The 57,671-nt window shown below is 45.2% G+C and carries 46 protein-coding genes and 1 tRNA gene (2 of these 47 only partly in view); 27 read left to right on the top strand and 20 right to left on the bottom strand.

The annotated features are described in order from the left end of the window. On the bottom strand, positions 1-1,096 hold the 5' portion of the coding sequence (locus FXO21_RS11265; protein ID WP_149640161.1) for an NADP-dependent isocitrate dehydrogenase. It extends 116 nt beyond the left edge of the window; 1,096 of the gene's 1,212 nt are visible here — the first part of the coding sequence; the start codon lies at positions 1,094-1,096; the stop codon falls past the left edge of the window. 181 nt (positions 1,097-1,277) lie between these two features. On the opposite strand from FXO21_RS11265, the gene FXO21_RS11260 reads away from it, so the two are divergent. From FXO21_RS11260 to FXO21_RS11250, 3 genes are all read left to right on the top strand, one after another. Continuing rightward, a complete protein-coding gene (locus FXO21_RS11260) occupies positions 1,278-1,988 on the top strand; it encodes a hypothetical protein (protein ID WP_149640160.1) in 711 nt (236 codons plus the stop codon). Between the two features lie 4 nt (positions 1,989-1,992). After that, a complete protein-coding gene (locus tag FXO21_RS11255; protein ID WP_149640159.1) occupies positions 1,993-2,571 on the top strand; it encodes a 5-formyltetrahydrofolate cyclo-ligase in 579 nt (192 codons plus the stop codon). Between the two features lie 175 nt (positions 2,572-2,746). Beyond that, positions 2,747-3,757 (top strand): aspartate-semialdehyde dehydrogenase, encoded by a 1,011-nt coding sequence (locus FXO21_RS11250; RefSeq protein ID WP_149640158.1) that lies wholly within the window; start codon positions 2,747-2,749, stop codon positions 3,755-3,757. Between the two features lie 76 nt (positions 3,758-3,833). Here FXO21_RS11250 and FXO21_RS11245 read toward each other — a convergent pair whose 3' ends face one another. After that, positions 3,834-5,051 carry an NADH-quinone oxidoreductase subunit D gene (locus FXO21_RS11245; protein WP_149640157.1) on the bottom strand — a complete coding sequence of 406 codons (1,218 nt, stop codon included), beginning with the start codon at positions 5,049-5,051 and terminating at the stop codon, positions 3,834-3,836. A gap of 4 nt (positions 5,052-5,055) precedes the next feature. Beyond that, on the bottom strand, positions 5,056-6,624 hold the full coding sequence (locus tag FXO21_RS11240) for a glycoside hydrolase family 10 protein (RefSeq protein WP_149640156.1): 1,569 nt from the start codon (positions 6,622-6,624) through the stop codon (positions 5,056-5,058). Positions 6,625-6,942: 318 nt separating this feature from the next. Between FXO21_RS11240 and FXO21_RS11235 the strand changes: the two genes are divergently transcribed. Continuing rightward, on the top strand, positions 6,943-8,757 hold the full coding sequence (locus FXO21_RS11235; RefSeq protein WP_149640155.1) for a glycosyltransferase: 1,815 nt from the start codon (positions 6,943-6,945) through the stop codon (positions 8,755-8,757). Positions 8,758-8,819: 62 nt separating this feature from the next. On the opposite strand, the gene FXO21_RS11230 is transcribed toward FXO21_RS11235, so the two are convergent. Next, positions 8,820-9,218 carry a type II toxin-antitoxin system VapC family toxin gene (locus tag FXO21_RS11230; protein WP_149640154.1) on the bottom strand — a complete coding sequence of 133 codons (399 nt, stop codon included), beginning with the start codon at positions 9,216-9,218 and terminating at the stop codon, positions 8,820-8,822. Between the two features lie 4 nt (positions 9,219-9,222). After that, on the bottom strand, positions 9,223-9,459 hold the full coding sequence (locus FXO21_RS11225) for a hypothetical protein (protein WP_149640153.1): 237 nt from the start codon (positions 9,457-9,459) through the stop codon (positions 9,223-9,225). Positions 9,460-9,581: 122 nt separating this feature from the next. Between FXO21_RS11225 and prmA the strand changes: the two genes are divergently transcribed. The 4 genes from prmA to FXO21_RS11205 all read left to right on the top strand — a co-directional run bounded on the left by prmA (position 9,582) and on the right by FXO21_RS11205 (position 17,416). Further along, positions 9,582-10,424, top strand: a complete 843-nt coding sequence (prmA, locus tag FXO21_RS11220) for a 50S ribosomal protein L11 methyltransferase (protein ID WP_149640152.1) — start codon at positions 9,582-9,584, stop codon at positions 10,422-10,424. Between the two features lie 52 nt (positions 10,425-10,476). Continuing rightward, positions 10,477-15,159, top strand: coding sequence for a hypothetical protein (locus FXO21_RS11215; protein ID WP_149640151.1), 4,683 nt, complete (start codon positions 10,477-10,479; stop codon positions 15,157-15,159). Between the two features lie 153 nt (positions 15,160-15,312). Then, positions 15,313-15,969 carry a glycerol-3-phosphate 1-O-acyltransferase PlsY gene (gene plsY / locus FXO21_RS11210; protein ID WP_149640150.1) on the top strand — a complete coding sequence of 219 codons (657 nt, stop codon included), beginning with the start codon at positions 15,313-15,315 and terminating at the stop codon, positions 15,967-15,969. A gap of 85 nt (positions 15,970-16,054) precedes the next feature. After that, the gene (locus FXO21_RS11205; protein ID WP_149640149.1) at positions 16,055-17,416 is read left to right on the top strand and encodes a dipeptidase; all 1,362 of its coding nucleotides are present in this window, start codon (positions 16,055-16,057) and stop codon (positions 17,414-17,416) included. Between the two features lie 95 nt (positions 17,417-17,511). On the opposite strand, the gene FXO21_RS11200 is transcribed toward FXO21_RS11205, so the two are convergent. Then, positions 17,512-18,735: a tetratricopeptide repeat protein gene (locus FXO21_RS11200; protein WP_149640148.1), complete on the bottom strand. Its 1,224-nt coding sequence runs from the start codon at positions 18,733-18,735 to the stop codon at positions 17,512-17,514. A gap of 121 nt (positions 18,736-18,856) precedes the next feature. On the opposite strand from FXO21_RS11200, the gene hpt reads away from it, so the two are divergent. The 3 genes from hpt (at position 18,857) to FXO21_RS11185 (ending at position 20,982) form a co-directional block, all read left to right on the top strand. Continuing rightward, positions 18,857-19,384 (top strand): hypoxanthine phosphoribosyltransferase, encoded by a 528-nt coding sequence (hpt, locus tag FXO21_RS11195; RefSeq protein WP_149640147.1) that lies wholly within the window; start codon positions 18,857-18,859, stop codon positions 19,382-19,384. Positions 19,385-19,421: 37 nt separating this feature from the next. Beyond that, the gene (locus tag FXO21_RS11190) at positions 19,422-20,822 is read left to right on the top strand and encodes an MBL fold metallo-hydrolase RNA specificity domain-containing protein (protein WP_149640146.1); all 1,401 of its coding nucleotides are present in this window, start codon (positions 19,422-19,424) and stop codon (positions 20,820-20,822) included. A gap of 76 nt (positions 20,823-20,898) precedes the next feature. Beyond that, positions 20,899-20,982 (top strand) — tRNA-Leu (locus tag FXO21_RS11185). A 23-nt stretch (positions 20,983-21,005) separates the two neighbouring features. On the opposite strand, the gene FXO21_RS11180 is transcribed toward FXO21_RS11185, so the two are convergent. Next, positions 21,006-21,557, bottom strand: coding sequence for a CopD family protein (locus FXO21_RS11180; RefSeq protein ID WP_149640145.1), 552 nt, complete (start codon positions 21,555-21,557; stop codon positions 21,006-21,008). Positions 21,558-21,708: 151 nt separating this feature from the next. Between FXO21_RS11180 and msrA the strand changes: the two genes are divergently transcribed. Next, positions 21,709-22,395: a peptide-methionine (S)-S-oxide reductase MsrA gene (gene msrA, locus FXO21_RS11175; protein ID WP_225865652.1), complete on the top strand. Its 687-nt coding sequence runs from the start codon at positions 21,709-21,711 to the stop codon at positions 22,393-22,395. A 132-nt stretch (positions 22,396-22,527) separates the two neighbouring features. Further along, entirely contained in the window at positions 22,528-23,058 is a 531-nt protein-coding gene (locus FXO21_RS11170) for a hypothetical protein (protein ID WP_149640144.1), read from the top strand. A gap of 65 nt (positions 23,059-23,123) precedes the next feature. Here FXO21_RS11170 and FXO21_RS11165 read toward each other — a convergent pair whose 3' ends face one another. From FXO21_RS11165 to FXO21_RS11140, 6 genes are all read right to left on the bottom strand, one after another. Beyond that, positions 23,124-23,900, bottom strand: a complete 777-nt coding sequence (locus FXO21_RS11165; RefSeq protein ID WP_149640143.1) for a hypothetical protein — start codon at positions 23,898-23,900, stop codon at positions 23,124-23,126. 59 nt (positions 23,901-23,959) lie between these two features. After that, positions 23,960-24,700, bottom strand: coding sequence for a hypothetical protein (locus FXO21_RS11160; RefSeq protein WP_225865651.1), 741 nt, complete (start codon positions 24,698-24,700; stop codon positions 23,960-23,962). Between the two features lie 68 nt (positions 24,701-24,768). After that, positions 24,769-25,491, bottom strand: coding sequence for an RluA family pseudouridine synthase (locus FXO21_RS11155; protein ID WP_149640142.1), 723 nt, complete (start codon positions 25,489-25,491; stop codon positions 24,769-24,771). Between the two features lie 138 nt (positions 25,492-25,629). Then, complete coding sequence (locus FXO21_RS11150) at positions 25,630-26,340, bottom strand: ABC transporter ATP-binding protein (protein ID WP_149640141.1); 711 nt, start codon at positions 26,338-26,340, stop codon at positions 25,630-25,632. Positions 26,341-26,355: 15 nt separating this feature from the next. Beyond that, on the bottom strand, positions 26,356-26,808 hold the full coding sequence (locus tag FXO21_RS11145; RefSeq protein WP_149640140.1) for a hypothetical protein: 453 nt from the start codon (positions 26,806-26,808) through the stop codon (positions 26,356-26,358). Between the two features lie 40 nt (positions 26,809-26,848). Continuing rightward, positions 26,849-29,512, bottom strand: coding sequence for a tetratricopeptide repeat protein (locus FXO21_RS11140; RefSeq protein WP_192579204.1), 2,664 nt, complete (start codon positions 29,510-29,512; stop codon positions 26,849-26,851). A gap of 537 nt (positions 29,513-30,049) precedes the next feature. Here FXO21_RS11140 and atpD point away from each other — a divergent pair. From atpD to FXO21_RS11090, 10 genes are all read left to right on the top strand, one after another. Continuing rightward, complete coding sequence (atpD, locus tag FXO21_RS11135) at positions 30,050-31,564, top strand: F0F1 ATP synthase subunit beta (protein ID WP_149640139.1); 1,515 nt, start codon at positions 30,050-30,052, stop codon at positions 31,562-31,564. Between the two features lie 79 nt (positions 31,565-31,643). Next, positions 31,644-31,886, top strand: a complete 243-nt coding sequence (atpC, locus tag FXO21_RS11130) for an ATP synthase F1 subunit epsilon (protein WP_149640138.1) — start codon at positions 31,644-31,646, stop codon at positions 31,884-31,886. A 161-nt stretch (positions 31,887-32,047) separates the two neighbouring features. Further along, positions 32,048-33,382, top strand: coding sequence for an APC family permease (locus FXO21_RS11125; RefSeq protein WP_149643460.1), 1,335 nt, complete (start codon positions 32,048-32,050; stop codon positions 33,380-33,382). Positions 33,383-33,410: 28 nt separating this feature from the next. Further along, the gene (locus tag FXO21_RS11120) at positions 33,411-35,837 is read left to right on the top strand and encodes a TonB-dependent receptor plug domain-containing protein (protein WP_149640137.1); all 2,427 of its coding nucleotides are present in this window, start codon (positions 33,411-33,413) and stop codon (positions 35,835-35,837) included. Between the two features lie 144 nt (positions 35,838-35,981). Continuing rightward, positions 35,982-37,733 (top strand): tetratricopeptide repeat protein, encoded by a 1,752-nt coding sequence (locus FXO21_RS11115; protein WP_149640136.1) that lies wholly within the window; start codon positions 35,982-35,984, stop codon positions 37,731-37,733. Beyond that, positions 37,723-38,565, top strand: a complete 843-nt coding sequence (locus FXO21_RS11110; RefSeq protein WP_149640135.1) for a DUF4292 domain-containing protein — start codon at positions 37,723-37,725, stop codon at positions 38,563-38,565. The genes FXO21_RS11115 and FXO21_RS11110 overlap by 11 nt, the downstream gene beginning before the upstream one ends. A gap of 64 nt (positions 38,566-38,629) precedes the next feature. Beyond that, positions 38,630-39,967, top strand: a complete 1,338-nt coding sequence (locus FXO21_RS11105; protein WP_225865650.1) for a murein hydrolase activator EnvC family protein — start codon at positions 38,630-38,632, stop codon at positions 39,965-39,967. Positions 39,968-40,100: 133 nt separating this feature from the next. Further along, positions 40,101-40,919, top strand: a complete 819-nt coding sequence (gene panB, locus FXO21_RS11100) for a 3-methyl-2-oxobutanoate hydroxymethyltransferase (RefSeq protein ID WP_149640134.1) — start codon at positions 40,101-40,103, stop codon at positions 40,917-40,919. Between the two features lie 27 nt (positions 40,920-40,946). Then, a complete protein-coding gene (locus tag FXO21_RS11095; protein ID WP_149640133.1) occupies positions 40,947-41,678 on the top strand; it encodes an RluA family pseudouridine synthase in 732 nt (243 codons plus the stop codon). Between the two features lie 3 nt (positions 41,679-41,681). Beyond that, positions 41,682-41,996 carry a DUF6787 family protein gene (locus FXO21_RS11090; protein ID WP_149640132.1) on the top strand — a complete coding sequence of 105 codons (315 nt, stop codon included), beginning with the start codon at positions 41,682-41,684 and terminating at the stop codon, positions 41,994-41,996. An 8-nt stretch (positions 41,997-42,004) separates the two neighbouring features. On the opposite strand, the gene FXO21_RS11085 is transcribed toward FXO21_RS11090, so the two are convergent. From FXO21_RS11085 to FXO21_RS11075, 3 genes are read right to left on the bottom strand one after another with little or no spacing between them, the layout of a single operon-like run. Beyond that, positions 42,005-44,335, bottom strand: coding sequence for a CehA/McbA family metallohydrolase (locus FXO21_RS11085; RefSeq protein WP_149640131.1), 2,331 nt, complete (start codon positions 44,333-44,335; stop codon positions 42,005-42,007). Position 44,336: 1 nt separating this feature from the next. After that, complete coding sequence (locus FXO21_RS11080) at positions 44,337-45,767, bottom strand: DUF5723 family protein (protein WP_225865649.1); 1,431 nt, start codon at positions 45,765-45,767, stop codon at positions 44,337-44,339. After that, a complete protein-coding gene (locus tag FXO21_RS11075) occupies positions 45,764-47,683 on the bottom strand; it encodes a RecQ family ATP-dependent DNA helicase (RefSeq protein WP_149640130.1) in 1,920 nt (639 codons plus the stop codon). Before FXO21_RS11075 ends, FXO21_RS11080 begins: the two co-directional genes overlap by 4 nt. A gap of 88 nt (positions 47,684-47,771) precedes the next feature. Between FXO21_RS11075 and FXO21_RS11070 the strand changes: the two genes are divergently transcribed. Beyond that, positions 47,772-49,265, top strand: coding sequence for an ArnT family glycosyltransferase (locus FXO21_RS11070; RefSeq protein ID WP_149640129.1), 1,494 nt, complete (start codon positions 47,772-47,774; stop codon positions 49,263-49,265). 96 nt (positions 49,266-49,361) lie between these two features. Next, positions 49,362-50,636 carry a D-alanyl-D-alanine carboxypeptidase/D-alanyl-D-alanine endopeptidase gene (gene dacB / locus FXO21_RS11065; RefSeq protein ID WP_149640128.1) on the top strand — a complete coding sequence of 425 codons (1,275 nt, stop codon included), beginning with the start codon at positions 49,362-49,364 and terminating at the stop codon, positions 50,634-50,636. A 3-nt stretch (positions 50,637-50,639) separates the two neighbouring features. On the opposite strand, the gene FXO21_RS11060 is transcribed toward dacB, so the two are convergent. Then, positions 50,640-52,337, bottom strand: a complete 1,698-nt coding sequence (locus tag FXO21_RS11060; protein WP_149640127.1) for a hypothetical protein — start codon at positions 52,335-52,337, stop codon at positions 50,640-50,642. Positions 52,338-52,341: 4 nt separating this feature from the next. Then, positions 52,342-53,355: a toxin-antitoxin system YwqK family antitoxin gene (locus FXO21_RS11055; RefSeq protein ID WP_149640126.1), complete on the bottom strand. Its 1,014-nt coding sequence runs from the start codon at positions 53,353-53,355 to the stop codon at positions 52,342-52,344. 96 nt (positions 53,356-53,451) lie between these two features. Between FXO21_RS11055 and FXO21_RS11050 the strand changes: the two genes are divergently transcribed. Then, a complete protein-coding gene (locus tag FXO21_RS11050; protein WP_149640125.1) occupies positions 53,452-54,393 on the top strand; it encodes a GDP-L-fucose synthase family protein in 942 nt (313 codons plus the stop codon). 185 nt (positions 54,394-54,578) lie between these two features. Continuing rightward, positions 54,579-55,052, top strand: a complete 474-nt coding sequence (locus tag FXO21_RS11045; RefSeq protein ID WP_149643457.1) for an Lrp/AsnC family transcriptional regulator — start codon at positions 54,579-54,581, stop codon at positions 55,050-55,052. A 76-nt stretch (positions 55,053-55,128) separates the two neighbouring features. Here FXO21_RS11045 and FXO21_RS11040 read toward each other — a convergent pair whose 3' ends face one another. Both FXO21_RS11040 and FXO21_RS11035 read right to left on the bottom strand, forming a co-directional pair. Further along, entirely contained in the window at positions 55,129-56,625 is a 1,497-nt protein-coding gene (locus FXO21_RS11040) for a DUF4301 family protein (protein ID WP_149640124.1), read from the bottom strand. A gap of 88 nt (positions 56,626-56,713) precedes the next feature. Next, on the bottom strand, positions 56,714-57,671 hold the final stretch of the coding sequence (locus tag FXO21_RS11035; RefSeq protein WP_149640123.1) for an ATP-dependent helicase. It continues 1,334 nt past the right edge of the window; 958 of the gene's 2,292 nt are visible here — the last part of the coding sequence; the start codon falls outside the window, past its right edge; it ends in the stop codon at positions 56,714-56,716.

Raw genomic sequence — 57,671 nt, 5'->3', positions numbered from 1 at the left:
TCATTTTTCCGCTTTCAACCGTTTCGATACATACTTTTTCCAAAGCATTTGCGAAATCGATCAGGGGCTGGTTATTATCCAGTTTACCACGGAACGCCAAACCACGCGTCCACGCGAAAATAGATGCGATTGGATTAGTAGAAGTTGGTCTTCCTTTCTGATGCTCGCGGTAGTGACGGGTTACTGTTCCGTGCGCCGCTTCCGCTTCCATTGTTTTGCCATCTGGCGTCACCAACGTAGAAGTCATCAAACCTAGTGAACCGAAACCTTGCGCAACTGTATCTGACTGAACGTCACCATCATAGTTTTTGCAAGCCCACACAAAGTTACCTTCCCATTTCAATGCAGAAGCAACCATGTCATCGATCAGACGATGCTCGTAATGTACTTTACCTGCATATTCCTGGTCGTATACTTCCTGGAAAATATCCTTGAAGCGGCCATCATATTTTTTAAGGATTGTATTTTTTGTAGAAAGGTACAATGGCCACCCTTTGTCCAAAGCCACATTGAAGCAAGAGCGCGCAAAGCCACGGATCGATTCGTCCACATTGTACATCGCCATCGCCACGCCAGGTCCCTGGAATTGGTAAACCTCGTGCTCGATCACTTTTCCGTCTTCGCCTTCAAATTTTACAGTCAACTTACCTTTACCAGGCACAATAAAATCTGTTGCACGGTACTGATCACCGAATGCGTGACGTCCTACGATTATAGGTGCAGTCCAGTTGGTAACCAAGCGAGGCACATTCTGCATCACGATCGGCTCGCGGAAAACAGTTCCATCCAGGATATTACGGATAGTGCCGTTTGGCGATTTCCACATTTGTTTCAGATTGAATTCTTTCACGCGATCCTCATCAGGAGTGATAGTCGCGCATTTGATACCAACGCCGTATTCTTTAATTGCATTGGCTGCGTCAATCGTAACCTGGTCGTTTGTTTCATCACGATATTCAACTCCGAGGTCGTAATACTTGATATCTACATCCAGATAAGGTAAAATCAGTTTTTCCTTGATAAACTTCCAGATGATGCGGGTCATCTCATCGCCATCCAGTTCTACAACGGGATTGTCAACTTTAATTTTGCTCATGTCTTAAATTCTATACAATAGTTAAAGATTTGAAATCAAACCGTGAAAGTACAAACAAATGAATAAAAAGGCGGAAAAATCGGGGGAATCCGAGCGAGTCCTGATAGATCCTGGCACAAGATTTTGCATCATATATAATTATGCTTTTAAAAAATATAATTTAAAATATTTGTTGATGCCTATGAAATCAATATCGAAATGTGCCGGCCTGCTTTTTCTGCCCGCCTTGGTCCTTTATTCCTGCAGAACTGTATATGCACCCAATGCGGTGAATGCGCCCTTACTTCAGGAGAAGGGTGAATTTAAAGCCGCAGTAGCGACCAATAACCTACAACTTGCTGCGGGAGTTACCGAACATGTAGGAATTATGGTCAATGGATTTCTCAACAGTTACACCAGCGATGACAAAAGTTTCAAAAATAATGGCAAAGGTGCTGAGGTGGGAATAGGGTATTTCGGCCATACAGAACAGCGCATTTCCTACGAAGCATATGCCGGAGCCGGTTTATACAATGTCAGGATGCGCGAGTCGAATAACACAAAAACCTTTGATACTGACGCCGTTAAATACTTTATTCAACCGTCAGTAGGTTGGGTAACCCAGTATTTCGACGTCGCACTTACCCCGAGATTTACTATGGTCAAATATAAAAGCCCGGAATTAACTGGTTATTCGCCGCAGGAAATTTCAGGCAACTACTTTAATGTACTAGATCAAAAAATGCACGCATTCTTCGAGCCTGCGCTAACGGTTCGCGGCGGTTACCGGTTTGTGAAATTGCAGTTGCAATACGGGCATTCGTTTAAAATGACGAAAAATAACATTAACTACGATTCTGATATTGGGAGCATTGGGTTAATTTTTGATATTGGGAACTGGTACAAAAAATAGGTGAATGGAAAAAGCATTTCTTCGCAAGGAATTTTTGAAAAAAAGAATGGAATTGACAGAAAATGAGAATTCCCTTAAAAATGCTTCCATTGCCGAGAAGACGATTGATTACGTGACGAACAGCAGCTTTTTAAAACTCCATCTATTCCTGCCGCACCCGGCGAAAAATGAAGTGGATTGTTCGAAAATTGCAAGGGCACTTTGGGAGATAGACCCAGGCATTTGTACGATTGCTCCGTATGTTATTCCGGGTACCCAGGAAATGCGTCATTATGTTCTTAATAATGAAACCACACTGCTACCTAACCACTGGAAGATCCCTGAACCCGATCCTGCTACCTCGCAACTGGTCAGTCCGGAAGGAATTGACGCAGTATTAGTTCCATTGCTCGCATTTGATTTAAATGGATTTCGGGTCGGTTATGGCGGTGGTTACTACGACCGTTTTTTGAAAAAATGCAGGGCCGATGCGGTTAAAATCGGCCTGTCTTTCTTTGAACCTGTTGAAGAAATCTCTGATATTAACCTGCACGATATTCCACTCGACCTCTGCATTACCCCCGATCGTGTCTACCGTTTCTGATTGAGTTATTTGGGTTTGAAATTCTCAATAGCCCTTCTTTTGTTCTTATTTATTGAATTTAAATACTTTAATCGCGGATTCCAGGCATTAAAACTAAATTTTCCTCGTAAATTTGCGGCACTTTTCACCTGTTGGCGGAAGCAAAAAGTTTTATCCATTTAATCTCAATGCAAGAATGAAAATCGCAGTAGTAGGCGCTACCGGTTTGGTGGGCGGCGAAATCCTCAAAGTGCTCGAAGAGCGTAATTTCCCGGTGACGGAATTATTGGCCGTTGCATCAGAAAGATCTGTTGGTAAGGAAGTTACATTCAAGGGTAAACAGGTCAAGGTGATCGGTTTTGAGGAGGCGATTGCAGCTAAACCTGAGATCGCTATCTTTTCAGCGGGCGGTAGCACTTCTCTCGAACTAGCTCCAAGATTTGCAGAGGCCGGAATCACGGTAGTAGATAACTCCTCAGCCTGGAGAATGGACCCTACGAAGAAGCTCGTAGTGCCGGAAATTAATGCGGGCGAGTTGACCAAAGATGACAAAATCATCGCAAACCCAAACTGCTCAACCATTCAGATGGTGGTGGTTTTGAACCCGTTGCATAAAAAATATAAAATCAAACGTGTGGTCGTTTCCACTTACCAATCTGTAACCGGAACAGGTAAGGCCGCTGTTGACCAGCTGTTTTCTGAACGTTCAGGTGACCACAGCCGCGGCAAAGTGTACCCGCATCAGATCGACCTGAACGTACTTCCTCATATTGATGTGTTCCTGGACAACGGTTACACGAAAGAGGAAATGAAAATGACGAATGAAACGAAGAAGATCATGAGCGACGACACCATCGCCGTGACTGCTACTACGGTTCGTATTCCAACGATTGGCGGGCATTCGGAGGCTGTTAATATCGAGTTTGAGAATGAGTTTGACCTGGATGAAGTTCGTCAGATCCTCGCTGAGACAGAGGGTGTTATTGTTCAGGATGATCCGAAAAATGCAGTGTACCCGATGCCTTTGACTGCGCATGGAAAGGACGAAACTTTTGTAGGCAGAATCCGTCGCGACGAATCACAGGCTAAAACATTGAATCTCTGGATCGTAGCTGACAACCTACGGAAAGGTGCCGCAACAAATGCAGTTCAGATCGCTGAATTTTTAGCGAAAAACGAGCTGGTAGGAGTTCCTCAGGAAGTTTGATATATAATGCACATAAGAAAAAGAGCTGCTGAAAAGTGGCTCTTTTTTTTGTCCCCGAAGCTTGGTAGGAAAAATTTCACCTGTCTACCTCACCCATTACGACATCGATAGACCCGATAATCGCAACCAGGTCCGCCAGCAAACCTCCCTTCGATATTTCTCCGATTACCGAAAGGTTATTAAACGAACAGGCGCGGGCCTTGCAGCGAACCGGAATATCCGATCTTCCGTCGGTACGGAAATAAAATCCTAGTTCTCCTTTTGGATTTTCGGCCCTGATATAAAAATCCATGGCTTTCGGGCGGATTTTCTTGGGAACTATTGCCTGAGGATCGAAGTCACGGGTTCTTTTATAATCTCCCGTGAGCCTGATCAGACTTTGCTCAATCATTTTTACAGACTCCTCACACTCGACAACCCGTACCCAGGTACGATCCCAACAGTCACCTACTGTCCCCATTTTGCCTTCTCCGATGGGTACTTCAAATTCAAGCTCAGGATAAACGGAGTACGCATCCACTTTTCGCAAATCGTACCGCAAGCCTGAACCGCGGAGCATCGGGCCGGTGCAGCCGTAGTTGATAGCAACCGGAAGCGGCAATACCCCAACATTAGCAGTTCGCTGAATGAAAATTTTATTTTCCACAACCAGCTGTTTTAGTTCGATCAGTTTGGGCTTGAGGTACTTAATAAATTCAAGACAACGCTCTTCGAAACCGACTGGCAAATCGTAGAACAGGCCGCCGATCCAAATATAATTGTAAAGCATTCTTGCTCCGCAGGTCCATTCCAGAAGCCGAAGGATTTGCTCCCGGTCACGCATCATCCAGAGAAATGGCGTATATGCCCCAATATCCATGGCATAAGTTCCCAGAGCCACAAAGTGAGAAGCAAGCCGATTCAGTTCCGCTACGACTACCCTTATATATTCTATTCTTTTGGGAATATCATTTTCAATACCCAGCATCCGTTCAACCCCCATTACATAAGCATGCTCCGAATTCATTGCCGCAACATAGTCCAGGCGGTCAACATAAGGTAAAGTCTGGTTAAACGGCAGCGACTCCGCGTGCTTTTCAAAGCATCTGTGCAGGTAGCCGACATGCGGTATCACATCTACCACTACCTCTCCGTCCGTCACTACTTCCAGACGCAGAACTCCGTGAGTAGAAGGGTGTTGAGGCCCCATATTCAAGACCATCTCCTCAGTACGAAGACTTTCGGAGTTGTATTTTGTGGGAACCGAAACAGTCAGATATTCCGGTCTGTATTCATATTGAATGGAGTTGCTCATAACATTAAAATCTGACTAGTTTCTGGTCGTGCACTTCGACCTTTAATGGGCCGATCGGGCGGCTTTCGTTGTGCAGCCTATCCACGGCAGTTAGATAGTAAACATATCTTTTGCCGGACTCAGCATTGGTATCCACAAATTTTTCACCCTCATGACACATTCCGATAATTCTTCGCGGGTCATGGCCGGAAGGCTTTTCATCCGGCGAAAAACGATAAATAATATAGTACCATGCACGATCACCGTCGGAAGCCGGATCCGGCTTCTCCCATGTCAGCTCAAGCCCTTTCGACAACAAGGTTGCTTTCAGACTTTTCGGAGACAGCGGCGGTACCTGGTCTTTCCAGGGCATAGTAGGCACCAGTGCCGGGTACTTGAAGAAGTCACGGCGCAGTGAATCTACAAAACCAAGGCTATTACCTCTTAAAGACCTGGAACTGAAAAATATCTCCCCGTCGGTTTCACTATCCCTTGAATACCGGATCTGACCTGGGAGCTCTCTTGGATTCGACCAGTGGGTATCCTTATCCTTGTAGCCTACCCGATAGGCGCCCATTCCTACATATAAATGCCTGTCGAAGCGATTTTCAGTCCACCAATCCACAAGGTTTCTGTACGGAACTCTGTTAAATCCGGATGAAAAATACACCTGGGGGGCGATGTAATCTATCCAGCCTTCTTTCACCCATTTTCTGCTGTCCGCAAACAAGTCGTCGTAAGAGGCGAGCGCGCCGTAGGTTTTTGAACCCTCCGGATCCCTGTCCTTATTTCTCCATACACCAAAAGGGCTGATCCCAAATTTAAGTTTTGGCTTCAGTTCCTGCAAAGCATCATGGATCTGCTTTACCAGTAAGTCTACATTGTGCCTCCGCCAATCAGCTTTGTTTTTATATCCCGCACCATATTTTCGAAAAGTTCCTTCATCCTGGATCACCTGGCCGGGGGAGGCGTACGGGTAAAAGTAGTCGTCAAAGTGAATGCCGTCGACATCGTAGTTTTTAGCGACGTTTACGGTCATATCGGTAATGAATTGCCTTACTTCCGGGATTCCGAAATCAAAAAGCTTGTAGCCATCATAAGTCAGGATCCATTCAGGATGGAGCCGGCTCATATTTTCTGACGAAACACTGGTAGAAGATTTGTGAACGAGCCGGTTCAGGTTCAGCCAGGCGTGAAACTCGAGGCCGCGTTTGTGGGCTTCCGCTACCATGAAATCCAGCGGGTCCCACATCGGGTCAGGCCGCCTGCCCTGCCTGCCGGTAAGCCACTCCGACCAGGGTTCGGGACTTTTGGCGTAAAATGCATCACCTGCAGCACGTACCTGCACAAATACTGCATTCATGCCATTTTTCTTATGGAAATCCAGGAGATCCGAAAATTCCTCCTGCTGTTCTTCCGGTATAAGATTTTTGCTGCTAGGCCAGTCGATATTGTCAACTGTCGCGATCCAAACGGCCCTGAACTCTCGTTTTGGAGGTAATGGATTCTCAATTTCAGTAGTCTGCGCAATGCAACTTTCCAGTAAGAATAGGATCACAGAAAAGAAAAGCGCAACTATTTTAATTTTTTTCACTATCTGACCAATGCAAAATGTTAATCCAGTCAAAGTAACGTAATTTGGAACAAAGTTAGCCGACAAGCGACTTAAATTCATGTGAAGAGGCTTCCTGATACCCTTCTGAACGTGATATGGACAGATTTATGTATTCTTGTCTTTGTTATATTTTGCCGGTTTACAAGCGCCATTAATGAAGAAGAATCAAAGTCTAAATTGTTGTAATTGTGAATTATTTTTCTGCATATTTATTGTGTAATTACAAGGTTTTTTGTGACTAAAATAAAAGCCCTGGCCTTGTAATACTGATGGTAACGCTTAAACATACATCCCATATTGGAACCTTTTGTTAAAACCACTAAGAAAAACGTCCTGTTTGAAATTGCATGGGAGGTTTGTAATCAAGTCGGAGGAATATATACTGTTATAAGGACCAAGGTACCCGCGATGGTCGAAAAGTGGGATGAAAACTATTTTTTACTGGGACCGTATTTTGAGAAAAAAGCATCGTCTGAATTTGAGATCATTACAGATCTCGACGACTCCCCTGCCGGACGCATTGTGAAAAGAATGCGAGAAATGGGCTACTCCGTTTATTACGGTTACTGGCTGGTGACCGGAAAGCCGAGAGTTGTACTTTTCGACCTGGATAGCGTTGCCAAAGACCTTGACGCGATCAAATTCAACCTTTGGGAAAAGAGCCGGATCCCTACTATTAATGTGGAACCGCTGGTAAACCAGACTTTGTGTTTTGGTGAAATGGTGCGCATGTTTCTTAAAGAGTATGCAGAAGATAATGCCAAGCGCGAAGAGATTTTTGCCCAGTTCCACGAATGGATGGCCAGCAGCGGTTTACCCGAACTGAAGCGCGACAATGTAAAAATAGCGATGACTTTTACGACCCACGCTACGATGCTGGGCAGATATCTCGCGCAAAATGTGTCAGGCTTTTATAACAAACTTCCTTTTTTCGACTGGGAACAAGAGGCAAAAAATTACGGTATCGTAGCGCAGTGCTCAATTGAAAGGCAGGCGGCACTTAGCGCGCATGTACTTACCACTGTAAGCGATGTAACAGCTCGTGAATGTGAGGTGTTCCTCGGCAGAATGCCCGATCTTGTAACTCCTAACGGCCTGAATGTCGTTCGTTTCCAGGCAGTGCACGAATTTCAGAACCTGCATTTAAAACACAAGGAAAGAATTCACGAATTTGTTTTGGGCCACTTTTTCCCAAGCTATTCGTTCGATCTTGACAAAACACTTTACTTTTTTACTTCCGGGCGTTACGAATATAGCAACAAGGGTTACGACCTTACCCTGGAAGCGCTCGCGCGCCTGAACTGGAAAATGGTACAGGCCAATATGGATATGACGGTTGTGATGTTCATTGTCACCAAGCAGCCTTATTATTCTGTAAATCCCGACGTATTACAGTCGCGGGCAGTTTTGAATGAGTTGCAGGAAACCTGTACTGCTATTGAGAAAGAAGTTGGTGAAAAACTATTCCTCGCCACAGCCGCCGGAGCAGACCATAAAATGCCGGATCTGAATGAATTTGTAGATGAATACTGGCGGCTGAGGCTCCGCAGAACGATCCAGAGCTGGAAAACTGAAAAGCTACCCGCATTTGTCACGCATGATCTGAAAGAAGAAGATGGTATTACGGATTTCTGTAAAAAGGCGAATCTGGTAAATAATGAGCGGGACCGGGTGAAAATCGTTTACCATCCCGACTTCATCTCCTCGACTAATCCGCTATTTGGTCTGGATTATGGACAGTTTGTACGTGGCTGTCATTTGGGTGTATTTCCTAGTTACTATGAGCCCTGGGGCTACACACCGTTGGAATGTGTAGTTCGCGGCGTGCCTACCGTGACGAGCGACCTTTCCGGTTTCGGGGATTACATTATGCAGATCATGCGGGATTACGAAAATCGCGGCATTTATGTGATCAACCGGAAATCACAAACCTTCTCGCAAGCTGCCGACCAGCTGGCCGATATTCTGTTCAAATTTGTCAGAATGCAAAGAAGAGACCGCATTATGCAGCGAAACCGCGTCGAAAATATTTCCGATGTTTTCGACTGGACGAATCTGAGATCGTATTATGATACGGCGCATGATCTGGCGGCGAAAAGGAGGAAGCCTTGACGATTTGCTTAGCATTAAGCCCGTAAATGTAAAATCGGATTTTACATTTACGGGCTTAAATATTATGATATCACCCTCAATATGGCGGAGTAAAGTTTGAAATTCTGATCTGATGAAATAATCGGAATGCTTTCCGCAAAAGCAGTGGCCAGCAATATTCTATCGAAAGGATCTTGATGTATAGGAAAAAATGGGATGACATCATAACCGGCAATGTGACTCGTTTTCAAATGCATGATCTGAAAACCATCCTGCACCAGCCTATTTTCTAAATCCTCGACATTCACTTTCAGCATGGGCAATTTGTCCAGCTTCTGCTTGATTGCAATTTCAAGTAAGCTGATTCGGGAAACGTAAATAAGATGTTCGGATAATATTTCCCGGACTTTCTGTGATAACATTTCCGGGCTAATCAATGCCCAGATAAGCACTTGGGTATCTATCAGATATCGTCTTTGCATTTAATCACATATAATTTTCCAGATCTGAAAGCGGATCATTGAAATCTTCCGGAATACGATATCCTTTCCCGGAGAGGCTACCAAGCGTTACGCCCGTTTTCCTTTCGGTACGATCTGTATTGTCACCGGCCATTTTATCTTTCATAAACAGTACAACTACTTCCGATTTTTCTACTTCCGGAGGCGTTTCGGTAAAGGTCAGTTTGCCTTTTTCATAAATACCTTTCACAGCTGTGTACATAGCGTCTATGTGATTTATTTAACATCATCTCTAAACATAAAAATACATTTAAAAGATCAAATCATGATCAAAACGCAGATTCTTGTTACCTTTTCCACTATCAAAAACGATATTACAAACACATGAACTACATAGAAGTCAATCTGACCGTCGAGCCTGATTTTTCCGAAATATTAATGGCCGAGCTGGGGGAACTGGGTTTTGAATCTTTTGTCGAGACGGACGAAGGATTGCTGGCATATATTCAGGAAAGCGACTTTGACCAAACTGAGCTGCAAAATATCGTAGCCAAATACCTGGAATTGACGGCAATAGCAGCTACCTGGAAATCGTTAGAAAGAAGAAATTGGAACGAGGAGTGGGAGAAAAGCTACGAACCGATCGAGGTCGGTAACCAGGTCCGGGTGAGGGCCGTATTTCACAAACCGGATCCTGCATTTACGTACGATCTGCTGATTCAGCCCAAAATGTCTTTTGGTACCGGGCACCACGAAACTACGTGGCTCGTCATGAATGAACAACTCGCTCTTCCGCACAAGGGACTGTCGATCATGGATGTAGGCTGCGGAACAGGTATTCTGGCTATCCTGGGCGCTAAACTAGGCGCAGCAAGCTTGCTTGGATTCGATATCGATGAGTGGGCGGTTGAGAATACGGTCGAGAATTTTGAAATGAATGAGCTCTCGGCAGAAACGGAGGTATTTCAGGGAACGATCACCAAAGTGCCGGCAGGAAAAATGTTTGGAGGTATACTGGCGAATATCAACCGGAATATCCTCCTCAGCGAAATCCCGACATATATCCAACACCTTGAACCTGGCGGCTGGCTGGTAACAAGCGGTTTTTATGAAGTTGACCAGCCGGATATCGAACAATGTGCCATTAACAACGGTCTAAAAATACTGAGATCAAATACACGTAACCAATGGGCTACCGTTGTATTCGAAAAAGCGAAAATCAGTTGATTAAGTGACTGACAAAGCCAATAGCTAACCGCTGAAAGCCAATATCAACGAAATGAAAATAATACGATATACTTTCCTTCTGTACTGCCTCTTTTTTATCGGAAAAAATACATCCGCCCAAAACCTGAAACTGGCCGACGAACCGACCCAGTTTATGGTGCAATTTAAAAAACTGATGGACGGAAGCCGTAATCCGCAATATATGCGCGCAGCAGCGCAGCTGGACAGCATCTGGATGTCTTCATTTAATACGGCGCAGCAGATGAAATTTACCGGTATTGTCAAAACGCAGGTCGCAAAAGGACAGAAAGCCGGGCCGGTTCTGTACATTCTGACGCGGAATGCAACTTATTTCGCGAAGCAAAATCCACAGGGATTCGATAGTTTTCTGAATCTGGCTGCAAGTTCAGGTGAAAAGTATGATGGAAAAACATTGCAAAAAGTAATGGAAACCGTCAGGCTTTTGAATGAGAACAAAAAGCTGTATTCCGCGAATTACAATTCGCTTTACCTGCTTGAAGGAACTTACAACTACCGGTTTGACACTACCAATGCAGAAAAAGCTAATGCAGAAGCCAATATCGCCGCAGCCAACGACAGTTGGGATACGCCTGTTGACACGAATTTTGTAATCGCGCCTAAGTCAAATCCGTTACCGGTTGTTTCCGGCGCATTGATCGACCTGCAAAATGCGCGATTCGCGATGGTTACAGCCAGCGATTCGGTCGTTTTCGGTCCGGCAAATGGAAGTGTTTCGTTGCAAAACGGAATTTTTGTTGGGAAAAACGGCAAGTTCGACTGGCTCGCCGCAGGTGATTCATCTATTTATGCGGATCTCGACAGCTATTCTTTCAATACCACCCAGCCGAAGATTATTGCTGAGCATGTGACTTTGCATCATCAGCAACTGGCAGCTCCCATTAAAGGAACGCTGGAATACCGGGGCGTAAAAAAAGTGAAAGGCCAGCCCGCACCGTACCCGCGTTTTGTTTCTAATGGAATCGATGCGAGACTAAAAGATACCAGAAAGAGCATTGATTATCTGGGCGGCTTTTCGCTGATTGGGACGGATATGTACAGCACGTCGCTCAGCGATCAGCTTTCCACAGTCAAGGTCAAATACAAGGATAAGGTCGCTTTTACGGCGCGGAGCAAGAAGTTTGCATTGCGCGACTCCGTGATTTCGTCTTCCTTTGCGACCTACTCTATGCCCCTCGGCAGCGATTCTATTTACCATCAGGGTGTTGTATTTAAATATAATGACGATGAAGGTTTGGTGAAAACGAGCCGGATGGAGAAAACGGACTACGCTCCCCTGCCCTACCAGGATAGTTATCACAAAATGAATATCTGGTCACAGGCCATGCGGTGGCGGTTTACCAACGATAAACTGGAATTCCATCGCATTGATGGAAAGCAGGTTGTGCCGGTAACGCTTGAGTCTCAGGATTTTTTCAAAAAAGAACGTTTCAGAGAGATAGCGAAGGAGTTTGGTTTTCAGCCTTTGAATATGGCGGCGAACCACGTGCAGGCTACTAAAAAATCTTCCTTTCTGGCCGAAGAACTGGCAGCAAAGTTCAAGCAAAATCCAAAGATCCTGCGCAACGCACTGGACCGCCTCACTTTGGACGGTTACTTTATGTATAATAAGGAAACCGACGAATTTGCATTGAGTAAAAAAGGCGTCCTGTTCGTGATGGCTAATTTGGACAGGGCTGACTACGACAATTTCCAGGTTGCGTCACAATATACTTCCGACAATCAAACTGCCAATGCCACCATCTATATGCCTGATACACTGCTTACTGTATTAGGAGTTTCCCGGTTTGTGGTAAGTGACTCATTAAAAATATACGCGATACCTTCTGACAAAAAGCTGATCATTGGCAAGAATCGAAATTTTACATTAAATGGTCAAATGGTCGCCTCCAACTATCAGTTTCGCGGGCAGAATATCAAATTTGACTATAATCAGTTTTTTGTAAATGTGGCTCCTTCGGACTCTATCACATTTACACCGAGAGAAAAATTTGCAAAAGGGCAAAAAGGCGAAGTGGGCGGGCACGTGAAATATGACAAGGGAGGTACCTTTTATCTGAGTGATCCTAAAAACAAGTCGGGCTTGCAGAAAGGGGTGAAAAAGTCCCCGCGATTGGTTGTAGAAGATGGTATGACCGTATTTTTCGACCAGCCTGAGCGAGGTACTGTTATTTATCCCAGAGAAGTATTCTTTAAGATTCCAAAAATCGATATGGACGGTCTCGACAATCGCGATGTGATTTTTGACGGAACCTTCAACTCCAATGGTATTATTCCGCCGATTCAGACGATCCTGAAAAGCATGCCGGACAATTCGCTCGGTTTCGAATACAAGCCCCCAGTGACGGATATCAAGCTTTATGAGGGAAAAGCACTGGCCAAATTTACCGACACGCTTACCATGGACAATTCAGGTTTGCATTCAAAAGCGGTCCTGAAATACCTTTCAGCCACGATGACAGCAAAAAATGTGCTGCTTACTTCCGATTCTCTAATGGCATCCGGCGAAGTGGCTAGTATTAAGGAAGCCACAATAGGAAAAGGATATTTTCCCGCAGTGGCTTTGAAGGATTTTGCATTGAAGTGGTACCCGAATGCAGATAGTATGTTCATCAATACAACCGGCAAATCATTCGCTTTCCACCAGGGTACTACCAATCTCGAAGGAAGTTTGCTGCTGAGATCAACCGGACTTTATGGAAATGGTAAGCTGAAAAGGGCTGATTCTGAGCTGACTTCGCCGGATATCAAATTCAATAAGGACGGATTTCTGGCCAATCGTTCAGAGTTTGCAATCAATAGCAACGAAACCAAGTCTGCCAAAAAGCTGCTGACGGGTAACAATGTCAATATTGATTTCAATTTCAAAACCGGCATTGCTAATTTTCTGACCGACGAATCGGGCTTTGGTAGCGATACTTCGGGTATGCAGATCCCCACCGCTTCCTATCAAACGCTGATCGGCAGTGCGAAGTGGGATATGAATAAGAAGACGATTTTAATGAAAGGGATAGGCGAAACTTCAACCTACACTTCCACAGATTCTACGCAGGAAGGTCTGACTTTCAGCGGTACTGAAGCCCTTTATGACATTGAAAAAGTGTCCCTCAATATCAAAGGAGTGCCTTTTATACAAACCGCCGACGTTAAAATTATCCCGGACAAAGGTTTGGTGAGTGTAGATAGCAAAGGTAAGATTGCCCCGCTGAAAAAGGCGCGCATTGAAATTGACACACTGAATGTAGCTCACCGCCTCCGCGATGCCGATATCCGTATTGATTCCCGCAACCATTTCGAAGGTTCTGCTACTTATCAATACATTACAGCGCGCAAGGATACTTTCAACATCAAAATGCAGAATTTTGAGTTGAGAGAAATCGGGGCTGGCGAAGAAGGGAAACGTTCCAGAAATAACAATCAGTCAGGTCCGGTTAAATACTATACTACCGCGCGGGCTGACGTAAAAGAAGAGGAGAATCTGATCCTTTCGCCGCGCATTCAATTTAAGGGCGGCATTAACCTTATCGCCTACGAGCCTTCGCTGCAACTGGACGGTTTTGTAAAACCTGTTATCAAATTCAGGAAGGATTTTCAGAGCTCGTGGATCGTATATAAGGAGTCGCCAGGCGAAACTGTTGCTATTAAAATCAACAAAGACCTGAAAAACGAGCACGAGATCCCGCTTTCTGTCGGCTTGCATTACAATGAGGCGCGCGGAATGTACATGAGCTTTTTATCACCAAAAGAGTCTGACGGTGACGAAGACATTTACCTGGCACAGGGTGCATTGAATTATGACGAGGATAACAAAGCATTTAAAGTAACCCCGCCACCAGGCGCCGACGGGCTTATCGATGAAGCGAATGCATTGCGTTTCGATGATAAAACCGGTCTGGCGACATTCTCCGGGCCATTTAAATTCATTGGTGCAGATTGGCTTCAATCTGTCGGAAGTGCGGAAGTGCAGGTCGATAGTGCCAAATATTCCTTTAATAGCATGCTGCTGCTTAAGATGCCAGCGCTTGAACCCATCGCCCAGCCAATGGCGGCGAAAATCGTGGAAACGAACCTGGAAGAGCAGAATAGTACGGCAGCCGACGACGATTTTGAGCAACTTAATCAAAAATTGTCTGCATTAATCGGCCCGAAAGCAACAGATGCTTATGCCAAACTGACTGCTGCGGGTTACAAGCCGCTTTTTGACGCTTCCCCTATGCTGGATGTTCCGATGGTTTTGTCCAATGTGAATCTGCACTGGTCGCCTACGCACCAGGCTTACTATTCGCAGGGGCCGATCGGTGTGGCGCATTTTGGCCGGAACAATATTAATGCGCAGATGGAAGGTGTACTCGAAATCCGCAGAGGTGTAGAAGGTGATGAATTCAGCTTGTACTTGCAGGCTTCGCCGGATATCTGGTATTACATCGATTACAAACTGGGTGAGCTCGGAGTGGTTTCTTCCCAGCTTGATTTCAATGATCAGATCACCGCGAAGTCTAAAAATGTGAAATCGAAAGACATGACATTGGTGTCAATCGGGTCGGAAGAGAAGGATATGTTTGTGAACCGGTTTGATGATTTTTATCAGCCTGCTATCAAAAAAGCAAAGCTTGTAAAGAGCACAACGAAGAAGAAGCCGGTGAGCGCACCGGCAGCGCAAAAGAAGAAAAAAGAAGAGCCAACAGAAGGATTCTAAGCTAATTTTAATAATTGCAATACTTTATGCTACACTTTGAAAATTTGGTGATAGAATCGTAGTTTTACGGACTTTTTACTTGGAAAATCCTCTAACTATCGTATTTTTGAAGAAAACTGATTGTAATTTAAATTTATCATTGAATAATACAAAATGAGTGTTGCCTTATTAATAGTATCAATTGTTGCCGCTTATTTGTTAGGTTCTATACCCAGCTCAGTCTGGTACGGAATAGGTTATTTTGGAATCGACGTACGCAAGCAGGGAAGTGGGAATGCAGGTGCTACCAATACATTCAGGGTGCTGGGCAAAAGAGCCGGAACAGTCGTGATGCTGATCGATGTATTGAAAGGCTGGACAGCTACCTGTCTTGCTTCAATGCTATTTTATATGAATGAAATCGGCGAAACCGAGCTGCTCGTGTACAAGATCCTTTTCGGGATTATCGCGATTATCGGTCATATTTTCCCTGTTTTCGTAAATTTTAAAGGCGGAAAGGGAATTGCAACTTTGCTGGGCATGGTCCTGGCGATCCACCCTGAATTAGCTTCTGTTTGCATTACCATATTTATTCTGACACTACTTGCATCTCAGTACGTTTCACTAAGCTCTATTCTGGCGACACTGGCTTTCCCGGTACTTTCCTGGGCAGGTATGTTTGGCCACCCGGAGCCGCTACTGGTCGTATTTGGTTTCGTCATGTTTATTCTGGTCGTTTTTACGCATCAAAAAAACATTGTAAGACTCTTAAACGGTAACGAAAACCGGGTCAATCTTTTCGGAAAATCGAAATCAGCAGTCCGCTCTTAGGTTCTTTAAAACCAAGAAATACTAACCCCTGGGGAAACCTTAGGGGTTATTTTTTTAACTTGTCCCCACATTTTAATCAACAGCAATGCAGACTTACATAGAAGAAAACCGCGATAGATTTTTAAGTGAATTACTCGATTTACTGCGCATTCCGTCTGTGAGTGCGGATTCCAAATTCAAAAACGATATGCTGACTGCCGCCGAATTTGTGCGGGACAGCATCCAGAAAGCCGGCGCAGACAGAGCTGAGATCTACCAAACTGCCGGACATCCGGTTGTGTACGGCGAAAAGATCATTGATCCGAAATTGCCTACTGTGCTCATTTACGGGCATTATGATGTGCAGCCCGCCGATCCATACGAACTGTGGAATTCGCCTCCTTTTGAGCCGGTGATCAAAAACGAGCGCATCTATGCGCGCGGCGCGTGCGATGATAAAGGTCAGTTTTATATGCATATCAAAGCGCTGGAAATGATGGTTGAGACTGGCAACCTGGCTTGCAATGTAAAAATCATGATCGAGGGAGAAGAAGAAATAGGCTCTTCCAATCTCGGGACATTTGTAAAAGAACATCGTGAAATGCTTCGCTGTGACACCATTCTGATATCCGATACAAGCATTATCGCGAACGATGTGCCTTCTATCGAGACCGGCCTGCGCGGCTTGACATATGTGGAAGTGGAAGTAACAGGCGCAAACCGCGACCTGCATTCGGGCGTTTATGGCGGCGGCGTCGCAAACCCTATTAATGTATTGTGCGAAATGATCGCGTCGCTGAAAGATGAAAACGGTCACATCACCATTCCAGGGTTTTACGAAAAAGTAGAAGAGCTTACCTCAGAGCAGCGGAAAGCGTTAAATGCAGCGCCTTTTGATTTGGATGAATATAAAAAAGACCTGCAAATCGATGATATTCATGGAGAGGCAGGCTATTCGACCATCGAAAGAACTTCCGTCCGCCCGACGCTGGATGTGAACGGGATCTGGGGAGGGTATATTGGTGAAGGCGCCAAAACGGTTTTACCTTCGAAGGCAAATGCGAAAATATCGATGCGCCTGGTACCGCACCAAACCGACGATGAAATCCTTGAACTGTTTACAAAGCATTTCGAATCGATTGCGCCGGCATCGGTGAAGGTAAAAGTGACGCCGCATCACGGTGGGCTGCCTTACGTAACCCCAACTGATTCAATAGAATACAAAGCTGCCGAACTGGCGATGGAAGAGGCTTTTGGTAAAAAACCAATCCCGACCCGCGGAGGAGGAAGTATCCCTATCGTCGCGCTTTTCGAGCAGGAATTAGGGTGTAAAAGTATTCTGATGGGATTTGGACTGGATATCGATGCCCTGCATTCGCCAAACGAAAGCTATGGGTTGTTCAATTACTATAAAGGAATTGAGACCATTCCGCTGTTTTTCAAACATTATGCAGCGTTGAAAAAGTGACAACTTGTCAAGCTAAGCGGAGTAGTGGCACGTGCTTCGACTCCGCTCAGCCTGATAAAATCAGGTCGGCTGATCAACCTAGCGCAATAGAAAGGTCACCGCTTTCTTCGCTGGTCTCGTTTCATTTTTTTTAGATTCGCGATCGCGGTTTTGGCTTCCTTATTTTGGCTCGATTTCTTATCCGCACGATCGTCGGCCAGTTTATAGTACTTCAAAGCTTCATCGTAATCCTTTTTAGTTTCAGCAATTTTGCCTAAACCCAAAAGCGACGAAACGTAATATCCCGCATTCATCGAGTTGGTTTGCGTTGAGTACTCGATCGCTTTCTTGTAATATTGGCTCGCCAGATCATAGTTGCGATGGTAGTTCATATTATAGTAAGCAAGTACATAGGCCGCGTTTCTACCACTCACGCCTTCATAACCAGGCATTCCTTTGCTTATTTTGTCGATAATATTCTGCGCAGCACGCTCAGCTTCTCCCATTTTGCCGGTTACAAATGCGGTCCTGCAAAAGTACCGCTCAAAATACGGGTTATTGGGATAAGTCTGCCACATGTATTTCGCCATTTCGTAGGCTTTATTGTACTCATTTTCAATGCTATATATCTGCAATAGAAAATACCTGGCTTCCACCCTCGTGTAAAATGCGTTGTTTCCTACCTTTTCTAATTGCTGCTCGCCCAGCTTTTTGTTTCCTTTCGGAAAAAGCGCTAAAATCGGTTTCAGGATCGGATATTCTTTGGGTACCCACTCCGCGTAATAATTATAGAGCCCGTCACCGAAAAGCAACTCCGGCGTCAGATCACCGTTTCCTTTGCATTGCTCAAAATATTTAAGGGATTTTTTTCCGGCAAACGCTGCTTTTGTCCAGCTTTCACGTTCGGCATACAATCTGCCTTTGAATGCATAAGCCGCGGCCAGGAAAAATGCCGGCTCTACTTTGTTCTTTTCATTGTCGTAGAGCTCCTCAGCCAGGTTAATGGTCGAATCCATTTGCGCCAGGAAAGTCTTATCGTAGGCTTCGTTGTCGGTATTCGGCACTATTTTCCACCACTCGGCAAGCCCCATCAGAAAGTGCGGCATCGGGTGTTTCGGGTAACGGTATTTGAGCCACCGGAACTCTGCATCTGCTTCGTGAAACTGATAATTGTAAAGCATATTGATCGCTTCCGTCGATTCAATCTGCACACTTGGGTTTTTCAGGATCATATCGTAATTCTTGTCCAGTTCGGCCGAAGAATACAATTGAGCGGAAGTGTTTTGGATTGAAATTGCAGTTAAACAGCAGAAGATGATGGTGTTAATGATACTTTTCATAGCAGGGGTAAACTTGTCCTAATTAACGCCGGATTTATATTTTACGTTTGTCATCGGCCCGGTTTTTAAAAAAAGAGTTAATATTGATCCTCAGAGCATTGCCCAAATGACATCCCCGGATATGATTCAGATTCTCGACAAAGCTTTTGTCCCATTCATCCCCACCGCGACCATCGAAACCCGTATTTCCGAGCTTGCCGCATTGATTAGTAAAGATTACGAAAATCATTGTCCTGTCTTTTTGGTTGTTTTGAACGGCGCGTTCCTTTTTGCAAGTGAGCTGGTTAAAAGAATCAATTTGTCCTGCGAAATTACCTTTATCCGTTTTTCTTCCTATTCTAAAACCGAGTCTACGGGCGAAGTCAAAGAAATTATCGGTCTCGATCAAAGCTTAAAAGACAGGGACATCATCATTATTGAAGATATTGTCGATACCGGCCTTACTATGACCAAGTTGGTAATGAAAGTCCGGGAGATGTCGCCTAAGTCGGTTGAAATAGCTACATTACTTCACAAACCGGAAGCACTCAAAACACCTGTTAATATGCGCTATACAGGTTTTGAAATCGAGAACAAGTTTGTCGTCGGCTATGGTCTCGACTACGATGGTATCGGCAGAAACCTGGATTCCATTTACGTTCTCGCGTAAAATCCTTCCAATTATTTAACTACTTAACCTCTTCCCGATGCTGATTCAATTTTTTGGTGCTGCACGTACCGTTACCGGAAGCAAGCATTTGATAACCACTGAAAAAGGCACGAAAATACTACTTGACTGCGGCCTTTTTCAGGGAATCCAGACAGACGAATTCAACCAGAGTTTTGGTTTTAAGCCCTCCGAAGTCGACTACCTGATTCTGTCTCACGCTCACATTGACCACTCCGGACTCATTCCCCGGCTTGTCAAAAAAGGATTCAAAGGTGAAATTTATACCACTGCCGCAACTGCCGACCTTTGCACGGTTATGTTAATGGATAGTGCACATATTCAGGAAAAGGATTTGGAGCGGATCAACCGCCGCAGGAAAAACCAGGGCCGCCCTTTACTCGAAGAATTGTACGATTCGGAAGATGCAGCGCACGCATTGACATTATTTAAAACCGTTAAATATGGTCAGACATTTTATTTGGGTGAGGACAAAGAGGTAGCTGTGCTTCTAACCGACGCGGCGCATTTGCTGGGAAGTGCGGCGGTACATCTTACTATTCCAGACAATGGAACCTTTAAACAGCTGACTTTCACCGGAGATATCGGCAGGCCGGAAGATCGGATACTCAAAAAACCGGACACATTCCCACAGGCGGATATTATCATTTGCGAATCTACTTACGGCGACCGTATCCACGAGAAGGAAGTGGATATGAAGGAGCATTTACTGAAAATTGTGAGAGATACCTGCGTCGACCGAAGAGGCAAACTGATCATTCCCGCATTTGCGATTGACCGTACACAGGAGCTGATCTACGCGCTCGATCAGCTTTACAGCTCCGGATCGCTACCACACATTCCGGTATATATTGACAGCCCGCTGGCAATTCGGGCGACTGCCATTATGAAGGAACACGAAGAATGTTTTAATCCGGAAATCCTGGAATACATTGAAAAAGACGGAGATGCATTCGCATTTCCCTATTTGCATTATGTGTCGGAAGTAGCAGAATCGATTGCTTTGAACGATAAACCGGAACCTTGTATCATTATTTCCGCATCCGGAATGGCAGAGGCAGGACGGATCAAGCACCATATTAAGAACAATATCGGCAACGAAAATTGTACGGTCCTGCTGGTAGGCTATGCGTCCGAGAATACGCTGGCCGGTGCATTGAAACGCGGCGACAAGCAAGTCAATATCTTTGGGGAAAAGTTCGATGTGCGCTGCCACGTGGAAAGCATGGATTCGTTTTCCGGGCATGGAGACTATAATGAAATGCTCGACTTTCTATCCTGCCAGACACCTTCGAGGGTACAGAAAGTGTTTCTCGTCCATGGAGAATACGAAACACAAATATCCTTTAAATTGAAACTGGAAAAGGCTGGCTTTCAAAGCATTCACATTCCAGCGCTTTACGAGAGCGTAAAAATTTGATTTTTTATACGCTTTGCAGGTTTGGCTGACTTGGAAAATCGATTGTGTTGGTTATTTTTGCCAACCCAATTTCAATGCCGAAGTGGTGAAACTGGTAGACACGCACGTTTCAGAGGCGTGTGGGGGTTGCCCCATGCGGGTTCGAGTCCCGCCTTCGGCACAAAGCTGAACCTGATGAGAAATCTAAGGTTCAGCTTTTGTGTTTTTATCCCTCACCCTTTTTACGATCCGCACCGCCGTCATTATCAAAACTGCAAACGCGATCAGCCCGAGTACGCCCCAGAGCCAGTCAACAGTATTTTTCAATACCACCAAAAAAACGATCGAGAACAGAAAGACCGTGGCGACCTCATTGAAAAGCCTGAGTTGGAACGAAGAGAACCGAAATTTTCCCTCTCGTAATTCCAGCAGAATCTTGCGTGTAAATGAATGATATACAAGCAAACCCAGCACAAACAACAATTTCATGCGCATCCAGTCCTGATCCAGCCAGGCGGGAGTAATATAAAGCATTACGCCTCCGCAGATCAGCGCCAGCCAGCAGGCTGGTGTCATGATCGCATTCCAGAGCAATTTCTCCATTTTCGTAAACTGTGCCAGCAGGATTTCCCGCTCGGGATCTGCCTTATCCTTCGCCTCCGTGTGGTAAACAAATAACCGGGGCATATAGAAAAGTCCGGCAAACCAGCTTACTACAAAAATAATATGGAGCGCCTTGAAATGAAGGTATGTCATAAGTTCATCGAATGCCGGAATATGCAGTTGTTACGTCTGTGGTACCGATCCTTTTGTAAGCAAATTTCGTAAATAATGCATCAATACCAGATAGAAAACTTTCTTTATAAGGTATTCGTTAATCTTTTTGACAATAACCCTAATACTAAAAATGAGAACAACCATCCCGATTTTGACGTTCCTCTTCCTGTGCTCCATGGTTGTGATATCGTGCGCTCAGTCGGATAAAAAACAGAAACGAAAAATGGAAAAAGAGGCGGCTTTTACCTCGCTTGACGAAAAGAATGTTGATACTGCAAATATGGAGATTGCCACCTTCGGGACCGGGTGTTTCTGGTGCACAGAAGCTGTACTGGAATCTTTGGATGGCGTAAAAAAAGTTGTTTCCGGCTATTCAGGCGGTCACGATCCAAAACCGAATTATGAGGCAGTTTGCACCGGCAACACCGGCCACGCTGAATGCGTAGAGGTAGTTTACGATCCAAAAGTGATCACCTATGCCGATCTGCTGGAAGCATTTTTCCGCAGCCATGATCCTACTTCGCTAAATCGCCAGGGAAATGACGTTGGAACGCAATACCGCTCCGTTATTTTTTATCATAATGAGGAACAAAAGTCCCTTGCCGAGAAGGCAAAGACTGAATTGGACAAATCAGGAGCGTATGCCAAACCCATTGTGACTGAAATCTCAAAGGCGGTAAAGTTTTACCCTGCCGAAGACTATCATCAGAATTATTACGCAAACAATCCGGACCAGGGCTATTGCGCATTCGTAATTGCCCCAAAACTTGACAAATTCAAAAAAGTCTTCAAAGAAAAGTTGCGTAAAGAAATCTAGTTTAGAAAAAAAGGTGTTGGGCCACTTATAAGGTAAGATACCCCGGATAATAACTATAAATGGCACAAGTTTTGAAGCATTCAATTAAAGGCTTTAATTTGTGCCATTATTAACAATAACTAATCTATTACGATGAAAAAGATTCTATTCATGCTATTAGTTGCCTCGGTTTTGAGTGTAACTTCTGAGAAGGCCTTTGCTCAATATGAAAAAGGCGATAAACTTCTCAACGTTGGTCTTGGCCTTGGTTCTTATTACGGAGGTGGTGTTGCTGTTGGCGCAGCATTTGAATACGGCGTCACCGACTTTATAAGCGTAGGAGCGCAAGCTGACTTTTACACTTGGGGATACAATTATGGCGCTGGTTATAAATATCGTTATACTTTTTTACCAATAGCCGCCAGAGGTTCATACCACTTTGGCAAACATTTTTTGGAAATTGAAAAATTAGACCTTTATGGAGGTGTTTCTCTAGGTTATTACATTTCCAGCTACAAAGCGGATACTCCTTTTGGAGGTGTTTACAACGACACCTACGGCAGCAAAGTACTATTTGGCGTTTTTGGAGGCGGAAGATACTATTTCAAGCCTAACATGGCTGCATTTGCCGAAGTGGGATATAATGTAACTCCGTTAAAAGTGGGGATTACTTTCAAGTTTTAATAGATTATAGAATTCATAAAAAGGCCTGAGAAATTGATTCTCAGGCCTTTTTATGTTGTTTGATCTTAAAAACTAATATTCACAGTAAGATACCCGGCTTGCATATACGAGTTATATCCGGGGCTCACACTAAATACGATCGGTTCGCCTCTGTGAATTAACTCCCTCCTGATCTTGCTGGCTTTCGAGCCATTTTTTCCTGCTTTGATAAACCCAACAGTACCAAATGTGGCTGCACCGGCAAAACCACCAATCATCATCCAGGCTCCGCGTATCGCGCGGCGCTCATCTGCGTAGGTTGCAAAGTTTCCGTTCGCATCTACTGAACCCGCGATAATCCCCGCTCCCACTCCAACGAAGATCAACCCTGCCGAAGTACCAGCGATTCCCAGAACAAGGCCCGTTTTAGATTTTCCTTTATAGTATTTATAGGTGGTCCGAAGATGGTCCGCCGACGAATTTCTAACCTCCTCCATGAACCTGTTCCGCGAACCTGGCGGCGAGATTTGCGCGGGTCGCGCCTGCTGAGAGGCCGCTTGTCCGGGCGAATAATAACTGGGTACTTCCAGCACCGTCTCGAACGTTTCTACCTCACCGTTCCCATATTGGATGGACGCGATTTCGGACTTTTTAATTGTAAATAAGGGCCCTTCCTGATCACTGACTTTCTTGTACTTAATAACTTTGTCGTCCACTTCCTGGATGACAACTTCCAGTTTTGCATCGTCACGCAACAAAATAATATCCGGCTTCCGTGAGGTCTGGGCGGAAACCGGATTTAATAAAAGAAAGAGTGAAATGGCTAACAGCTGAGACTTCAGCAGTGATAAAATTACTTTCATTGATGGAAGGAGCTAAAAATTTAATATTAGCTACCAATGAAGTAATAAATCCGCCTTAATCAAAATGTCATCCGCAACGTGAGGTGGCCTGACTTATTAAACGGGTCGAAACGTGGGCCAATCTTAAATGTAGTAAGTGGCTGGCCGCGCTTTTCCAATTCCGTCTTCACTTTCTCAGCCTTTTTTCTATGAACCCGATATTTATTGAAAGACAAGGAGCCAAACACCACTCCAAACGCCGGCCCCGCAATCGCTAGTGCTCCGCCGAATTTCTTATCATCCGGATCGTCTCCTACCGCAGTAACAATGACGCCGGAAATAAGCGTAGCCACAGCGATCGACGTGAAGACGATTGCGCCCGTTTTTCCGTCTATTGATTTGTTGTGATGATATTCATATTTATCCCGTAGCTGGTCGGAATTTGCCATTACAATACTTTTCTCGAAAGGGTCGGTAGGCAAATTGTTCAGGTCGGCATACTGTCCAACCGAATCAGGTGGTATTTTTCCGGGTTGAATAGAATCTCTGACATTGATTGTCTTCCCGTTTTTCAGTAAAACCTTCGCTACCTGATCCAGGTAAATATAGGTTTTCACGCTATCAGGTGTGCCAAGATCTCGGTAATTGATCTTTTCGTTCGTCATCTGCGTAATCAGCGCCTGAATTTGCGAGCTGTCGCGTTTTACGATAACATCATTTTTGCGGGGGCTCTGTGCATTGGCGAGTTGAGCCAAAAAAATAGAAAACAAGGTGATCAGCAGTACCCGCAGGTTCTTAAATGTGTGTATCCGCATGGACATATAGTTAAGGTTAAAAAATGAAAGCTAAACGTACACAATCTTTTCCTAACCTTTAAAAAATTGTGCTACTACATCCCGAATTTGTTCAATTGCTTCACAAGTACCTCAAAATCTTTGGGATACGGAGCCTCAATGCGGATCCGCTCACCATCCATTAATGCAAAGGAAAGCGAATGCGCATGAAGCGCAACCCGCTGAATAAGAGGCTGTTCCTCGGTTTCCTTCTTCAAATTAAATTTCCGTTTAAGACTGGAAAGATAAATTACCTCCCCGCCATATTGCGCATCGCAAACGATCGGCGCTTTTAAGCAAGACAAGTGAATCCGAATCTGGTGCATGCGACCTGTGATGGGTATACATTCCACTAATGTGTATCCTCTGTAAACCTGTAATGTGTTGAAAATAGTCTCTGCAACCTTTCCTTCTGCCCGGTCGATTTTCACGGCTGTACCATTTTTTAAAGGCAGGATCGGCAAAAAAACTGAAATGCTATCCAATTTATGAATACCATTCGAGACGGCGTGGTAACGCTTTGTCACCTCGCGATGCTCAAATTGCATCGCCAGATGCCGGTAAGCTGCAGGATTTTTAGCAAATGCAAGTGCACCCGAAGTTTCCTTGTCCAGCCGGTGAGCTGCCTGTAATTCAGAGTTGTATTCTTTTGCCAGTCTCAAAACACTACCGCCTCTGTCGGCAGTACGCTCGTCCAGTGTAGCCAGGTGCGGGGGTTTATTTACGACTAAAAAATCCTCGTTTTCGAATAAAATGAGGTCTTTAAAATTGATCTTCATAGTTGGTCTGATAAAAATAATCCGAATGAACTACCGGAAAAGTAACTCATTCGGATCCACGAAGCTTTGAAATAGATCGTCTCCGCTGTTAACACAAAACTAATCAATCTCCATATTATATGACAATCGTTTGAACCTTTAAACCATCGCCGAAACTTTCGTAGGATTAGGATTAATCGTATCCGACTCTACCAAACCGTCGCGTAAACGCACAATGCGATGAGCATAATGCGCAATATCTTCTTCGTGGGTAACCATTACGATCGTATTTCCTTTGCTATATAACTGGTCGAACAAGTCCATGATCTCATAGGAAGTTTTGGAATCAAGGTTTCCCGTCGGCTCATCAGCGAGCAGAATACTGGGGTCATTCACCAGCGCCCGGGCAATGGCAACGCGCTGGCGCTGGCCGCCGGAAAGTTCATTTGGCTTGTGCCCGGCCCGGTTTTCAAGGCCGACGTTTTTCAGCGAAAGCATTGCTTTTTCCGTCCGATCAGACTTTCCGAGACCTGCATATATCAGTGGCAGCGCGACATTATCCAGCGACGACATTCTGGGTAACAAATTGAATGTCTGAAACACAAAACCAATTTCCTTGTTCCTGATCTCGGCCAGCTCACTTTCAGTCATATCGCTGACATCCTTATTATTAAGAATGTACCGGCCGGTAGTCGGAGTATCCAGGCATCCTATAATGTTCATCAACGTCGACTTACCGGAGCCCGACGGACCCATAAAAGCGACATATTCACCCTTATTTACAGAAATTGTTACCGATTTAAGTGCCTGAATTACTTCACTTCCCATCACGTAACGTTTTGCAATCTCGCTGGTTTCTATAATTCTCATATTGAAATTTTCCTGTTAGGATGCTGCCGTTATTTTCCGGAAATGATTTGATACGAATAAAGAAGCCAGGATTACTGCAGCCGAAACACCTTCATTCACCAACTCTCCTTCATTTTTCCAAAGACTGGTCGCCTGATATTTCGCGCTTTCTTCATCATTCCTCACTTCCCATTTTTGTCTTGTCCAGGAAGCGAAGTGCCAATGATAGCTTCTCCCGCTATATTTAATTGTTGCTGCCCCCTTTAAAAGGTGGTACTCGATTTCGCCCAATGTATTTTGGCCCTCAATGTCCCGGATCTCGGTTTTTCTTTGCCAAAATCCCCTGGTTTTAAATCTGAGCATATTCCCGTCGAGCTCGCCATATCCGTCATTTTTCCACGAGCTCGTTTTCAATAACCCGGCTATTACTTTTCCTCTGAAAATCCTGCATTCGGTGCCGGTGAAATTGAATTTACAGGTTAAAGACATTGCTGATGAAGTGTAATTTACAGATAACTAAAATATCAAATCACTGAAATTCCGCCCGCCGTTTTTCGATAAGTGCCTGCATAGGTTGATAGCGGCTGATAAATTGCTGATAGTCGGCGACCGTCGCGTATTGTTTTACTTTCTCTTCGCCTTCTTTTGCCTGGCCGGTCAACCCCTGTTCGAGACTGAGATAAGCATATTGCTCCCAAAGTCTCGCATCATATTCATTATAAGCAAGCGCATTCAGTACCAATTTATACGCTTTATCCGTTTGTTTTTTCCCCCTGAAATAAACCGATGCGGCCGATACCGTCTGTGCATTAAAGGGATTAATATCAATTGCCTTTTGAAAACTTTCGTCTGTCGGCGACTGCAATGCTGTTTTTAATAAAGAGTCACCTGGTGTCTTTGGTCTTACTCCTGAAAAAAGGCTCTGCTTCAAATTCTCAATCGCCGGGTTGTTTTCTTTCTCCTGGATCTTATCTAGCAAAATAGCCGCTACTTCTCTTTTATCATACAGCGCATTCGCAACCGCCATTCCAATTGTTCCTTCGAGACCTTCAACCACAGATAAGTTCTCAATAGCCTTTTCGTATAAACCAAGCTGCAAAAACCAGTGACCCAAAACCTTATGGTATTGATCGCCTTTTTCTTCCTCGTCGGAAGCCAGGGCAGTGAGTGACCGCAAAGCCCGAAGCTTGTCGCCGCTGTAAAATTCAGGATACAGCGCGGCCCAGGTCAGATCCTTCGAGAGGACAGGGTTGTTTGCTGCCAGCTTGGTCAATAATGTCGCGGAAGTATTTTCTGTTCGCGCCTGATTAACAGCATAATTCAGCAAATAGGCGGAAGCCGACACGCTTAAAAGCGAATCCGCCGGCACTGCGCTGGCATTGAAATCCTGTTTCACGAATTGCTGTCTTAAATTCTGAACTGCAAGCCAATTGGCCTGCCACGACAAATAGTTATATTTTTCTATGTTTGATGCCAGCGAGTCCAGCAGACCAGAATCCGTATTTTTTGCCAAAATAGCCAACAGATTGGTAGCCGGAATCTCTGGACGTTTTGCGTTGGCCTGGGCTTTCTCAATATAGTAGTACGCAGAATCCGCCACATTTGTTTTGGAATAAAGCATCCCAAGGTTATTCAGCAGCTCCCCACTTTCAGGAAAGCGGCCGATACCTTCCTGCAAACTATGAACTGCATCAAAAAACAGGTTTTCCTGTGCCAATATCGCGCTCAGCCCAGCATAAGCCTGGGCCGAAGGATCTTTTAATAATGCTTGCCGGAAGTAAAAGGCGGCCGCAGTCCGGTCACCCTGGCGGATAGCCAGCGAAGCGAGTGAGTAATTGGATTTATGGTTCTGAAATTCCTGCCGCAATGCCAGCTTATAGTATTGTTCCGACAGTGTGAATTCCTCCGTCGCCGCGTGCAGGTCGCCTATTCCATTGAAATATCCCGCAATTGCCTGATTGACCGGCAATAGTTTTTGAACAAAGATCAAAACGACAAAGCCCGCAAATCCGAATAACCTGGTTTGCGTCAGCCCAAATCTTAGCGGCTTATACAATACTTTGTAAACTGCCAGTTTTTGCTTGAAAAGGGGATAAAAGTTGACCAAAACGTAAAACAGGAACAATACTCCCATAGCCAGCTGCCCCTGCACCACGACATCTTCCAGTGCTTCCAGTACCGGATCATTCGCACTCCCGGCCATTAATCCCGCAAATGCGACCGCTATGATAAACATGCCGGTGTAAAGCCAAAATCCAGCGCTTCTGAACGGAAGTAAGCCTCCCATCGAATCGGCTCTCCGGCGAAATCCCCAGATTCCGAGGATACCTGCCGCCAGTGCAAGGAAAATCGGATTTATCAATGTTACGTCCCAGTCGATCTGACGTGTGTTTTGCAGGTAAATCAGCAATAATACCAGGAGGTATAAAATGGAAATAACTACAAAATTGATCAGGCCGGTGCTACCCTTTTTTATTGATCCGCTGGTACTCAGCCAAACCAATCCTGCCATAATTTCAGTAGCGGAAACAAGTAGAAAAAGTATCGTTATAATTAGCCAGAAAGGAAAAGAATAACTTGCTGCTGCCAGCGCTGTAAAAGGGGCTGCTGACATAGTCCATGCAATTGATATAACAATGCACGATGCCAGAAGCATTCCCCCAATGCGTAGCGCTATGCCGGCTTCCGGCTTGAAAGCATGGAAATAATAAGTAGTAACGCTGTATATCAATACAGTTAAAATGAAAAGGAGCCTGCTGCCGGCGCCTGCGACTGCCAGCGTTTCCAGTCGTGCAAAACCGAGAAACAATATAAAAACGACCATTCCTGCTAGATACCAGAATCTCGACAAGGTGGTCAGTCCTGCCAAAATAAAGCAGAGTCCGATCGTAGCAAATACCCAAAAAATTCGGACAGTCAGATAATCTACTTCCATGACCGAAGCCATGAAGCTTTCGCTCACAAGATGTGTGGGTGTTGAAACACCGTATTGCCAGCTGCCCAGCTGTAAAATATCAACAACCGAGCTTACTTCCGAAAGCTCACTGACAACATTCCAGCGAATGACGTTACCGAGCGGATCAATGCATTTGAATACAAAAAATACGATCGCCAAAAATAAAACGGTCAGTGCCGCAACAGCCATTCTGCGCTCCGACGCTGACCAAACCTTCCAGAAAAAAAACTCCTTCATATAATAGTTTAAACCGGTGCTTGCCGGATCGTAAAAAGCTTCGTTTAAAACAACGAAAAGTTCAGTAGCCTGTTATTTCGACCAGATCAGTTGTTTTCAGTAATTCAAGTGAATTTGTCAAGTGGGCAGCAGATATCGGGCGAAGCAGCATTCCGGGTCAAACTTTGAAGTGATCCATAGCGCAAGACCCGGAGAAATATGGGAACCCAGAACAATCATCAGCCCGCTCGTAACACCGGATGAATCAGCATAGCCGCTGCGTATTCATATGACAATAAGGCTAAGTGACTATTTCAAATTTACTTTATTTTCATATTTCCTCAAATTCCCGATTGCGATGTTTTCTTGCCGCAAAAAGTTTCTGATTCTATTAATCAGCACAATCATTTGATGCTAAATGTAAAAGAACGCAGTATTGCGAAACACTTTTCTAAAAAATATCCAATAAATCACTTTGTGTCTTCTTGGTACTGACCAAATTATCCTATACTTTTGCGGTCTGAAAAAAACCTCATTAGAGATAATCAAAATCATATAATGGCAAACGCGACAAACATAGGAAAAATTACGCAGGTAATTGGTCCGGTTGTAGACGTATCATTTGAAGATAGCGGTAGCATCCCGTCTATCCTCGATGCGTTAGAAGTCATCAAACCAAACGGTTCGAAAGTAGTTCTTGAGTGTCAACAGCACCTTGGCGAGGACCGTATCCGTACCATCGCGATGGACAGTACCGAAGGTATGCAGCGCGGAATGGCAGTCAGGCCACTTGGTACCCCTATTAAAATGCCAATCGGTGAAGGTATCAAAGGTCGCCTTTTTAATGTTATCGGTGAAGCGATTGACGGACTTACTCCCCTGGATACTACAAATGGTATCTCAATCCACCGCTCAGCTCCGAAATTCGAAGACCTTGCCACTTCAACCGAAATCCTTTTCACAGGTATTAAGGTAATCGACTTGCTTGCTCCTTATGTAAAAGGTGGTAAAATCGGTTTGTTCGGTGGTGCCGGTGTTGGTAAAACCGTTTTGATCCAGGAATTGATCAACAATATTGCAAAAGCTTACGCTGGTCTTTCAGTATTTGCGGGAGTTGGAGAACGTACCCGTGAAGGAAATGACCTGATGCGCGAAATGATCGAGGCAGGTATCATTAAATACGGCGAAGAGTTCAAGCACAGCATGGAAGAAGGCGGCTGGGATATTTCAAAAGTGGATTACAATACTTTGAAAGATTCACAGGCGACTTTCGTTTTCGGACAAATGAATGAACCTCCTGGCGCACGCGCCCGTGTTGCATTGTCAGGTTTGACGATGGCGGAATATTTCCGTGATGGTGACGGCGAAGGTCAGGGTCGTGATATCCTTTTCTTTATCGACAATATCTTCCGTTTTACACAGGCAGGTTCAGAAGTATCGGCTCTTTTGGGACGTATGCCTTCTGCGGTAGGTTACCAGCCAACGCTGGCTACTGAAATGGGACAGATGCAGGAACGTATTACATCTACAAAACGCGGCTCAATCACATCTGTACAAGCGGTTTACGTACCTGCGGATGACTTGACTGACCCTGCTCCTGCTACTACATTTGCTCACTTGGACGCAACTACGGTACTAAGCCGTAAAGTTTCTGAAAAAGGTATCTATCCTGCGGTCGATCCGCTTGATTCGGCTTCACGGATCCTGAACGCCGAGACTTTGGGTAACGAGCACTACGATTGCGCACAGCGCGTGAAAAATATTTTGCAGCGCTATAAAGAATTGCAGGATATCATTGCGATCCTAGGTATGGAAGAACTTTCTGACGAAGATAAGCTGGTTGTATCCCGCGCTCGTCGTGTAGAACGTTTCTTGTCGCAACCATTCTTTGTGGCTGAGCAGTTTACCGGCTTGAAAGGAACTTTGGTTGATATCAATGATACGATCAAAGGTTTCAACCTGATCATGGACGGAGCGTATGACCATCTTCCTGAAATGGCTTTCAACCTCGTTGGAACCATCGAAGATGCGCAGGCAAAAGGAGAAAAAATGCTTGCAGAAGCAACACGATAATCGAAAACCGTTTGTCATAGTTGTTGCTTGTAAATAGAAAAAGCTAACAGCTAAAAGCTAACAGCTAAACGTCGAACAGATGCATTTAGAAATAATTACCCCAGATAAGAAAGTGTTTGCCGGCGAGGCGAATGCTGTGACATTACCGGGTACGGAAGGACAATTTCAGGTTCTGAACCGCCACGCGCCACTTGTGAGTACACTTGGAAAGGGCGATGTGGTGATCGATACAGGAGCTGCAAAACAGTCTTATGTAATTGACGGAGGCGTCGTGGAAGTGCTTAATAACAAAGTACTTGTATTGGCAGAAGCGATTCTCTAGGAAATTAGAACAATAGTAAAAACGGATGCTGTGAAAACGGCATCCGTTTTTTTGTTTCAGCAGGGACTCACCTGATCGTGAAGTATGTCCTTACGAATATGGAAGTTACAAAAAGAAAAAGTTTTCCTATTTTCGAAAAGCACATTCTTTCACGCCCTGATATGACACAGCCCTCTGCCAAAAACGAGCTTTTAAAGATTCTGGGAGTAGGCTTTGGTATTGCGGTCACTGTGGGCGGCACAATCGGTACAGGGATCCTGCGCAAGCCCGGGCCAATCGCGGCACAGCTTGGCGAATCCTGGCTGATCATGCTCCTCTGGGTTGCAGTAAGTCTTTATGCATTTCTTGGTACACTCTGCACCATTGAATTGGGTACTTCTGTTCCAAAAGCCGGGGCCTGGTATGTATATGCCCAACGTGCTTTTGGCAATTACGCCGGCTTCGTTGTCGGGATCAATAGTTGGCTCGGAACGTGCTCCGCCCTGGGTTTTGGAGTCTACACCATGAGCGAATACCTGGCATTGCTCATTCCTAAGCTCACAGGCTACGAACCTTATGTAGCCGCAGCAATATTACTGGTGCTGACCTGCATTCACTGGATCGGGCTTGCCCTGGCGAGCAGTTTTCAAAATATCATGAGTGTTCTGAAGGGAATAGGCCTGTTCGTTTTTGTGGCTGTTTGCTATATCTATGGCGACGAAGTTACCGCGGAACAAGCGCGCAATACAACGAGTCAAATCATCTCAACAGGAAGCTGGATCGCGCCAGTAATCTTCTCACTTCAGGCTATTTTTTACACTTACGATGGCTGGCACACTGCAGCCTATTTTTCTGAGGAAGACAAGGATCCGTCAAAAAACCTTCCAAAATCCATGATAGGAGGTGTTTTACTGATTATCGCGATCTATCTTCTGTGCAATATGGCGATCCTACACATTTTACCAATGAGTGAGCTGGCGCAGTCGAAACTGGCTGCGGCGGATGCGATACGTCTCATTTTTGGTGAAGGTTCCGGCAAAATCGTTACGCTGTTTCTGATGATATCAATTTTAGGGATCGTCAATGCACAGCTGCTATTCAATCCCCGAGTACTTTATTCTATGAGCCGCGACGGATTGTTTCTCCCTGCCGGCACCAATGTCAATACCGGCGGCACACCTGCGGTAGCGATGCTGATTACCTCGGCAGTAGCTGTGTTTTTGATATTGATCGGGAAAGAGGCATGCGAAAAACTCTCAGATATTGCCACTTTCTTTTTTGTTCTCGGATATACTTCCGGCTTTGCCTCCCTGCTGGCGTTACGTAGAAACGAGCCGTCACTGCCCCGCCCATGGAAAGTACCGGCTTATCCTGTATTGCCTGTGGTGATGCTGCTTTGCTCGCTGGCTTTTCTAGTCGGCGCAGTAGTACAGGATCTGGCAAGCAGTCAATATGCATTACTTTTTCTGGTTATCAGTTACCCTGCCTTCTTGTTCGTTCGAAAGGTAAACCGTTAATTAACAGCGATATATAAATCATATTTACATGCGCAAGTCGTCCATTAAAATAGCAAGTATTCTGTTGTTAGTTGTTTTTCTGGCCGCATTTAAATTGGCAGAAGAAGACTTCACAAAGCTGATTTCGGGCAAACTTGAGAAGTTCAGGCAAATGTATCCTGTCGAAAAAGCCTATCTGCATTTGGACAAGCCTTACTATATGACGGGAGATACATTATGGTATAAAGCTTACCTGGTCGAAGGCTCCCTGCATTTTGCCGACAGTGCAAGTAATTTGTTATACGTCGACCTGATTGAGCAGCGTACAGGCAAGAACTGGACACTCAGGCACACGCATATGGACGCTGGTGTTGGCAATGGTGAAATCGTGCTCGCCGATTCAATACCCCCCGGGGCTTATTTAATCAGAGCATATACCAACTGGATGCGCAATTCTTCGGAAGACTTCTTTTTTCAAAAGGACATCTTCATCTTCGACAAAACAGGCAATGCATCTGCACCAGGCACCGGAAAAGTCGACCTGCAATTTTTTCCCGAGGGCGGCGAACTGATCGCCGGAACATCCACCCGAATCGCATTTAAGGCAGTGAATACCAATGGTCTGGGACAGGATATTCGCGGTTTCGTACTTGATCAGAATAAGGACACGGTCGCTTCCTTTAAAAGCGAGCATCTTGGAATGGGCCGAATTCCGTTTTCACCGAAATCAGGCGCTACATATTCCGCATTCCTGCGCGATCAGAACGGTACGATAACAAGCTACCCATTCCCGGAAGTCAAAGAAAACGGATACACACTGCTTGTAGACAACCTGTCAAATCCACTGAAAACCAGAATAATAGCCTATGCAAATATCCCAGGCAAGAGCGAACTACCCGTGCATGTAGTTGGTCATTCGCGCGGGATCGTCGCTTTTGTGGCCAGGGGAAAGATAGGGGCCAAAGGTTTGATGATGCTTGTTCCGAACACTGACCTGCCCGACGGTATCACCCATTTGACTCTTTTCAATAGCGAAAACAAGCCGGTTTCAGAGCGGCTGATTTTTATAGACCATGCCCACAAACTCCGGATTGGAATAACGCCATCCAGGAATACATTCAGGCCCCGTGAAAAATCCGAGATTGAAATAACGGTAAGCGACACGTCAGGGAAACCTCTGGAAGCAAACTTATCTGTCGCTGTTACCGACGCCGGTCAGATTCAGCAGCAAACAAATGACCAGCACATTCTTTCGTATCTTCTTTTGTCTTCTGATATCAAAGGATTTATAGAGCAACCCAGCTACTATTTTGACGAAACCAAGGCTGAAAGGAAAATCCATCGCGATATCCTGCTGATGACCCAGGGCTGGACCCGGTTTCGCTGGGATGAAGTATTGAAAGACTCTCTGCAACCCGCAGAAAGGTTTCTGGAACAAGGCATTACATTCTCGGGAGAGGTGACGCGAAACAATAAAAAACCGGTTGAAAAAACACCGTTATCGGTTTACCTGAGCAACGACAGCCTTAATTCCTTCCTGACAGCTGAGACAGACGAGCTGGGCCGTTTTACACTTTACAACCTGATTTTTGAAGACTCTCTGAGGATAAGGGTGCAGGGAATGAACAAGAAGAACAATCAGAACCTCACAATCAAGGTACTCCCGTTCGCCCCGCCGAAAGTTTCACAGGCAAAAACCCCCTATTTTCCGCTGACGATCGACGGCCAGCTGCTGAGCGAATTTTTGAAGAGAAACGCACAGGATCAGGAGATTGCGCGAAAAATTCGTGAAAGCCGGGAACGGTTATTGCAAGAGGTGACAATTAAGGCAAAAAAAGAAGTTCAGCGCGATTCACGGAAAATTTACGGCACGCCCGACGCTTCCATCAAAATGACTCCCCAGCTGGTCGGCGGGCGTACCAGCGTGTTGGACATACTTGCGGGAAGAGTGGCAGGAGTCCAAGTTGTAGGGTCGGGAATGAATGCTTCGGTATATATCCGGGGAAATCGGAATGAGCCGCAGTTTGTATTAGATGGAATGCCGGTGGATAAAGACTTTATCAGTTCTATGAATGTAAATGACGTGGAATCCATCGATGTGTTGAAGGGAGCGTCTGCTGCAATCTTCGGGATGGGCGGAGGGAATGGAGTAATATCCATATTGACAAAACGGGGAAATGATAATTACGATTATTCGCAGGAAATTGTCCCGGGCGTGTTGGCTTCAAAAATCGCGGGGTTTCACATACCGAAAGCGTTCTACTCACCAGCCTATCCTGCCAATGCGGCCCAGAATGTTGCTCCTGACTACCGATCTACGATTTTTTGGGCACCTATGTTAAAAACTGATAAAAATGGAAAGGTCCGTTTGCAATATTACAATTCTGATGCCGCAACAACCGTGGATATCCGGGTTGAAGCACTTAGCGCAACGGGCCTTCCTGGCTTTGGCAAATCCACATATTCAGTCAATTAAGGAAACAAGAATACGCAGCTTTCGACGTTAGTATTCTTATTTGAATAGTCTTTGAAACTAGTTCTACAGACAAAATTGGTAACTTTGTTGTTTACATTGAAATAGCCGGTCACGTCTCGGAAACTGATGGCATCTGATTGAATTATGAAGACCGTATATTTAAAGTTGACCCTTCTGATCATATTGCTGGCGAATTGCTTCGCTGCTCACGATACTATTGCCCAGCGCCGCGGTAAAGAACGTGAAAAAGATGCTGTTAAAACCGACACGGTAGCCCTCCGTATAGAAACGGAATCGCTTGCAGCAGAAGGCATGAAATTCATGATGAAGGATGAACCGGAACGTGCGTTGCCTGTTTTTGAAAAACTGGTTCAGGAAAACGGTCAGGATCCTGCCAGTCACTACCTGGTCGCCACGGCACTGATCAAGCTGGAGAAGTTCGACGAAGCCATCGTTCCCGCCAAAAAAGCCTTCGATCTCCGCAAAGAAAATATCTTCTACGCCCAGCAGCTGGCAGAACTTTACGCAAAACGCAGGAAATACGCGGAGGCTGCCGAAATATACGAGACCCTCGTCGCCAAAAATCCTGAAAACATTCAATATGGTATTGAGCTCGCTGCGATTTACGTTTTCAACGACCAGCCTGAGAAGGCAATAGAAACGTATAATGTCCTGGAAAAATCGATGGGCATTACAGAGGAAATCACGCACCAGAAGCAGCAGCTTTATTTGCGCCAGAATAACCTGGACAAAGCACTGGCAGAAGCTAAAAAGCTGATCGCAGCCGAACCCGCCGAGGTAAGCTATCGGGTGGAGCTGGCAGAACTGCTGATCGCGAACGACCGGATCATCGAGGCTGTCGCGCCACTAGAGGAGGCGCTTAAAATCAATCCTGATGAAGCGCAGGCGCACGTTCTGCTGGCGGATATCTACCGTCGCAACGGAGATGTCCAGAAATGTAACGAAGAACTCAAGCTGGTTTTTGCCAATCCAAATCTGGACGCCGACCCGAAGATCAGGGTTTTGACTGGATACCTGACAATGTTGAAATCGGAAGGTGAGATCAATGATGCAGTTGCGCTGGCCAAGCAGCTTTCCGACACGCATCCTAATGAATCGCGCGCCAATGTGATTTACGCCGATTTGCTTGTTCGCCAGGATAAAAAGGCTGAGGCAAGGGATATGTACACCAAGGCAAGCCGCATTGACGGTTCTGTTTTCCAGGTTTGGGCAGCGATTTTACAGCTCGATGGTGACCTTAACCAGGTGGATAGCATGCTGGTGCATTCGGAAAAAGCCCTTGAATTGTTTCCAAATCAGGGAATGTTCTGGTACTCGAACGGCACAGCCCATTTGATGAAAAAAAATTTTAAGGAAGCAATTTCCTCTCTTGAAGAAAGCCTTAAGCTGATCTCAAACAACCCCGAGCTGGTGCCTTATATTCATGCACAACTCGGTGATGCCTACAACGGGCTGGGCGATCATGCGAAATCGGACGCGGCTTACGAACAGGCCTTGAAAGCAAATCCGGATAACGATCACGTGCTCAACAATTACAGCTATTTCCTTTCTCTACGTAAAGAAAAGCTGGACCTGGCACTCAAAATGTCTGAAAAACTTGTTCAGCAACATCAAAATAACCCCACTTACCTGGACACTCATGCCTGGGTACTGTACATTCGTAAAGACTATAAAAAAGCCAAGGAGTTTCTGGAAAAAGCAATGACCGACAGTTCCACTGTAAGTGGCACGATTGTTGAGCATTATGGAGACGTTCTTTTCAAATTAGGCGAAAGGGACAATGCAGTGGCACAATGGAAGAGGGCAAAGAGTATGGGAGAGACCACCGAACTTCTTGACAAAAAAATAGCAACGGGTGCATTACATGAGCAATAAATTTTCCGCCGGGCTGCTGGCCATTTGTTTAATATGGTTTTCAGCCTGTCACAAGCAACGTACTTCTAAAAGAAATAAGAACAATCCGGTCGCCGATTCCACTCTTAGCCAGACAATTCCACCTATCATTGACTCGCTAAAAGCCGGCACTCCGGAGAAAGTGGAGCCGGTTAAGATCAATGAAATAGAATTCAGCTACCTCACCGCCAAATCCAAAGTTTCACTGGCCAGCAAATCTCAAAACTTTGATAATGCCAATGTGAATATTCGCATGAAAAAGGATAGCGTGATCTGGCTCTCCGTTACCGGGGTCGGTCTCGAAGTAGCGCGGGGATTGATTACGCGCGATTCTATTGTATTCATGGATAAAATCCACCGCGATTATTTTGTTTTCAACTATGAACAATTGAGCAAGCAGTACAATTTTGACCTGAATTTCGATTTATTGCAGGCTATGATTATCGGAAATCTTCCTTTCGAACCTCAGCCCGAGGCTAGGTTTGTCAAAATGAATGAATTCTATGTTTTGAAACAGATCAAAGACAGACTGGAAGTGGATAATTTCATCAGTGAAAGCACACTGAAATTGTCAAGATTGAAAGCAGTAGAGGTACCTACTCAAAACACGTTTACGCTTGACTATGAAGAGTTTAAGGATGTCAATAGCTTTTTATTCCCCTTTACCAGCATTATTAATCTGAATGTCAAATCCTTGAAAGATCAGCAGGTGAGGGAGACCAATATGCGCATCAGGCATAGCAAGGTCGAAATGCAAATTGAGAGCCCGGGATTTCCGTTCAGTATACCTTCCAGCTATAAACGCAAAAAATAAAGTCAGAAAGTCTGCTTAAATTTGCCAGCCAGGACTTGTATTTTGCCTGCAAGAATCAATAAATATGCTCATTAGTCTTCCCGGTAGCCGTCGTTTACTTTTAATGCTGACGTTCATTCTCTGTTCGTTATCCGGTGTGTACGCCCAGAAAACCAGAGAACAGCTTGAAAAAGAGAAAAGTGAAAACCAAAGCAAAATCCGGGAGATCCAAGGTATTTTGAAACAAACTTCTTCCCAGAAGAATGTCAACCTCGGACAATTAAAGGCGCTTAACCAGCAAATCAACACCTATAAAAAACAAATTGACCTGCTTTCTGATGACCTTGACCTGCTCAATGGCGAATTGAAGGTTTTGGAAAAAAAGCGCCAGTCGCTTGACAGCAGTTTAAATGTGCTCAAAGAAGAATACGGGCATATGATCTACGAGGCTTCTAAAAGGAATGTCTATTTTAATCAATTGGTATTTTTATTTTCAGCAGGCACATTCAATCAGTTTGTACTGAGGTACAAGTATCTAAAGCAATATACAGAAGCAAGACAAGGCCAGGCGAAGGAGATCGGGATATTACAGGAAAAGCTGGCCGATGAACGCAGGCGTATCACGGCCAAAAAGAATCAGCAAAAAACTGTTTTGGATACCCGGGTATCTGAAAATACAAAGCTGGAAGGCCTCAAAGTAAAACAGAACGAGGTTATTCAGGAACTTTCACAGAAAGAAACAGAACTTCGTAAGCAAATAGCTGAAAACAAGCGTGCTACCGATCTCCTGGAAGCTAATATCCGAAGAATAGCAGAACGGGAAAGAAGGGAACGTCTGGAACGGGAGCGCCGCGAACGCGAAGAGCGGGAAGCTCGCCGGAAAGCCGAAAGAGAACGTATTGCCCGCGAGAATGCCGAGCGCGAGAAAAAGGGAGAGGCTGCTATTGTAGAAGCCCCCAAAGAGGAAGAGCCGGTGATTTCGAGTGGTATGAGCGAAGAGGAAACAACACTCGCCTCGTCATTTACCGCATCGCAATCCCGCCTACCCTGGCCTGTGAAAGGCTTCGTATCAGGACATTTCGGGCAAAGACCTCATGCGGTTTTGAAAGGTGTAATGGTGGATAACCTGGGCGTCGATATTCAGACCACCGCGGGTGAACCCGTTCGGTCAGTCTACGATGGTGTGGTACTCGACGTAACTGAAATGCCGGGAATGGGCAATGTGGTGGCTATTCAGCATGGAAACTACATGACGATTTATGCCAAAATGAACGGAGTAACCGTTCACGCGGGACAGAAAGTGAAGGCGAGGGAAAACATCGGCCGCGTGGCCACGGACAGCGATGGTACATCTGAACTCCAGTTCCAGATCTGGAAAAACACCTCCCGTCTTAATCCTGAAAACTGGCTCATCAGGCGTTAATGCTGGTTCGGTAGCACTATTACAAAAAGTCAATTGTTGTCATTTTTAGTCAAGGGTTGTCATTTGTTGACTTTTACGTGATATCTGAACAACAAATGACTCTGATTACAAATGACTAAAATATTACTTCACCATGTCCGTCCATACACCTGATATTAAACGCGTTACTACCCACACTATCCAGGAAATGAAAAACCGGGGCGAGAAGATTTCTTGTCTGACTGCCTACGATTATTCTATGGCGGGTATTGTGGATGCCGCTGGTGTCGAGCTCATACTTGTGGGCGACTCGGCTTCAAATGTAATGGCCGGCCATGAAACTACCCTTCCGATCACCATTGATCAGATGATTTATCATGCTACTTCGGTTGTACGGGCAGTAAAAAGAGCGCTGGTCGTGGTCGACCTGCCTTTCGGTTCGTACCAGGGCAATTCGAGAGAAGCTTTGAATTCGGCAATACGAATTATGAAAGAGTCGGGCGCGCATGCAGTCAAGCTGGAAGGCGGACTGGAAATCAAAGATTCGATCACCAGAATACTAAGTGCCGGTGTGCCTGTTATGGGGCATTTGGGACTAACGCCGCAATCTATCTATAAATTTGGTACCTATACCGTTCGCGCCAAGCAGGAAACGGAGGCCGATAAGCTGATTGAAGATGCAAAAATGCTGGAAGATGTAGGTTGTTTTTCAGTGGTTCTTGAAAAAATACCGGCCAAGCTAACAAAGAAAGTATCGGAAAGTATATCTATCCCAACCGTCGGAATCGGCGCAGGACCTCATGCTGACGGCCAGATACTGGTGCTGCACGATCTGCTTGGTATCAACAAAGAATTTAAACCCAGGTTTCTGCGCCGCTACGCCGATCTGAACGGTGTCATGACCGACGCGATTTCAAATTATATCAAAGACGTAAAAGGTAAATCGTTCCCTAACGATCAGGAATCTTATTAACCTTTTAAAAAGTAAAGAACTATTCAAATGGCTAAAAAATCTCTTCATGTGGTATATGAGGACAATCATCTCCTCATCATCAACAAAGAACCCGGTGTCCTGGTACAAGGCGACGCTACCGGTGATAAATGCCTTTTGGACATGGGAAAGGAGTATATCAAGGATACCTATCAAAAACCGGGGGCCGTTTTTCTCGGTACAGTCCACCGTCTTGACAGGCCTGTCAGCGGGCTTGTCGTATTCGCCCGGACCTCCAAGGCATTGGAACGGATGAACGAGATATTTCGTAAGCGGGATGTGCAAAAAACCTATTGGGCTATTGTAAAAAACAGGCCCGCTGAAAAAAAAGGTAAGCTCGTGCATTGGCTTTCAAAAGATGAATCCCGCAATGTGACTACTGCTTACGACTACGAGGCACCAAACACCCAACGCGCAGAACTGTCATACCGCTGGCTTGGAGAAGTCAATAAATTTCATTTGCTGGAAGTAATGCCTGTTACAGGCAGGCCGCACCAGATTCGCGTGCAACTGGCTTCTATGAACTGCCCGATCCGGGGAGATTTGAAATATGGTTACCCAAAAGCAAATCCTGACGGGAATATCAATCTGCACGCGCGACGGCTTTATTTTGAGCATCCGGTGAAAAAAGAGCCCTTAATATGCCGGGCGGGCGTGCCGAGCGACCCTTTTTGGGAAGAATTTTTGTCTTTGGATAAAGAAGAAATCAAGCCCGACCACCTGGACTTTCTACATGAATAACCGATGATTGAAAAACTGAAACAACGCTGGAATGTCAAAAACGGCTGGGATGTATTGATCATCCTGCTGGTTTTTGCCTGTACCGGCTTTTCAGTGCTATACGTCAAAAGGGGATTATTTGCATTAATAGGGTTGACTGAAGATTCGCCTTCCTGGCTTCGCTGGACTGTCAATATCCTTATTATCCTGCCTTTATACCAGGTGATTTTATTGATCTGGGGGTGGATCTGGGGTAAATTTTCGTTCTTTTGGGAATTTGAAAAACGAATGTTTGGCAGGATAGGAAGTCTGTTCAAAAAGAAACGCGCTAAGACCTAGGGCTTTTGCTAGTTTCCAGTTTCTATCAGATTCTTATAGATTTTCCTCGCCTTATCATAAACTTCTTTCGCGGGCTCCCTTTCCTCTTTTCGAATATTAGGTTCCTTCATTTTCCAGCATTGTTCCAGCGCCGCCAGGCACCATTCCGCACTTTTTTTCTCTGCAATCGGCTTATCGTCCACTTCTACAAAGACAGGATTGGAATGTGAGCTTGGAAAGATACGCAATGCTACCCAGGCTGATTTTTCAAGCTTGTGTGCAAATTTTACATTCCTGATTTCTCCGTCTGCCGCCACTTCCGTAGTATCCACAACCACTCCGTTGACGATCAGCTCTACGCGAACGTTCCTCGATTTCTGAATGCGAGCCCTTTCAATATCCCAAAACGGCCTGACTTCAAGAGGTGTTTTTGCGATGACTTCTCCTATACTATCCTGATGCACGGGCAAATAAGCCGCTATCTGTGCAGTTATGGCGATTTCTTCTCCTTTTTTCAGCGTCACTTCACTATTCCCAACTCCTGCCAGCTTTCCATTTACCGCGAAATCAATCATATGCGATTTCCCATCGGAAACGTAGCTCCGGCCATTTTTAAGAGCTTCTGCATAATCGTCATAATTCATTGCCTTATCCGTCTTGAAGTAACTCCTCGCCTGCCCTACCCGCGCGTCGGTAATGCAGGGAAAGTCTGTTTCGCCACTCAGCCTGGGCCTGAAACCGCAGTTGAGCGTGTGATAATACATATTGAGCTCCCAGGGGGCTGGCGTATCTCCAGCACTATAGAAGTCGACGAGATTTTGGGTTACAGTCACAATGTATTCATTTGCGCCTATCCCGTCCATTTTGGGCAAAATGTAATTAGGTATTTTATTAACCGGCTGTACAGGTTCCAATCCCCAGCCTGAATGCGCATAACCTACTACGCCGCCCTGCCCTTTCGCCCACGACAAAACCGGTGCTGTCCAGCTTGGCCAGTCCTCGATTACCTTGGTATTGGGATAGTCATCTTCCCTGATCCTCAACAGAACAATATGCCCGGCATGGGACGAAGGGAAACCAGAAACCTCCACGTCATTCCGCATGATATTTCCCTTACCTGAAAGCGGGTGATCCTTCCCGGTAAAAAAAGTTTTCTGATGGTACCAGCTGGGTCCCCAGGCGAGGTTCGCGGCCATATTGAGATCTTCACCCAGCGCCTGCCTGAACATATCTTTCGGGTCGACACCCTCTGTCGGGCTGTCGTAATGACTACAACCCGCGGCATGAATATGATGATCCGCGCTATACCAGCCGAGTTTGCTGAGCTGGATCCAGCGCTTCAATTCCAGGGTAATCTCAAATTTAGACTCGCCTTGCGGAATGGTAACTTCTTTGGTTTGAGGAATATATTCCGGGCCTCTACTGAATGTAATTTTGTATGTGCCGGCAGGAAGCTGTACGTGCTCTCCATCTTTCCGGTAAATCTGAGGCTGGAAAAAGAAGTCAGGATACTCGTCGAATGCAGCCACGCGGCGGGATGGAAGTGGATAGTATTTTTTAAATTTTCCAGTAGAGAGCACTTTTGAATCCGCAATAATCAGGGAGGCCATCGCCGGACTACCATCTGTGTCACGGATATTTAAGTTAACTGTGACCGCAGGTTTTATGTCGAAAAGGATATGTGTTGCATTACGAAATCCAATATCCTGGGAGCCCTGCCCGGTATGGTAAGCGATTTCAGCCTCCCGCTTTCCTGCATCTTTTGAATACAGCTGAACAACCGCATATTCTAATTTAAGGCCAGTCAAATTTGCCTGTAATGGTCGGTTGGTATACATCTGAACTTCCAGGAACCGGTTTTCGACCTGCCCTGGCGTGAGCATATGTTCTTTCTTGACCCGGTGCTCAAAAGAAGGAGAATGAAATGGCTTTGCTGCATTCGGACTCTCCACTTCCAGCTTTGCAGTGATGCCGGCCTCATTATTCACACGAACCAGAAAACTTGTCCAGCCGCCTTGTATTAATTCCGCTTTTGCCGCGCCCCGCTCCACCTTTACCCGGCCTTCCGGATTAATGTCAACCACACTCAAACAATAGGGATCAAATATTGCTTGTATTCCTTTTACAGTTTCCGCAGATAACTGCTTGTTTTCCAGATCCTTTAACTTTTCGAGATCGCTTGCAGCCAGTGGATTTCCAGAAAAAGCCAGTGCATCCCTGAGTCGCATTGCCTGAGATAAGAGCGGCTGCGGCTCTACCGAACTTTGCTTATGCTCAGATGCGGTATGGTGTTCATGCTGCGCAAGCAAGGTGGCAGAAAGCAGCAGTTGCAAAACAAGCGCTGTAAAAGTTTTATGCATATCAGTCCTTATCTTTTTTCCTGTTCAGTTTCCACGCGCTAAATCCCAGATAGACCATACTTCCTCTCGCCCCTCCCCTTTTCCAAAGTCCGTTCACACTGCTCAACCCCAGAAAAATAGGTCCAAAATGGCCGACCGCGCCGATGGAAGGCCGGTTATTTCCCTGAATAAACGAAATAGGGAAAGCGAAATCAGAGTCCTCATCTTCAAAACGGGGTGTTATCGTGAATACGTTCGGCTGATAAATATCCAGGATTTCACCTGAGCGTTCTTTGAATCGCTTTGTTTGAGAAAGATTCAGAAAGAAGCCTTTTACCAACTGAATGTCCGCCTCAAAATGTACAGCCTGCGGTAAACGGACATTTCTGTTGAAGGTAGTATCCAACTCGGAAGGAAACAGGCTCATAAAACCTTCTGTACCTTTGTCACTGATCGTTTCCAGCTCTGTCTGACCAATTACCGCCTGCTCCTGGCGACCCTTTGAAACTTTTGAATCATTTGTCCGGTAGCGGATCGAGCCAATATCTGTGAGCGACGCGCCCAAACGGATCAAATATTCAGGGCTTTCGTCAAACACTTCTTTTGACTTTCCCCAGTAAGACCCGAGCTCGTAAGTAAAACCAAGATCATATCCCCAGCCGGAACCGTATTTATCCGAATTGAACAAGCTTCCCAAAGACATGCTGCGATTGGGAGTACTAAAACCGGTTTCATATCCGAAATTATTGACAGTCAACTCACTCACATCCGGATTCGTAGCCAGCGGCTGAATTGAAAAGTTTTCGACAGAGCCAATCAAATAGCCAACACGCGCACCAAACACACGCTTGACCGTACCGCCCAGCCGCACTTTATGTGATTCCAGGTCAAGCAGCTGCACACCGTAGGAAACGCTTACGTCTGAAAAACTTTGCTGAACGAGACTAAAATCGCCCCATGATTCATTGGTTACCGCCGGTGTACTTCCCGTATCGAGCCTGTGAAAGTAGAGGTTGCGGATCGCCTCCGGGAAATGGTTCGCCATTGCGTAACCTCTTGTGCGGAATGATAATGCAAGCCCCTGGTATTTGCCCAACGATATCATCGCCGACGGCCAGCGGATTTCACTGGCCAGGTAAATCGGATCTTTATATGCCAGTGAGCCCATTGTCCGTGAACGACCATATAATTCTTTGGTAGAATGCGGTGCGAGAAGCGGGTACAATAAGGAATTTTCACCCAAAAATCTGAAATACCTGTAATTAATACTTCCTCCGATCGTCCCGATGTTAATCTGCCATTTATGCTTGGGCCCGCCCAATACCGACGGATTGTAGGTTGCGCGGTATAAACCGCCATAGTTACTTCTGTCGAGGCCCGGAATTTGCTGGGCAATGCTGCCTGTTGCAATAAAAACGGATAATAGTGCTGAGTAAAGTGCTGGTTTTTTCAATGTTGAGATTTGTTAGTAATGTCAATTTTTCCGGATGAATCGTAAACTAATATTTCCTGTCCGATTAGCTCCCGTAATGTCTGCAATAGTATGTTTTCGTCTGCGTGATCAAATACCTGACTCAGCGCAACAGGTGACGATGCGCCTTCATTTTTAAGATATTGAATAATATTTCCGGCCAGATCTGTATCACTGGATACCTCGTATTTTTTCTTTTTCAGGCATATATCACAAATCCCGCATTCCTCGGCATCAAACTCATTGAAATATTCGAGCAGTAAAAGTGTCCTGCAAATCTTTGAATGTGAGGCGTACCGGGCTACTGCGGCTGCCTTTTTCAGGTCTCTTTCTTTCTTTCTCTGTATTTCAAAAATATTGAGAGGCAACAATGCTGCTTCATATCTGGGTGTAAGAAATGTAAGTTGCGGCTTGTCTTTTCTTGGCTGATAATCCAGAATTTCCCGCTCAGCAAGAAATTTCAGCTTTTTGATAATCTCTGCTTCGGGAGCGTAAAAAATTTGCGCGAGCTCCATCTCAGATATCCGGACATACTCGGTGAATACCTCGCCACCGTAAAGCCGTAAAATCAATTTGATAAACGAATCCATTTCCCGGTAACGTATCTGGAAGTCGTACAATTGACGGTTATCTACCAGGAAATGAATTTTTGAAGGGTCATTAAAATTCTCACTCAATTGAATGAATCCTTCCTCTTCGAGCAGTTTCAATGCATAATGCGTTTCATTGGCAATCAGCCCGAATACACTCGTAAAATCTTGTAGATCAAAACTATATCCCGCCATTTCACCGCCACCGACAGGTACCTGGTAGTAGTTGGCAAGCGACTGGTATACCTTCCTCAGTACTTCCACTGCCGGGTACCGCCTTTCCACATTTTGCGAAAGTTCTTCCAGCTCTATCTGGTTAAACAGTGCCACTGCGTAAGCCTTTTTCTCATCACGCCCGGCCCGGCCGGCCTCCTGGTAATAGGCTTCGAGGTTATCGGGCAGATCGAAATGGATTACCGCGCGCACATCCGGTTTGTCGATTCCCATTCCAAAGGCATTCGTAGCAACTACCGTCCTCACCTGGTTACGAATCCAGGCAGACTGCCGCTCCGATCGTTCCTTAAATGGCAGACCTGCGTGGTAAGCATGCGCCGAAATGCCTTTTCTGTTCAGCCAGTCGGCTATTTCCTTGGTTTTTTTTCTGGTGCGAACGTAAATGATCGCCGATCCACCTACATTCTTCAATACCTGCAGGATCTTGGCCTCCTTATTTTCTTCTGCAAAAGCGGAATAAGAAAGATTGGCGCGGGCAAAGGATTGCTTGAAGACCCGCGAGTTCTTCATTTCGAGTTTATCGAGGATATCCGCCCGCACTTCCTCGGTGGCAGTGGCGGTCAGCGCGATCAAAGGCACGCTCGGAATCAGTTTTCTAAATTCGGAAATCAGCAGATATGAAGGCCGGAAATCGTAACCCCAGGCAGAAATACAGTGCGCCTCATCGATCGCCAGCAAGCATACGTTCATTTGCGCCACGCGCACCTTCATTATGTCCGTACGCAGCCGCTCGGGTGATACGTAGAGAAATTTGGTCGTACCGTGAATGCAATTGTCGAGGGTAATATCTATCTCATTTTTACCCATGCCGGTATGAATAGCGGCTGCCGGAATCCCGCGCTTTTTCAGTTGTTCCACCTGATCTTTCATGAGTGCGATCAGCGGCGTTACCACGATACAAACACCTTCCATCACCATTACCGGTACCTGAAAGCAAACAGATTTTCCACCGCCCGTCGGAAGCAAAACGAGGGTATCAATTCCGTTCAGTATAGTCCTTATCGCTTCTTCCTGAAAGGGGCGAAACGTGTCATACCCCCAAAAACGCTTTAAAACGGCGTGTAAATCGATCATTGTGGCAATATACAGTGTGTAAAATATGTTGGTACAAGGTAATGTGATTATGTTTGCGATTAGCAATTTTTACTCAACTTCACCTACTATGATGTTTTTGAAAAAGCCTGGCAGCAACTACATCACAATAGTCGCGTGGGGCTTCACATTAAGTTTCATCCTCATTACTTTTCTTCCCCGTTCTGTCGATAATGTGATGTTTATGGATGGCGTGACCTACGCTTCCATTGCCAGAAATATGTCGATAGGAATCGGATCTTTCTGGCGCCCCGTTTTTGCAGACTCCTTTTGGCTTCCCTACGACAATAATGAATTCTTTTCCGGCCACCCGCCCCTGCAGTTCGGCATGCAGTCGCTTCTTTTCCGAATTATGGGCGACAGTACTGCCGTTGAGAATATTTATAACCTGCTGATTCTGATCTTCTCTATAATTCTAATCACTGCAATCTGGAAAACGCTATTCGAGAATACCCCTGATCTGAAAAAGTATTCGTGGATGCCTGTACTTAGCTGGTATGCGATGATAACGGTTTGGTACAGCATTCCGAATAACTTTCTGGACAGTACAATGGCCGTTTTCTGTTTGTTATCGTGCTACTTTCAATTACTTTTTTTCAAAAATAACCGGGCCGGCAAAAACTATTTCTGGATGATCTTGGCCGGAATTTCGATTCTGGCAGCCTTCCTTTCCAAGGGCCCGGTAGGACTTTTTCCACTGGCTATCCCCGTCATCTTCTGTATTTGCTTCGAATTCAAAAAAGTAAAAACTGCTATTGTCGCTACGGCGTTTATGGCCGGCACTTTCGCTATTGGTTTCCTAACCATCCTCAGCTACGAGCCTGCCTGCGACTTCCTTGAAACTTACTTCCAGGGCCAGGTGGTTCAGGCTTTATTACAGAAAAGAGAAAAAACCGGCACCGGCTGGACCGCGCATTTCATCCTGGTTTTCGAGTTAGCCAGGAACGTATATCCGCATTTGTTAGTAGTTCTGGTCATCCGCCTGGCTGCTTATTTTTTTCAGATAAAAATAAAAATGACCAGGGCCGTCAGAGAAACAAGCTTGTTCACATTCCTGATCGCCTGTTCCGGCATCGTTCCAATGCTTGTCAGCATTAAGCAGTACCCGCACTACCTCCTGCCGGCCCTGCCTTTTGTAGCATTGTTTTTTGCTTCAATCCTGGCTGAGCAAGTCGGAGTAATCATTTCAATGAGAAAAAGCCATTTTATCACTGCTACCCTTTTCTTGTGCGCGGGCTGCTGGATACTAACCGCTTCAAAAATGATAGATTCGAAGTCCAGCGTGATGGCGGCAAATGCTTTAAAACTGAAAAAGATGGTTAAAAGGTCGTCGACCATCGGCATTTGCCCCGAGCTATATCAGAATGCCGACATTCATGCTAATTTACAAAGATACCACCTGCTCTCGCTCACGACTGATACCAATTCCACAAGGTATGTTCTGGCCGATTCCACTTGCCTGCCCGATTTTAACTCCAAAACCGATTCCATTATTCCGCTGGAAGGCAAGTTCTCGCTGGTAATTAAAGACGTACAACATATTGGCCAGAGGCAGCGCCATTGATTACCCTATCTTAAATTCGCTTGCCGGCTGCTAACCGGCCCTTTTTAAATGACTGAAAATATTAACTTTGTTTTCATTCATTATTAAAGCTTTTTCATGCGCACGCTGCTTTTCCTCGTCAGTATCCTCACATTATCCGGCTGCTCTGTTTCGCGTTATTTAAATAAGGAAATCCGGAATTCGTCTGTTCTAAGTCAGCAACATACAGGGGTTTCTATCTCCGATCTGAAAGAAAACAAAGAACTGGGATCCTATCAGGGAAACAAATATTTCACACCTGCTTCCAATACCAAACTATTCAGCTTTTATGCAGGCCTTTGTGCCCTCGGCGATTCTATTCCGGGCCTCGAATATCTTGAATGGGGCGAGTTGCTCATTGTACGTGGTACCGGCGACCCGTCTCTTCTGCACCCGGACCTGCCTCATAGCAAGGTATTTGATTTTTTAAAAAACCGGAAAGAGCCTATATTTTTTACTCCATATAATTTCGAAAATAAGCGTTTCGGACCTGGCTGGGCGTGGAGCGACTATAATGATTACTACCAGCCGGAGGTTACTGCAATGCCTGTTTATGGAAATATTGCGCGTTTTAAAGGCGGTCCTTCACAGCAATTCACGGTAAGCCCGGCGCGGTGGAAACAGGCTATGGTTTTCGACAGCCTTGCATCCGGAATTCAAAGGGAAGAAATGCAAAACGTTTTTCACCACTCAAAACTCGTTGTACCACAGGGGCTTGAACAGGACATTCCGGTGCGTATGACGGATTTGCTGACCGTGCAGCTGCTGAGCGACACATTAAAAAAAGAGATCAAACTGATCAATATTCCGCTGGATATTGAGTTGCAGCGGATTAACAGCATTCCTTCCGATTCGCTCTATTCCAGAATGATGCAGGTAAGTGATAATATGCTGGCGGAGCAACTCATGCTGCTTTATGCTTCCGCAAATGGTTTGCCTTTGAATACAGAAAAGGCGATTGCACATGCCATTGAGCATCATCTGAAGGATCTGCCAGACAAACCGATTTGGAAAGACGGGTCGGGTTTGAGCAGGTATAATCTGTTCACTCCGAGAAGCATTGCAGCACTTTTACAGAAGATTTATTTAAAAATGCCTCAGGAAAGGCTTTTTCAGATATTGCCTTCCGGCGGTAAAAGCGGGACTTTGAAAAATTTGTTTAAAGACAGCACGCCGTTCATTTTTGCGAAAACAGGCAGCCTGAGCAATGTCTTTAATCTGAGCGGTTTTTTAATTACAAAAAAAGGTAACATACTGGTTTTCAGCTTTATGAATAACAATTTTACCCGACCCAGCAGCGAAGTAAGGAAGGAAGTAGAAAGGATATTGACTGGCGTACACGACAAGTTTTAGCCACTATTTCTCCTCCCAGGTGCTGCCGGTGCAATAGATGCGGTTTCTTCCCTCCTTTCGGACCAGCAAATAAACCTGATACAGACCAGGCTCGACGGTAGCTTCGTGAAAGCTTCCATACGCTCCTTTTGAAAAGTACATGAGTCTGCGCGCGGTGGTTTTTAATGGTACTGCAAACTGGAAAGGTGGTGAGGCGTAAACGTGCTCACGAGATTTGAGCAAGATATAGGGACCATCGGAATAGTCTTTTACTGCTTTGAAAAAATCCTGCGGAAACCTGATTACAATGTGGTTACCTATTTTCTCAACGGTTTCGGGCGATAGCAAACTGTCGCACTGCACATCCAGTACTTTCGTTCCCGGATTCCATCCTTCCGCAATCGGATCCGCTGATTTATAGTATGACCTTATTTTCTCGTAGTGCTGCTGATCCATCGAAAACATGCTGAGACCCAGCCAGTCTGCATTGTACCGCGCATTAAATTCCTGCGTAATTGCAGCCCTGCGGTTGTTAACGGCGTCTGCAAAATTGCTGTGTAAAATGACCAGATTTAATGCGATCGTGAGTACCAGAATTCCCGGAGCGAATTTCGTCACGACAGATTTTTTAGTCAGGGAAAGGAATGCGAAATACAATGCAATGCTCCAAAGCACTGAATACATCCGGTACCTTCCTTTATACATTCCCTCAAAAGTATCGGTAGGAATGCGCTTGTAGGTCAGCGCAAGGGCGGTGATTCCAACCAATATGGCAATTCCGGCAGCGAAAAGTGCGATTTGGTTTTCATAACGCACCTTTAAAAAAGCAGGATCCCACAGTTTGACGAATTCCTTTCTGAACAAAAAGATCAACAGTGCAATGAACAGCATTCCAACACACGAAGCCAGATACAGAATGGAATAAGGCGTGTTATAGGCAGTAAGTGTCGCAATTGAACCTATAAATCCAAAAAAGCCGAAAAAACCTTCTTTCACCTGCTTGGGATTTGAAATGTCGAGGTTTTGAGTGATTGGTGTGAAATCGATGAAATACACGATCGCAACGAGTGCAGCGGTGAATAGCGTAATAAAAAACTGCTTTCGATATCCGCTCACCAGATAAATCAGTCCGATCACAGGAAAAACCATTAACCCATTCCCGTAAGTAAATGTGGCTGCCAGCGCAAATGCAAGTGCAATCACAATTTTACGGGGATGAAATGCGGCGTAATACAGTGCCGACAGGAAAAACAGGATCACACCGAAGTTACAAAGTGAGCTTACTCCCCAGAAGATATTTTCAAAGGATTGGATATTGAACCACAACCACATAACCGGTACAAAATACCATAGCGAAATGCCCAGCCTGGTAAACGCACGATAAAAAACGAATGCGCACAAGGCCCAGCAGGTATTGGCAATGATCATCGGCCAAACTAGATTGACCTTGCCAAATATTCCATATAACAGTAGAATAACTGAGCGGGAAAACACGAGCCGATGCTCGGGAAAAAGGTCGGTGAGCAGCTTCCAGCGCTCGTAGAGACTGGCCTCACCAAATGGTGGGATAACACCGAGGATCGTGATATCGTCGAATGCTATATAGTTGACATTTAGAGCAATAGCTTTAAATACCCAGATATAAATTACGACAGGAGCAATGCAAAACAATAATAAAAGCCAGGTTTTTTCCCTGGCAAAATGAAGGAGAGATTGGAGCATAAATTTAGTTTTCGGTTTCCTCTTCGGCCGAAGCGCGGGGGTCCTTTGTATAATCGTAAAGCAGCTTGCCCTTGTCGTCCCACTCTCTCAAAACAAAAGGTTCAAACTCTTCTTCCCAGCTCGTTTTGGGATATTGTATTTCTTTTTTGCGTTGCCGGCGAAACTGATAATATTCAATCCACCGACCTATTTTTTTGCCGTCATCATATTTTCCGCTTGCCATGAGCTGGCCTTCCTTATAAAACTGCAGAAATTCTCCCTCCACTTCACCAAACATAACCGGCATTACTTCTTTTACCTGCGTATGTGCGGAATCATAGTAAGTGATATGTGACTCGGCCGGAAAACCGCGGTCCCAGACTGTCTTATCAATGAGATTGTACTTGGCGTCGTATTTCACCCAGCGCCCGTCCTTGACACCCATATAGTAAAATCCTTCCTCGATCAGGTTTTCTCCGCTATATTTTTTATAAGAACCGTGCAGCGGTAGCGCCTCGTCATTTTTCTGCACGGCGCCCGAGCTTAGCTTTTTACCTTTTTTGTTGTACCAGCGCGTCTCGGTAGCACGAACGTATTGATTGATCGGCTTATATTCTTTTAATACGTGAAATGATTCCACCGTCGCCCGCTCGCCGCTGCCGTATTTGACCGACATGCTTTGCATTGGAACACCTTTATATTGCACTTTTGCAAGCTTGGCTCTTTCTTTTCTTGCCTTGCGATCTTTCTTTTGGCTCTTGTATTCCTTTACCCTTAAACCAAGGTCAGGAATCGTCTCGCCGAAAAGTGTCGACAAATTGGTCGACTTACCTTTATCTCCTGGTAATGAGGCTCCTACGACTGGATCGAGTCCGGAAATAAATGAATTAAGTCCCGTTGATTTGCTGGCGCTGTCTTTTTTTACAGTTTCCTTTGGTAGCCAGGCTGGTGCCGTAGAATCCTTTTGAATGGACTGAGCATATCCCCCCTCTATCAGACAGCACGAAATAAGGCTACAAATCAGAACGATTCTTTGCATGAGAATTGGATTTTTCTTACGGTCAAGATTGTTACTTTTGTAACGAATTGATTTTTTCTATATTGATATTCAACGTACAAATTTAAAAAAAACACCGTGGAAAAAAGCGCAAAAATTTATATCGCCGGGCATCGAGGAATGGTAGGTTCTGCCATACACAGAAAATTGGTCAGCGAAGGCTATAACAACCTTGTTCTCAAAACTTCCTCCGAGCTTGATCTCCGCGATCAGCGTGCAGTAAGATCTTTTTTCGAGACGGAACGTCCGGCCTATATTTTCCTTGCTGCGGCAAAAGTGGGCGGCATTATGGCAAACAACATTTACCGCGCTGAATTTTTGCATGATAACCTGCTGATTCAGAATAATGTAATCGACAGCGCTTACCACTCGGGCGCCACAAAGCTGATGTTTCTCGGATCCAGCTGCATCTACCCCAAGCTTGCCCCGCAGCCCCTGCGCGAAGAATCTTTATTAACCGGCTTGCTGGAACCTACCAACGAACCTTACGCAATTGCCAAGATCGCGGGCATTAAAATGTGCGAAGCTTACCGCGCCCAATATGGTTGCAATTTTATCTCGGTAATGCCCACCAATTTGTACGGTCCGAATGATAACTATGATCTGAACAACTCGCACGTTTTGCCGGCTATGATCCGGAAATTCCACGAGGCTAAGGAAGAAAACAAGCCTGCTGTCGAGCTTTGGGGCACCGGATCGCCGCTGAGAGAGTTTTTACATGCGGACGATCTCGCAGACGCCTGTTATTTCCTGATGCAAAATTATAACGAGCCCGGCTTTGTAAATGTAGGTGTCGGTGCTGATGTAACGATCAAATCCCTTGCTGAAATGATCAAAGATACGGTAGGTTATGAAGGTGAAATCAACTGGAATACGGATAAGCCCGACGGTACGCCAAGAAAGCTGATGGACGTGAGCAGACTCCACAATCTGGGCTGGAAGCACCGGATAGATTTAGAGGATGGAATCCGGAATACTTACCAGGATTTCCTGCAAAAAATAGAAACGTATGCTGTCTGATCTAATCGATTTCAATGCGTTTAAATCTTTGTGAGCCTAATATTTAAGTACTAAAATCTATTTTGACCTACGATAATTCTTTTTTTTGACAAATTTCCAATATAAAATTACAAGAATCTTCGGGAAACTATTTAGTTTTGCAGCGTCCCAAAAAGGGGCCTCGTAAAAACCTTAGTCAAAGAGAAATGTCGGCCATTATTAAGTTAGACCAGATAGACCGTAAAGTACTGGAGATCTTACAAACGAACGCAAAAATAACCAACGCTCAATTATCGAAAGAAATAGGGCTGTCTCCTGCTCCGACTTTGGAGCGTGTTAAAAAACTGGAACAGTCTGGCATCATAAAAAGTTATCATGCTCAGCTCGAACCTGAGAAAGTGGGCCTGGGTGTTAGCACCTTTGTTCAGATATCATTGGTTGGGCACCGTAAAGCTGTGACGGAATCGTTTGTTGAAAAGATTCATGCTATTCCGGAAGTAATTGAATGTCACCACGTTACAGGCACCGGTGACTTTTTATTGAGGGTAATTTCAAAAGATATCAGTACTTACCAGAAACTGATGCTTGAAAAGATCAATGAAATAGAGGAAGTAGCAAGTACCCAAACAATGGTTATCCTATCTACTTTTAAAGAAAGCAAAGTGCTACCAATACCTTGATGGATTTCATCAGACATTAGACAAAAAACCGCAGAAGGATATTCTGCGGTTTTTTATTTTAAAACCATTTTGTTTGCTATTGGTGCTGCTCTCTCAACAGATCGTTGACTGTTTTGACGGGATTGAAAGTAATTAGCGGAACTTCCACGAATAGCGTATTCCAATCTGCCATAGATCCATTCCATAACCCAGGCAACTCCTGCGCTTTCAGGTCTTTCCCGTCCTTTGATTTCGCTGTAATAAAACCTGTCAGCGGATCACGGAATTTTTTCAGATCGAACAATTCTCCTTTGTAATTCTTCACTCCGCAAACCAGATCAACCGGGTTAAAGTGAGTCGAATTCTTAAAAATATCGTTTTGGCCCGCGTTATCTACGTCTACCTGCGCTGATTCGACAATTTGCAGTGAAGAAGATCCATCTGCATTTTCTGCCCAGAAAGGCCCGCCGCCAGGTTCACCCTGGTTTTTCACCATTCCGCAGGCGCGTAATGGGCGATTCAGTTTTTGGATAAAATAATCTTTCCGTTTTTGATCATCCCACAATTCGAACCCAGCAGGTGGAATTACACAAAGCTCGTCTTTGAAAAACATATCCAGTTCCGTCAAAATACTGAAATCAGAGCTTTCATTTAGCTTTTCGAGGTATGCAAATGTCTTTTTCTGGTATTTAAGAACAATTCCTGCGAGTGCTTTTTTGTACTGAATAGTATCTGCCTTAATCCGGTCAGGGACAACATTATCGATGTTTTTAATAAAAATAATATCGGCATCGAGCTGGCTCAGATTCTCCAACAATGCACCGTGACCTGCCGGGCGGAACAATAATGATCCGTCTTTTTCGCGGAACGGAGAATTGTCCAGGTTAACCGCAATCGTATCTGTCGCACTTTTTTGTTCTGAAAACGAAACAATATACCTAACCCCGAATTCGCTCTGGTAGCTGGGCAGCACTTCCACTACCAGCTTTTCGAACTTATCCCGGTGCTCCGGCGACACGGTAAAATGGATTTGCACATTACTACCTGCATTGGCATATCGGGCTCCTTCTACCAAATGCTCTTCCAATGGAGCTCTTGAACGATCGGCATAGTTATGGAATTTGAGCAACCCTTTCGGTAATTCGCCGTAACCCAGGCCCTTGGTAGTAAGGAAATAAGAAGCGATCGTCGTTTCGTCAGCAGATATAATATCGTAACCATCTGATAATAAGGACGCTTTCAAATCTTCGTAAAAAGCAAAGTCCGGGAGCTTCGCAAAAAACTCATCTACCGACTTATCTTTTTTGCCTTCCTGTAAGAAGCTGAAAAGGGACTTAAACATCCTCGTTGCAGCGCCGGAAGCAGGTACAAATTTCAACAATGCGACTTCTCCATCCGCCGCTTTTTTATCAAATTCACTGATAACTTCTGAAATTTCTGCATCTGTGAGCCTTATAATCCCGTCACCCACCGTGGCTGCCTTGGACAGCTGAAGAAACGGGAAACCATTGACAAAATATCCAACCTGCTCTTCCACAGTGCCGATATCACTACCTCTTTCCTTTATTTGCGTTATATCCTTTTCAATGAACATACTATGTTTGTTTTAATCAGTGAAGTTTTAGGGTAAGATTAGTTATATAAAAGCGGGCCGCGAAGCCACTATAACTATGGATAGTGATTTATTTAAGTATCCTTAACTTCGCAAAACTCAGCAGCAGTGTTTTCTCTCCTACCAGATCAAATTTAACGGTCGCTTTTCGGTCTGTACCATTCACGTCCATTTTTGTAACCTGGCCGAAACCGAATTTCAGGTGTTCAACTTTATCACCTTCCGCAAGATCGAATGTGTCACTCGGCACAAAATCGGACGAAGGGGTGTGGGCCGGGGCCGGAGAAGTGGCCACCGGAGCTGCCGGTTTGCGAAGATTTCTCGCAAAGTTGGTAATTGGCGGCGGCCCGGAATCTCTTTCTATCGCAGTCTGAACCATTTTGGATACATTCAGAAAACGCTGGTCGACTTCCAGTAAAAACCTGCTCGGTTCACACATTTTAATGCGCCCCCACTGGTAGCGGCTTTCTGCGTAAGAAAACGTCAGTTTCTTTTCAGCCCGGGTAATAGCAACATAAAACAGACGCCTCTCTTCTTCCAGGTCCTGCCGACTTTCAAGCATCATCTGGCTTGGGAAAAGGTCTTCTTCTAACCCCACAATAAATACATTCCTGAATTCCAGTCCTTTGGCCGAGTGAATAGTCATCATCGTGACCCGGTCGTGGTCCTCGTTTTCATCCGGCTCGTCGGCATTGGTTAGCAGCGACACGGATTGCAAAAATGCGCTGAGCGATTTGTCTTCCGTAGTTTCACTGTCAACAAACTCTTTGATACCATTCAGCAGCTCCTGGACGTTTTCGTAACGAGAAAGCCCTTCAATCGTTTTATCCTCATACAATTCCCGCAGAATGCCGGAAGCCTTGGCAATGTGCGCGGCAATTTCGTACGCATCTTTTCCTTCTTCAACCTGGATTTTAAAGCTTTTGATCAGCGTAGCAAATTGCTCGATAGGCGAAATTGTGCGTCCGGAGGCATATTTACCGATATTGGCGACCACATCCCATATCGGCATATTGTTTTCAGAAGCA

Source organism: Dyadobacter sp. UC 10 (assembly GCF_008369915.1).
Classification (GTDB): Bacteria; Bacteroidota; Bacteroidia; order Cytophagales; family Spirosomataceae; genus Dyadobacter.
Note: the sequence above shows the minus strand (reverse complement) of the source record. Positions and strands in the feature narration are given on the sequence as shown.

Coding starts and splice junctions, on each gene's coding strand:
- FXO21_RS11170 (WP_149640144.1), top strand. CDS start 22,528: ATGAAAAAGATTCTATTCATGCTATTAGTTGCCTCGGTTTTGAGTGTA.
- FXO21_RS11055 (WP_149640126.1), bottom strand. CDS start 53,355: ATGCAAAGAATCGTTCTGATTTGTAGCCTTATTTCGTGCTGTCTGATA.
- FXO21_RS11120 (WP_149640137.1), top strand. CDS start 33,411: ATGCGCAAGTCGTCCATTAAAATAGCAAGTATTCTGTTGTTAGTTGTT.
- atpC (WP_149640138.1), top strand. CDS start 31,644: ATGCATTTAGAAATAATTACCCCAGATAAGAAAGTGTTTGCCGGCGAG.
- hpt (WP_149640147.1), top strand. CDS start 18,857: ATGATTCAGATTCTCGACAAAGCTTTTGTCCCATTCATCCCCACCGCG.
- FXO21_RS11105 (WP_225865650.1), top strand. CDS start 38,630: ATGCTCATTAGTCTTCCCGGTAGCCGTCGTTTACTTTTAATGCTGACG.
- FXO21_RS11255 (WP_149640159.1), top strand. CDS start 1,993: ATGGAAAAAGCATTTCTTCGCAAGGAATTTTTGAAAAAAAGAATGGAA.
- FXO21_RS11160 (WP_225865651.1), bottom strand. CDS start 24,700: ATGTCCATGCGGATACACACATTTAAGAACCTGCGGGTACTGCTGATC.
- FXO21_RS11230 (WP_149640154.1), bottom strand. CDS start 9,218: ATGCAAAGACGATATCTGATAGATACCCAAGTGCTTATCTGGGCATTG.
- FXO21_RS11045 (WP_149643457.1), top strand. CDS start 54,579: ATGTCGGCCATTATTAAGTTAGACCAGATAGACCGTAAAGTACTGGAG.
- FXO21_RS11090 (WP_149640132.1), top strand. CDS start 41,682: ATGATTGAAAAACTGAAACAACGCTGGAATGTCAAAAACGGCTGGGAT.
- FXO21_RS11095 (WP_149640133.1), top strand. CDS start 40,947: ATGGCTAAAAAATCTCTTCATGTGGTATATGAGGACAATCATCTCCTC.
- FXO21_RS11250 (WP_149640158.1), top strand. CDS start 2,747: ATGAAAATCGCAGTAGTAGGCGCTACCGGTTTGGTGGGCGGCGAAATC.
- FXO21_RS11115 (WP_149640136.1), top strand. CDS start 35,982: ATGAAGACCGTATATTTAAAGTTGACCCTTCTGATCATATTGCTGGCG.
- FXO21_RS11075 (WP_149640130.1), bottom strand. CDS start 47,683: ATGATCGATTTACACGCCGTTTTAAAGCGTTTTTGGGGGTATGACACG.
- FXO21_RS11245 (WP_149640157.1), bottom strand. CDS start 5,051: ATGAGCAACTCCATTCAATATGAATACAGACCGGAATATCTGACTGTT.
- FXO21_RS11155 (WP_149640142.1), bottom strand. CDS start 25,491: ATGAAGATCAATTTTAAAGACCTCATTTTATTCGAAAACGAGGATTTT.
- FXO21_RS11180 (WP_149640145.1), bottom strand. CDS start 21,557: ATGACATACCTTCATTTCAAGGCGCTCCATATTATTTTTGTAGTAAGC.
- FXO21_RS11110 (WP_149640135.1), top strand. CDS start 37,723: ATGAGCAATAAATTTTCCGCCGGGCTGCTGGCCATTTGTTTAATATGG.
- FXO21_RS11040 (WP_149640124.1), bottom strand. CDS start 56,625: ATGTTCATTGAAAAGGATATAACGCAAATAAAGGAAAGAGGTAGTGAT.
- FXO21_RS11165 (WP_149640143.1), bottom strand. CDS start 23,900: ATGAAAGTAATTTTATCACTGCTGAAGTCTCAGCTGTTAGCCATTTCA.
- FXO21_RS11125 (WP_149643460.1), top strand. CDS start 32,048: ATGACACAGCCCTCTGCCAAAAACGAGCTTTTAAAGATTCTGGGAGTA.
- plsY (WP_149640150.1), top strand. CDS start 15,313: ATGAGTGTTGCCTTATTAATAGTATCAATTGTTGCCGCTTATTTGTTA.
- FXO21_RS11260 (WP_149640160.1), top strand. CDS start 1,278: ATGAAATCAATATCGAAATGTGCCGGCCTGCTTTTTCTGCCCGCCTTG.
- FXO21_RS11145 (WP_149640140.1), bottom strand. CDS start 26,808: ATGTCTTTAACCTGTAAATTCAATTTCACCGGCACCGAATGCAGGATT.
- FXO21_RS11190 (WP_149640146.1), top strand. CDS start 19,422: ATGCTGATTCAATTTTTTGGTGCTGCACGTACCGTTACCGGAAGCAAG.
- FXO21_RS11200 (WP_149640148.1), bottom strand. CDS start 18,735: ATGAAAAGTATCATTAACACCATCATCTTCTGCTGTTTAACTGCAATT.
- panB (WP_149640134.1), top strand. CDS start 40,101: ATGTCCGTCCATACACCTGATATTAAACGCGTTACTACCCACACTATC.
- FXO21_RS11060 (WP_149640127.1), bottom strand. CDS start 52,337: ATGCTCCAATCTCTCCTTCATTTTGCCAGGGAAAAAACCTGGCTTTTA.
- FXO21_RS11205 (WP_149640149.1), top strand. CDS start 16,055: ATGCAGACTTACATAGAAGAAAACCGCGATAGATTTTTAAGTGAATTA.
- FXO21_RS11215 (WP_149640151.1), top strand. CDS start 10,477: ATGAAAATAATACGATATACTTTCCTTCTGTACTGCCTCTTTTTTATC.
- prmA (WP_149640152.1), top strand. CDS start 9,582: ATGAACTACATAGAAGTCAATCTGACCGTCGAGCCTGATTTTTCCGAA.
- FXO21_RS11150 (WP_149640141.1), bottom strand. CDS start 26,340: ATGAGAATTATAGAAACCAGCGAGATTGCAAAACGTTACGTGATGGGA.
- msrA (WP_225865652.1), top strand. CDS start 21,709: ATGAGAACAACCATCCCGATTTTGACGTTCCTCTTCCTGTGCTCCATG.
- FXO21_RS11140 (WP_192579204.1), bottom strand. CDS start 29,512: ATGAAGGAGTTTTTTTTCTGGAAGGTTTGGTCAGCGTCGGAGCGCAGA.
- FXO21_RS11070 (WP_149640129.1), top strand. CDS start 47,772: ATGATGTTTTTGAAAAAGCCTGGCAGCAACTACATCACAATAGTCGCG.
- FXO21_RS11085 (WP_149640131.1), bottom strand. CDS start 44,335: ATGCATAAAACTTTTACAGCGCTTGTTTTGCAACTGCTGCTTTCTGCC.
- dacB (WP_149640128.1), top strand. CDS start 49,362: ATGCGCACGCTGCTTTTCCTCGTCAGTATCCTCACATTATCCGGCTGC.
- FXO21_RS11225 (WP_149640153.1), bottom strand. CDS start 9,459: ATGTACACAGCTGTGAAAGGTATTTATGAAAAAGGCAAACTGACCTTT.
- atpD (WP_149640139.1), top strand. CDS start 30,050: ATGGCAAACGCGACAAACATAGGAAAAATTACGCAGGTAATTGGTCCG.